The organism is Oceanicaulis sp. UBA2681, assembly GCF_002354675.1.
Lineage (GTDB): Bacteria > Pseudomonadota > Alphaproteobacteria > Caulobacterales > Maricaulaceae > Oceanicaulis > Oceanicaulis alexandrii.
Map to the genome: position 1 here is coordinate 68,475 of NZ_DEMB01000014.1, position 52,313 is coordinate 120,787.

57 protein-coding genes and 1 pseudogene are annotated in these 52,313 nt (G+C 62.7%); 27 read left to right on the forward strand and 31 right to left on the reverse strand.

All coding sequences use genetic code 11. The features are described from left to right. From B3M53_RS10945 to B3M53_RS10980, 8 genes and pseudogenes are all read right to left on the reverse strand, one after another. Positions 1-467: pseudogene (locus B3M53_RS10945) on the reverse strand (succinate--CoA ligase subunit alpha); the annotation flags it as partial. A gap of 3 nt (positions 468-470) precedes the next feature. After that, positions 471-1,667, reverse strand: coding sequence for an ADP-forming succinate--CoA ligase subunit beta (gene sucC, locus B3M53_RS10950; protein ID WP_022700641.1), 1,197 nt, complete (start codon positions 1,665-1,667; stop codon positions 471-473). A 115-nt stretch (positions 1,668-1,782) separates the two neighbouring features. Beyond that, positions 1,783-2,124, reverse strand: coding sequence for a hypothetical protein (locus B3M53_RS10955; RefSeq protein ID WP_022700642.1), 342 nt, complete (start codon positions 2,122-2,124; stop codon positions 1,783-1,785). Then, on the reverse strand, positions 2,124-3,368 hold the full coding sequence (locus B3M53_RS10960) for an MFS transporter (RefSeq protein WP_022700643.1): 1,245 nt from the start codon (positions 3,366-3,368) through the stop codon (positions 2,124-2,126). The genes B3M53_RS10955 and B3M53_RS10960 overlap by 1 nt, the downstream gene beginning before the upstream one ends. A gap of 103 nt (positions 3,369-3,471) precedes the next feature. Next, positions 3,472-4,005: a hypothetical protein gene (locus B3M53_RS10965; protein WP_160092754.1), complete on the reverse strand. Its 534-nt coding sequence runs from the start codon at positions 4,003-4,005 to the stop codon at positions 3,472-3,474. 103 nt (positions 4,006-4,108) lie between these two features. After that, on the reverse strand, positions 4,109-5,311 hold the full coding sequence (locus B3M53_RS10970; RefSeq protein WP_022700645.1) for an alkaline phosphatase D family protein: 1,203 nt from the start codon (positions 5,309-5,311) through the stop codon (positions 4,109-4,111). Positions 5,312-5,411: 100 nt separating this feature from the next. Next, on the reverse strand, positions 5,412-5,804 hold the full coding sequence (locus B3M53_RS10975; RefSeq protein WP_022700646.1) for a DUF2306 domain-containing protein: 393 nt from the start codon (positions 5,802-5,804) through the stop codon (positions 5,412-5,414). Then, a complete protein-coding gene (locus B3M53_RS10980; protein WP_022700647.1) occupies positions 5,801-6,271 on the reverse strand; it encodes a DUF2141 domain-containing protein in 471 nt (156 codons plus the stop codon). Before B3M53_RS10980 ends, B3M53_RS10975 begins: the two co-directional genes overlap by 4 nt. Before the next feature lie 184 nt (positions 6,272-6,455). On the opposite strand from B3M53_RS10980, the gene B3M53_RS10985 reads away from it, so the two are divergent. Then, a complete protein-coding gene (locus B3M53_RS10985; RefSeq protein ID WP_022700648.1) occupies positions 6,456-7,208 on the forward strand; it encodes a LytTR family DNA-binding domain-containing protein in 753 nt (250 codons plus the stop codon). On the opposite strand, the gene B3M53_RS10990 is transcribed toward B3M53_RS10985, so the two are convergent. Then, positions 7,175-7,828: a DUF2306 domain-containing protein gene (locus B3M53_RS10990; protein WP_022700649.1), complete on the reverse strand. Its 654-nt coding sequence runs from the start codon at positions 7,826-7,828 to the stop codon at positions 7,175-7,177. The genes B3M53_RS10985 and B3M53_RS10990 overlap by 34 nt on opposite strands. Before the next feature lie 173 nt (positions 7,829-8,001). Here B3M53_RS10990 and B3M53_RS10995 point away from each other — a divergent pair, with 173 nt between their 5' ends. Continuing rightward, entirely contained in the window at positions 8,002-8,787 is a 786-nt protein-coding gene (locus B3M53_RS10995) for a LytTR family DNA-binding domain-containing protein (protein WP_273020264.1), read from the forward strand. Here the strand turns inward: B3M53_RS10995 and B3M53_RS11000 are convergent. Further along, a complete protein-coding gene (locus B3M53_RS11000; RefSeq protein ID WP_273020265.1) occupies positions 8,784-9,332 on the reverse strand; it encodes a GNAT family N-acetyltransferase in 549 nt (182 codons plus the stop codon). The two genes, B3M53_RS10995 and B3M53_RS11000, sit on opposite strands and share 4 nt — an antisense overlap. A 56-nt stretch (positions 9,333-9,388) precedes the next feature. Next, complete coding sequence (locus B3M53_RS11005) at positions 9,389-10,000, reverse strand: peroxiredoxin family protein (RefSeq protein WP_273020266.1); 612 nt, start codon at positions 9,998-10,000, stop codon at positions 9,389-9,391. 214 nt (positions 10,001-10,214) lie between these two features. On the opposite strand from B3M53_RS11005, the gene B3M53_RS11010 reads away from it, so the two are divergent. Continuing rightward, positions 10,215-10,715, forward strand: a complete 501-nt coding sequence (locus B3M53_RS11010; RefSeq protein ID WP_022700653.1) for a TspO/MBR family protein — start codon at positions 10,215-10,217, stop codon at positions 10,713-10,715. On the opposite strand, the gene B3M53_RS11015 is transcribed toward B3M53_RS11010, so the two are convergent. Then, positions 10,705-10,923, reverse strand: a complete 219-nt coding sequence (locus B3M53_RS11015; protein WP_022700654.1) for a hypothetical protein — start codon at positions 10,921-10,923, stop codon at positions 10,705-10,707. The genes B3M53_RS11010 and B3M53_RS11015 overlap by 11 nt on opposite strands. A gap of 325 nt (positions 10,924-11,248) precedes the next feature. Between B3M53_RS11015 and B3M53_RS11020 the strand changes: the two genes are divergently transcribed. Beyond that, positions 11,249-11,461 carry a cold-shock protein gene (locus B3M53_RS11020; RefSeq protein WP_022700655.1) on the forward strand — a complete coding sequence of 71 codons (213 nt, stop codon included), beginning with the start codon at positions 11,249-11,251 and terminating at the stop codon, positions 11,459-11,461. 80 nt (positions 11,462-11,541) lie between these two features. Here the strand turns inward: B3M53_RS11020 and B3M53_RS11025 are convergent, their stop codons facing one another. Continuing rightward, positions 11,542-12,675, reverse strand: a complete 1,134-nt coding sequence (locus B3M53_RS11025; RefSeq protein WP_273020267.1) for a serine hydrolase domain-containing protein — start codon at positions 12,673-12,675, stop codon at positions 11,542-11,544. A 52-nt stretch (positions 12,676-12,727) separates the two neighbouring features. Continuing rightward, positions 12,728-14,302, reverse strand: coding sequence for a PfkB family carbohydrate kinase (locus tag B3M53_RS11030; protein WP_273020268.1), 1,575 nt, complete (start codon positions 14,300-14,302; stop codon positions 12,728-12,730). A gap of 24 nt (positions 14,303-14,326) precedes the next feature. Here B3M53_RS11030 and B3M53_RS11035 point away from each other — a divergent pair, with 24 nt between their 5' ends. The 3 genes from B3M53_RS11035 (at position 14,327) to B3M53_RS11045 (ending at position 17,394) form a co-directional block, all read left to right on the forward strand. Next, entirely contained in the window at positions 14,327-15,214 is an 888-nt protein-coding gene (locus tag B3M53_RS11035) for an HpcH/HpaI aldolase/citrate lyase family protein (RefSeq protein ID WP_273020269.1), read from the forward strand. A gap of 11 nt (positions 15,215-15,225) precedes the next feature. Next, complete coding sequence (gene arsC / locus B3M53_RS11040) at positions 15,226-15,567, forward strand: arsenate reductase (glutaredoxin) (protein ID WP_160092764.1); 342 nt, start codon at positions 15,226-15,228, stop codon at positions 15,565-15,567. Positions 15,568-15,645: 78 nt separating this feature from the next. Next, positions 15,646-17,394, forward strand: coding sequence for an ATP-binding protein (locus B3M53_RS11045; protein ID WP_273020270.1), 1,749 nt, complete (start codon positions 15,646-15,648; stop codon positions 17,392-17,394). Here the strand turns inward: B3M53_RS11045 and B3M53_RS11050 are convergent. Next, the gene (locus B3M53_RS11050; protein WP_273020271.1) at positions 17,391-17,927 is read right to left on the reverse strand and encodes an NUDIX hydrolase; all 537 of its coding nucleotides are present in this window, start codon (positions 17,925-17,927) and stop codon (positions 17,391-17,393) included. The genes B3M53_RS11045 and B3M53_RS11050 overlap by 4 nt on opposite strands. Before the next feature lie 118 nt (positions 17,928-18,045). Between B3M53_RS11050 and B3M53_RS11055 the strand changes: the two genes are divergently transcribed. Further along, entirely contained in the window at positions 18,046-18,612 is a 567-nt protein-coding gene (locus B3M53_RS11055) for a MarR family winged helix-turn-helix transcriptional regulator (protein WP_160092767.1), read from the forward strand. A gap of 23 nt (positions 18,613-18,635) precedes the next feature. Here B3M53_RS11055 and B3M53_RS11060 read toward each other — a convergent pair whose 3' ends face one another. From B3M53_RS11060 to ccmA, 5 genes are all read right to left on the reverse strand, one after another. Further along, entirely contained in the window at positions 18,636-19,193 is a 558-nt protein-coding gene (locus B3M53_RS11060; protein ID WP_273020272.1) for a DsbE family thiol:disulfide interchange protein, read from the reverse strand. Then, the gene (ccmD, locus tag B3M53_RS11065) at positions 19,190-19,402 is read right to left on the reverse strand and encodes a heme exporter protein CcmD (protein ID WP_273020273.1); all 213 of its coding nucleotides are present in this window, start codon (positions 19,400-19,402) and stop codon (positions 19,190-19,192) included. Before ccmD ends, B3M53_RS11060 begins: the two co-directional genes overlap by 4 nt. Beyond that, on the reverse strand, positions 19,399-20,142 hold the full coding sequence (locus B3M53_RS11070) for a heme ABC transporter permease (protein ID WP_022700665.1): 744 nt from the start codon (positions 20,140-20,142) through the stop codon (positions 19,399-19,401). Before B3M53_RS11070 ends, ccmD begins: the two co-directional genes overlap by 4 nt. 66 nt (positions 20,143-20,208) lie before the next feature. Next, positions 20,209-20,865 (reverse strand): heme exporter protein CcmB, encoded by a 657-nt coding sequence (locus tag B3M53_RS11075; RefSeq protein WP_273020274.1) that lies wholly within the window; start codon positions 20,863-20,865, stop codon positions 20,209-20,211. Between the two features lie 8 nt (positions 20,866-20,873). Continuing rightward, positions 20,874-21,503, reverse strand: a complete 630-nt coding sequence (ccmA, locus tag B3M53_RS11080) for a heme ABC exporter ATP-binding protein CcmA (protein WP_273020275.1) — start codon at positions 21,501-21,503, stop codon at positions 20,874-20,876. Positions 21,504-21,788: 285 nt separating this feature from the next. Between ccmA and acnA the strand changes: the two genes are divergently transcribed. Together acnA and B3M53_RS11090 are read left to right on the forward strand one after the other, a co-directional pair. Further along, on the forward strand, positions 21,789-24,467 hold the full coding sequence (gene acnA / locus B3M53_RS11085; RefSeq protein ID WP_273020276.1) for an aconitate hydratase AcnA: 2,679 nt from the start codon (positions 21,789-21,791) through the stop codon (positions 24,465-24,467). A 142-nt stretch (positions 24,468-24,609) separates the two neighbouring features. Then, positions 24,610-25,035 (forward strand): hypothetical protein, encoded by a 426-nt coding sequence (locus tag B3M53_RS11090; protein ID WP_273020277.1) that lies wholly within the window; start codon positions 24,610-24,612, stop codon positions 25,033-25,035. Positions 25,036-25,058: 23 nt separating this feature from the next. Here the strand turns inward: B3M53_RS11090 and B3M53_RS11095 are convergent, their stop codons facing one another. The 3 genes from B3M53_RS11095 to B3M53_RS11105 all read right to left on the reverse strand — a co-directional run bounded on the left by B3M53_RS11095 (position 25,059) and on the right by B3M53_RS11105 (position 28,969). Then, complete coding sequence (locus tag B3M53_RS11095; protein ID WP_273020278.1) at positions 25,059-26,231, reverse strand: hypothetical protein; 1,173 nt, start codon at positions 26,229-26,231, stop codon at positions 25,059-25,061. Between the two features lie 83 nt (positions 26,232-26,314). Further along, positions 26,315-28,057, reverse strand: coding sequence for a DUF885 domain-containing protein (locus B3M53_RS11100; protein ID WP_273020279.1), 1,743 nt, complete (start codon positions 28,055-28,057; stop codon positions 26,315-26,317). A gap of 51 nt (positions 28,058-28,108) precedes the next feature. Beyond that, positions 28,109-28,969 carry an SDR family oxidoreductase gene (locus tag B3M53_RS11105; protein WP_273020280.1) on the reverse strand — a complete coding sequence of 287 codons (861 nt, stop codon included), beginning with the start codon at positions 28,967-28,969 and terminating at the stop codon, positions 28,109-28,111. A 190-nt stretch (positions 28,970-29,159) separates the two neighbouring features. On the opposite strand from B3M53_RS11105, the gene sdhC reads away from it, so the two are divergent. Genes sdhC through B3M53_RS11125 form a run of 4 tightly spaced genes read left to right on the forward strand, consistent with a single transcriptional unit; the run spans position 29,160 to position 32,575 of the window. Then, positions 29,160-29,564 carry a succinate dehydrogenase, cytochrome b556 subunit gene (gene sdhC, locus B3M53_RS11110; protein WP_273020281.1) on the forward strand — a complete coding sequence of 135 codons (405 nt, stop codon included), beginning with the start codon at positions 29,160-29,162 and terminating at the stop codon, positions 29,562-29,564. After that, entirely contained in the window at positions 29,564-29,941 is a 378-nt protein-coding gene (gene sdhD, locus B3M53_RS11115; protein ID WP_022700673.1) for a succinate dehydrogenase, hydrophobic membrane anchor protein, read from the forward strand. Before sdhC ends, sdhD begins: the two co-directional genes overlap by 1 nt. 15 nt (positions 29,942-29,956) lie before the next feature. Then, positions 29,957-31,744, forward strand: coding sequence for a succinate dehydrogenase flavoprotein subunit (gene sdhA / locus B3M53_RS11120; protein WP_022700674.1), 1,788 nt, complete (start codon positions 29,957-29,959; stop codon positions 31,742-31,744). A gap of 45 nt (positions 31,745-31,789) precedes the next feature. Beyond that, on the forward strand, positions 31,790-32,575 hold the full coding sequence (locus B3M53_RS11125) for a succinate dehydrogenase iron-sulfur subunit (protein ID WP_160092775.1): 786 nt from the start codon (positions 31,790-31,792) through the stop codon (positions 32,573-32,575). A 60-nt stretch (positions 32,576-32,635) separates the two neighbouring features. Here B3M53_RS11125 and B3M53_RS11130 read toward each other — a convergent pair whose 3' ends face one another. The 4 genes from B3M53_RS11130 to B3M53_RS11145 are packed head-to-tail and all read right to left on the reverse strand — an operon-like array spanning position 32,636 to position 35,760. After that, entirely contained in the window at positions 32,636-33,373 is a 738-nt protein-coding gene (locus tag B3M53_RS11130; protein WP_273020282.1) for a GDYXXLXY domain-containing protein, read from the reverse strand. Next, positions 33,370-34,494 carry a DUF2157 domain-containing protein gene (locus tag B3M53_RS11135; protein WP_273020283.1) on the reverse strand — a complete coding sequence of 375 codons (1,125 nt, stop codon included), beginning with the start codon at positions 34,492-34,494 and terminating at the stop codon, positions 33,370-33,372. Before B3M53_RS11135 ends, B3M53_RS11130 begins: the two co-directional genes overlap by 4 nt. Before the next feature lie 55 nt (positions 34,495-34,549). Continuing rightward, positions 34,550-35,386, reverse strand: coding sequence for a 1-acyl-sn-glycerol-3-phosphate acyltransferase (locus B3M53_RS11140; protein ID WP_273020284.1), 837 nt, complete (start codon positions 35,384-35,386; stop codon positions 34,550-34,552). 14 nt (positions 35,387-35,400) lie between these two features. Continuing rightward, positions 35,401-35,760: an ArsR/SmtB family transcription factor gene (locus B3M53_RS11145; protein ID WP_273020285.1), complete on the reverse strand. Its 360-nt coding sequence runs from the start codon at positions 35,758-35,760 to the stop codon at positions 35,401-35,403. Positions 35,761-35,832: 72 nt separating this feature from the next. Between B3M53_RS11145 and B3M53_RS11150 the strand changes: the two genes are divergently transcribed. From B3M53_RS11150 to B3M53_RS11165, 4 genes are all read left to right on the forward strand, one after another. Next, positions 35,833-36,318 carry an arsenate reductase ArsC gene (locus B3M53_RS11150; protein ID WP_273020286.1) on the forward strand — a complete coding sequence of 162 codons (486 nt, stop codon included), beginning with the start codon at positions 35,833-35,835 and terminating at the stop codon, positions 36,316-36,318. Continuing rightward, positions 36,315-37,394, forward strand: a complete 1,080-nt coding sequence (gene arsB, locus B3M53_RS11155) for an ACR3 family arsenite efflux transporter (protein WP_273020287.1) — start codon at positions 36,315-36,317, stop codon at positions 37,392-37,394. The genes B3M53_RS11150 and arsB overlap by 4 nt, the downstream gene beginning before the upstream one ends. Positions 37,395-37,516: 122 nt before the next feature. Then, positions 37,517-37,867, forward strand: coding sequence for a hypothetical protein (locus B3M53_RS11160; RefSeq protein ID WP_160092782.1), 351 nt, complete (start codon positions 37,517-37,519; stop codon positions 37,865-37,867). A 115-nt stretch (positions 37,868-37,982) separates the two neighbouring features. Then, positions 37,983-39,488 carry a CoA-acylating methylmalonate-semialdehyde dehydrogenase gene (locus B3M53_RS11165; protein ID WP_273020288.1) on the forward strand — a complete coding sequence of 502 codons (1,506 nt, stop codon included), beginning with the start codon at positions 37,983-37,985 and terminating at the stop codon, positions 39,486-39,488. A 115-nt stretch (positions 39,489-39,603) separates the two neighbouring features. Here the strand turns inward: B3M53_RS11165 and B3M53_RS11170 are convergent, their stop codons facing one another. Then, positions 39,604-40,296 (reverse strand): hypothetical protein, encoded by a 693-nt coding sequence (locus B3M53_RS11170; RefSeq protein ID WP_273020289.1) that lies wholly within the window; start codon positions 40,294-40,296, stop codon positions 39,604-39,606. 77 nt (positions 40,297-40,373) lie between these two features. Further along, on the reverse strand, positions 40,374-41,486 hold the full coding sequence (locus B3M53_RS11175) for a phenylalanine 4-monooxygenase (RefSeq protein ID WP_273020290.1): 1,113 nt from the start codon (positions 41,484-41,486) through the stop codon (positions 40,374-40,376). A 153-nt stretch (positions 41,487-41,639) separates the two neighbouring features. Here B3M53_RS11175 and B3M53_RS11180 point away from each other — a divergent pair, with 153 nt between their 5' ends. The 6 genes from B3M53_RS11180 (at position 41,640) to mdh (ending at position 46,248) form a co-directional block, all read left to right on the forward strand. Further along, positions 41,640-42,782 (forward strand): iron-containing alcohol dehydrogenase, encoded by a 1,143-nt coding sequence (locus tag B3M53_RS11180; RefSeq protein ID WP_273020291.1) that lies wholly within the window; start codon positions 41,640-41,642, stop codon positions 42,780-42,782. Then, complete coding sequence (locus tag B3M53_RS11185) at positions 42,779-43,231, forward strand: acyl-CoA thioesterase (RefSeq protein ID WP_273020292.1); 453 nt, start codon at positions 42,779-42,781, stop codon at positions 43,229-43,231. Before B3M53_RS11180 ends, B3M53_RS11185 begins: the two co-directional genes overlap by 4 nt. A 47-nt stretch (positions 43,232-43,278) precedes the next feature. Then, the gene (locus B3M53_RS11190) at positions 43,279-43,422 is read left to right on the forward strand and encodes a hypothetical protein (protein ID WP_273020293.1); all 144 of its coding nucleotides are present in this window, start codon (positions 43,279-43,281) and stop codon (positions 43,420-43,422) included. Positions 43,423-43,425: 3 nt separating this feature from the next. Continuing rightward, on the forward strand, positions 43,426-44,529 hold the full coding sequence (gene zapE / locus B3M53_RS11195; RefSeq protein WP_273020294.1) for a cell division protein ZapE: 1,104 nt from the start codon (positions 43,426-43,428) through the stop codon (positions 44,527-44,529). Between the two features lie 52 nt (positions 44,530-44,581). After that, complete coding sequence (locus B3M53_RS11200) at positions 44,582-45,151, forward strand: hypothetical protein (protein ID WP_273020295.1); 570 nt, start codon at positions 44,582-44,584, stop codon at positions 45,149-45,151. A 128-nt stretch (positions 45,152-45,279) separates the two neighbouring features. Then, complete coding sequence (gene mdh / locus B3M53_RS11205) at positions 45,280-46,248, forward strand: malate dehydrogenase (RefSeq protein WP_022700690.1); 969 nt, start codon at positions 45,280-45,282, stop codon at positions 46,246-46,248. A gap of 59 nt (positions 46,249-46,307) precedes the next feature. Here the strand turns inward: mdh and B3M53_RS11210 are convergent, their stop codons facing one another. Beyond that, entirely contained in the window at positions 46,308-46,463 is a 156-nt protein-coding gene (locus B3M53_RS11210; RefSeq protein ID WP_286800419.1) for a hypothetical protein, read from the reverse strand. Positions 46,464-46,496: 33 nt separating this feature from the next. On the opposite strand from B3M53_RS11210, the gene B3M53_RS11215 reads away from it, so the two are divergent. After that, positions 46,497-47,522, forward strand: a complete 1,026-nt coding sequence (locus B3M53_RS11215; protein ID WP_273020297.1) for an aspartate-semialdehyde dehydrogenase — start codon at positions 46,497-46,499, stop codon at positions 47,520-47,522. Positions 47,523-47,758: 236 nt separating this feature from the next. Here the strand turns inward: B3M53_RS11215 and B3M53_RS11220 are convergent, their stop codons facing one another. Then, the gene (locus B3M53_RS11220) at positions 47,759-48,511 is read right to left on the reverse strand and encodes a hypothetical protein (RefSeq protein ID WP_273020298.1); all 753 of its coding nucleotides are present in this window, start codon (positions 48,509-48,511) and stop codon (positions 47,759-47,761) included. Positions 48,512-48,777: 266 nt separating this feature from the next. Here B3M53_RS11220 and B3M53_RS11225 point away from each other — a divergent pair, with 266 nt between their 5' ends. Both B3M53_RS11225 and B3M53_RS11230 read left to right on the forward strand, forming a co-directional pair. After that, positions 48,778-51,192: a TonB-dependent receptor plug domain-containing protein gene (locus B3M53_RS11225; protein WP_273020299.1), complete on the forward strand. Its 2,415-nt coding sequence runs from the start codon at positions 48,778-48,780 to the stop codon at positions 51,190-51,192. Positions 51,193-51,270: 78 nt separating this feature from the next. After that, positions 51,271-52,313 (forward strand): aminotransferase class V-fold PLP-dependent enzyme (locus B3M53_RS11230; protein ID WP_286800420.1); only part of this gene is annotated, 1,043 nt, incomplete at its 3' end.

A 52,313-nucleotide genomic window follows, 5' to 3' on the forward strand; every position in this document is an offset into this window, starting at 1 on the left:
ACGGAGCCCTTCTTGAAGATGGAGCCCGGCATGATGCCGATCTTGCACTCTTCCGGGGTCAGCACGCCGGGGCAGTTCGGCCCCAGAAGGCGGGAGTTGGACTTCTCAAGGCGCGCTTTCACCTTGACCATGTCCATCACCGGAATGCCTTCGGTGATGCAGGTGATCAGATCGATGCCCGCATCAATCGCCTCGATGATCGCGGCGCCGGCGCCGGCCGGCGGCACGTAGATCACGGACGCGGTGGCGCCGGTGGCTTCCTTGGCCTCACCCACGGAGGCGAAGATCGGCAGGGTGGCCGAGCCGTCCAGGCCAGACGTCCAGCTTTCGCCGCCCTTCTTGGGGTGCACGCCGGCGACCATCTTGGTGCCGTAATAGTTCAGCGCCTGTTCGGTGTGAAAGGTGCCGGTCTTGCCGGTCAGGCCCTGAACGATGACTTTGGTGTCTTTATTGACGAGTACAGACATGGCTTAGGCCTTTTTCACAGCAGCGGTGATTTTCTTCGCGGCGTCGTCGAGATCGTCAGCCGAGGTGATGTCGAGACCACTTTCGTTGAGGATCTTCTTGCCGAGGTCCACATTGGTGCCCTCAAGACGGACCACCAGCGGAACCTTCAGGCCGACTTCCTTCACCGCGGCGACCACGCCCTCGGCGATGACGTCGCAGCGCATGATGCCGCCGAAGATGTTCACGAGGATGCCTTTGACGTTGGGATCAGCGGTGATGATCTTGAACGCCGCCGTCACTTTCTCTTTCGAAGCGCCGCCGCCCACATCCAGGAAGTTCGCCGGTTCCGCGCCATAGAGCTTGATGATGTCCATGGTGGCCATCGCCAGGCCCGCGCCGTTCACCATGCAGCCGATATCGCCGTCGAGCGCGATATAGGCGAGGTCGTATTTGGACGCCTCGATCTCTTTTTCGTCTTCTTCCGACAGATCGCGCAGCTCGCGCACATCGTCATGACGGAACAGGGCGTTGCCGTCGAAGGACACCTTGGCGTCCAGCACACGCAGGCGGCCGTTTTCCATGACGATCAGCGGGTTCACTTCCAGAAGGGCCATATCCTTCTCGGTAAACGCCTTGTACAGGATCGGCGCCAGCGACAGCATGTCGTCACGGGCCTGACCTTCCAGCTTGAGCGCTTTCGCGATCTCGGACGCATCGTCAGCGGTAACGCCGGTCAGCGGGTCGATATTGACGGTCAGGATCTTCTCGGGCGTGTCTTCGGCGACCTGCTCGATATCCATGCCGCCTTCGGTGGAGACCACGAAGGCCACCTGGCCGGTTTCGCGGTTCACCAGCAGCGACAGATAGAGCTCGGATTCGATATCCGCGCCGTCTTCGATATACAGGCGGTTGACCTGTTTGCCTTCAGGGCCGGTCTGGTGGGTCACCAGCGTATTGCCCAGCATTTCCTTGGCGTGCTTGGCCACGTCTTCCTTGGAGAAGGCGAGGCGCACGCCGCCTTTGGCGTCGGCGGGCAGTTCCTTGAACTTGCCCTTGCCGCGGCCGCCTGCATGGATCTGGGATTTCACAACCCAGAGCGGACCGGGCAGCTGGTCAGCGGCTTTGGAAGCTTCTTCGACGGAAAACACGGCGATACCTTCGGCGACCGGAGCGCCGTAAGACTTCAACAGGGCTTTCGCCTGGTGCTCGTGAATGTTCATGGAGCAATATCTCTCGCACAGAGCTGAGGGGAGTACGGGCGAGAAACACCCGCACCTAGGCGGACAGCGCGCGTTATAACACCCGTTGAGGCCGGTGCAACGCGCCATTCCCCTATCATAGGGGGGAGTTCGTGTCTTTTACCTTAGCAAAGCGCGTGGTCAGGGCGCCGGCGATCCATCCCAGCCCTCCGCACAAACCCGCCGCCAAGGGCAGAACCAGGTATAATCCGGCGCGGTGACACGCGTCCGGGCCGCCTTGCCGGCACCCCTCCGCCATGGACGCCGCGACGTCTGTCAGGCCCAGCGCGACGAGCTGCCCCAAAAGCACCGGCGCGCCGGTCCCGATCATCAACCAGCCCAGCCAGGCCATCAGGCCCAGCTTGCGCAGCCTGCCGCGCAAGGCGAAAGCGGCCAATGCCCCGAGGAGGGCGGGCACAGCGACGATCAACGCCAACATCAGACTCGATCCAGCTCGTCTTCCGGCGCCTCGATTTCCGCCAGCTCGGCGGACGTGGCCTGCAGGTTGACGAAATGCGATCGCTCATCTTCTTTCACGGCCTCGCGGGCGCGGCGTCGCCAGAACATGCCGGCCGCCAGAATGCAGCTGGCGACAGCAGCGAATAAAAATAATCCGCGCGGCCCCAGAGGCCCCGAATAAGCGACGCCCGCCACAATCGGACCCAGAGTCGAGCCGATCGCCCAGACAAGCAACATGCCTGACGCGATGGCGGGCAACTCCTCCACCCGCGACCGGTCGGCGGCGTGCGCAACCGCGACGGCGAAATACGACAGGCTGGCCGCCCCCCACAGACCCACCAGAAGCGCTGCGAGGCCCAGAGACGGGCTGGGCATCACCACCAGGATCAGAGCGAAGAGCCCGCCGACAATCGACAGGGCCGCGATGACCAGGCGCCGGTCCATCTGGTCAGAAATCATCCCGGCAGGCCATTGGGTGAGCATCGAGCCGGCGTAGATCACCGCCATCAACAGCGCAGCGCTGCCTGCGCCATATTCAGGATCGAGCGATTGCGCCCAGATCGGCATGAAGCCCAGAACGCCGGAATTGAGAAGCCCGGCCGTAAACGCCGCCGCCGCCGCCGCAGGCGCAATCGAGAACAACCGGGTGACAGGGACGGTCTCCCCCGTGGGCAGGCTGGGCTGCGCGCGCTTGGTGAACACGATGGGGGTCAGGGCCAACGCCATGGCGGCGCCCGCCATGATGAAGCCGTCGCGCGCGTCAAAGCCGGGCAAGGCGATCAGGAACGGTCCTGCGATCAGGCCGGCGCGTCCGACGATCTGATAGACCGAAATCACGGCGCCGCGGCGTTCGCTGGGAGTGGCGTCCGCGATCCAGCTTTCCGCCACCGCAAACAGGCCCGCCGCGCACATGCCGAAGCCGAAGCGGGTGATCAGCCACCAGATGAAATGATCGCCCAGCGCCAGGAGCAGCGTCAGCGCAGCCGCGCCGCCGGCATAGCCGGCATAGGCGCGGATATGACCCACAGACCGGATCATGTTCGGAGACAGCCAGGCGCCGATGGCGAAGCCTGCGCCGAACGCCGCGATCACGGCGCCGATGGCCGGACGCCCCCAGCCTGCGCCGCTCATCGCCAACGGCAGGGCGACGCCCAGCGCGCCCATGGCGGCCTGCAGGAACAAGGTGGCCACCATCACCATGGCGACATTGCGGTAGATCAGCATGGAGCGGCCCTTACAGATCGGGGTGAGCAATTAATTGCGAAATCATCACGCGGGGCGGCGCAAAGCAACCTGTGCGTCTCAGCACGTCACCACGATCTCCGTATCAGGCCAGCCGCGCCAGACGGGCGAGCGCCCAGTCCAGGGACAGAGGTCCGGCGCCGCGCGCCAGCAAATACAGCCCCAACGCCACATAGGCCACTGTCGAGGTGAAGGCTTCAGGCAAAATGAACATCATGTGCCATAAAGCGCCCAGCATGACCGCCAGGCCTGTTAGCCGGGTCATGAAGCCAGCAGCCAGGCTAAGGCTGACAAGGCTGGCGACCGTCAGCAATATGGCGGCCGCCAAGCCTGGATCCACCCGCCCCATGGTCCATAACCGGGCTGCACTCTCAAGCCCGTCCGTGGGCGTGACCCAGGACCGCCACGACAAGGGATCGTCCACGGCGGCGGCGTTCGCGCGCGACCAGCTCCAGACCTGAACGATCAGCACGAAGCGGACCGCCAACCCCAGGCCTGAATCGATCAGGCCGGCGCCCGCGCGCTGCACCAGAGCCCTTGAGGCCCCTGGCGTTTCAGTCCCCGCCTCAACCTCGGTTTCGCCTGTGAACAACCGTTCGAATGCGCTTGCGTCTTTCATATCGTCCCCCGACGCCATCCTTCACGTCCGACCACCCGCAAGCAATTCATCAATGCTTGCAGGCGGTGCAGACACTGACAGGCGTGACTGCCAGGACACGGTGTCAGCGCACGCCGATCTCGGCCAGGCGAATGCGTTGCTCGCGGACAGGATCGCCTTCCATGTCCTTGATTTGCAGGCTGAGCTGTCCGGCATCCCAGTCAATGCCGATAACGCCGTAATTTTCCGGAGCGTACATGGCGCCCAGGCGATTGGGTCCGGGTTCGTTGTTCTCGTCAGCATAGGACATGTTCAGCGCCGACGAGGTGATCTCGTAAAGCGGGTAGCTCGCCACATTGTCGCGCCGGTAAAGCCCGGCGGAATGCCGGTCGCCGGACACGAACACCACGCCTTGAGCGCCGGTATCGTTGATCAGGCGGAACAAACGATCACGCTCCATCGGCATGGTGCGCCAGGCTTCCCAGCCATGCCCGTCCGCCAGGACCTGAATGGACGAGACGATCAGGCGCAAATCCGCCGGCTCACGCAATTGATCCGCCAGCCAGGCCCATTGCGCGGCGCCCAGCATGTCCTGATCAGGATTATCGCTGGGAACATAGCGTTCACGCCCCACGGCGCCACGGTCATCGGTCGGGGTCAGCTCGGAGCGGAAATAGCGGGTGTCCAGCATGATGATCTGCACACGCTGGCCCTCCGGGCCGTAGACATGGGAGTCGTAAATCCCCTCGCGCTGACGCCGCGGATCGGTGTCAGACGCCCGCCAGAAATCGAGGAAGAGCTGTTCGGCGAAGCCTTTGAACGGGAAATCACGGCCCATATCATTCATGCCGTAATCATGGTCATCCCAGGTCGCGAGCATCGGCAGCGCAGACCGCAACAGGCGGAATTCGGGACGGGCGGCGAGGGCTGCGTAGTTCTCCCGCAGCTCGGGCAGGTCTGCGTTATAGGCGCGCGCATCGCCATACACATTATCGCCCACATACATGAAGAGGTCATGGGGCTCGTTCGCGATGGTCGCGAGGATGGGAATCTCCCGCTGGGCTGTGTTGCAGGATCCAAACGCGATCGAGGTGAGCACGGTTTCGCTTCCCGGCAAGGCCGGACCTTCAGGCGCCACCGGAACGGCATAATCAAGCTGGGCGTAATACGGCGCCAGCGCCTGCACCGGAGTGCGCGGCGCATCGGTGGATACAAGACTGGGCTGGGCCACAGGCTCGGTCACGTCCGCCGGGACAGGTTCGGAGCAAGCGTTCAGCGCGGCGAGGCTGAACCCGACCGCTGCAAGTTTGAACCATGGCATCGTCATCAGAACCCCCTGATACAGCGTTCCGGCAAACCCCGGACATCAGACGGGCAGGTTTAGCGCGGCCTTGCGTCAGGTCAATGACAGGCCGCGATCTCACCCCTCATCCGCCAAAAACCACGGCATTCATCAAACGCCCGGGCACGAGCGTGAAAAGGCCGGGCGTCACCAGCGCCGCCATGAACAGCACGAACGCAGCAGACCGGTGACGCTTCACATTGCCGACCCTCGCCAGGACGCTCAGCCAGACAACGCCGACGAGCGTGACGGGGATCAGAAGGTGGATCCAGCTGAACTGACCCTCATGGGTGCGGATGAAATAGGCCGTCCCCGCCACCAGCAGCATCAAGCCGACCCAGACATAGCCCAGCGTACGGTGCGGGATCGTGCCTTTGGGGGCGGCGAACTGGACGACGCCGAGCCCCAGCGCGCTGAGTGCTGCGATCGCATGCACCTGGATGTGCAAGGGCGCTTGCAGGAAGGCGTCGATATTCATCCCCGCGCTCCATGCAAGGTGATCGTCAGTTCCTGGGTTTCGCCGGGGCTCAACTCAAACACGGCTTCATCCCAATTCGCACCCCGAAATTTCGGACGTGGATTATTGGAAAAACCATAGCGTTCTGACGGAATGCCCATGAAGTTGGTGTCAAAGTCGTTATTGCCGTTAGCGTCGTGAAAGACCTGGATCGCGACCGCGCCCGATGACAGCTCGGCGAGCCGCACGCGCGCCACGCCGTCGTCCACGTCCGCCCAGCCTTGCGCCGACTCGATCTGTTCGTCCCAATCGTCTTCCGAGGCGTAAAGCCCGACCCAGACTCGCCCCTCATTGGTGCGCAGCCCGTCAATCGTGATCTCAAGCGCGGCGGCGGCCACGGCGTCCTGGCTTTCCGCCACAGGCATGAAGGCCAAAGCGAACAGTGCGGCGCTCGCGAGAGCAGCGGCTTTGAAGGAACGGTCTTGCATGTCGTCATCTCCCGGTGTCTGGCGATCCGCTCTCCGCCCCTCTGGCGGCGCGGGATCGCCGAAACACCACTGCCCGCCACGTTGAGGGTGGAAAAGCGGCTCTGCGCGATCGGACTGGACCTGTACGTGAGTTGCAGCCACCCTGCCGTTCACGCTTCGCGAACGGGGGATCAAGGCAAGCTCTATGATGCAGACCATCCTGACACTGGCCCGCAATTGCGCTCGACCTGTCGGAATGGTGCTGGGAATCGGCACGTTCCTGGCGGTTCTTGGACCGTTTGGCAGCTATATGTTCGGCTGGCCGATGGTGTGGCTTTACTGGACCGGGTTCGTCGCGCTGGGCGGCCTGATCGGATACGCCGTCGGACACTTCATGCCCCTATGGCTGCCTCAAGCCCCCCGATGGCTCGTCTATGTGGCCAGTGCGATGGTGGTTTCGATTCCGATCACAGCGGCCGTGTCCTGGGTCAATGTCATGGCCAGCGACCAGGGCGCTCCTGTGAATGTCGCGTTTGTCTATGGCCTGGTGCTGGTGATTTCGGGCTTCGTGACCTCGGTCGTCTATGTGGTCGACCGGCTGACCGAGGACGCAGCGGGCGAAGGCGCCCGTCCCGCACAGGCGGGCGCCGCCTTGATCGACAAGCTCCCCGTCAAACTCAAGACCGCCCGGATCCGCTCGATGAGCGCAGAGGATCATTATCTGCGCGTTCGCACAGACCGGGGCGAAGCCCTGATCCTCATGCGCCTGTCAGACGCGGTCGCCGCGTGTGACGGACTGGACGGCGCGCGGACCCACCGGTCGTGGTGGGTCGCTAGAGACGCCGTTGAAGACATCCGGAAAAGCGATGGCCGGGGCGTTCTGGTCCTGAAGGACGGCGTAGAAGCCCCGGTCAGCCGCACCTATTACCCTGCGCTCAGGGACGCCGGCTGGTTCTGAGCGCCACGGGAGGGGTTGCGCAGCAGCAGCCACAGCTCGGCGACGATCAGATTGGGGATCCAGGCGCTAAAGGCCAGGATCGGATAGAACTCGGCGAAATCTAGTCCCGCCGCTGTGCCCAGCCCCAGTTGGATGCGCAGGGTCACGGCGGAAAAGGTCATCGCATAACTGCGGATCATCCAGCGGCGATGCGCGGCGTACTGCCCGGTGACCACGCAGCTCAGCCCCCGCGCCGTGCACAGCGTCCAGACGATGGCGGCCAGCGCAAAGCCCACTCCGGCCACAACCCCGTTGGTCGTACCGGTCGCCAGGACGAACCCCGCCAGCGCCGACACCAGACACGCTGTCACATAAGTCATGCCCATGGCGCGATGAACGCCCGGCGCCCTGGACCGGAGGCTTTGCATGAACTGAAGCGGGCCGATCAACAGCGCCACCGCCCCCAGACCGGCATGAAGGGGCAAGCCGTATGCGCCCCACCGATTTGCCAGGATGTTTTCAGGCAAGCCGGGCATATCAGGAAACACGTAGAGCGAGGCGTAGGCTGCGACCGGCAAGGTCAGCACCGCCATGATCACATGGCTGGTGCGGCTCAGGGCTGATGACGATAAAGATGACATGGCGACCTCCGCGAAATGAACGAATTGGAGTTCAATCGCGGTCAGCGCGCCCCGACCAGACGCCGTTTCGCCAGCCGTCCTGCGGCTACGTCACTGGCGCCGCCCGCACCATTGGCGATGCGCGAACGGCGCCGGAATTGACACCGTGCGACCGGATGCGGATAGAGTTCGGCATGACCGACACGGCTTCGCCCATTCGCATGCTCAACGCCCAAGGCTATCAGATCGTTGTCGATCTGGGCGTCATGGCGCTGGCCGGGCTGTTTCTGGCTTTGGTCGGCCCGTTCGCCACCATCCAGGAAAGTCTTCCCTTGAGGCTGGTCTACTGGATCGGAGTGATGGTCGTCGGCGGCGGATTGCTGGCTGTAGCCGAACGGCTCTTCTCTCATCTGCTGCCGCGAATGGCGCTCTGGCGGCGGGCGCTGGCGACGGCGGCGGTTGTCACAGCGCCTCAAACCGGCGTCGTCATTGCGGCGGAAGCGCTGGTGTTCAACAACGCTGTCTCTCTACTGTTATACGCACGCCTGTTGCCCGCCGTTTTCGTGATCAGCGTCGCGGCGCTCAGCGTCATGCTTCTGACCCGGACGGCCCTGTCGCGTCCCGCCAATGCCGGACCGGAACCGAGCGGGGAAGCGTCGGAGCCTGATCTGCTCGCGCAGCACCTGCCGGCCCAGCTACGCAGCGCCGACATTCTCGCTCTACAGGCCGAAGACCATTATGTGCGGATCCACACCAACGCCGGGTCCCATCTATTGCTGATGCGGTTTGCGGATGCGATCGCGCTGGCGGAAACCACTCGACCCGGACACCGCCTGCACCGGTCCTGGTGGGCGGCGGCCGACGCCATATCCGCAATCGCGTATTCGCGCGGGTCAGGGCAGGCGGAGCTGAAGGGCGGGATCACCGCCCCGGTCAGCCGCAGCTCCTACCCCGCATTGCGCGAAGCGGGCTGGTTCTAGCGCTTTAAGCGCTCGCGATTGTGCGCCCAGTCCGCTTTGGACTGTCCCCAGACATCCACCGTCACGCCGAGGCCCGGCAGTTCGGCGTCCCAGCCCAGATCGACCGATCCCAGCTTGCGCGCCAGGGCCTGGGAATTGACGTTCTCCGCCGCGATCATGTGAACCACGCTCTCCCAGCCCAGCGCTTCGAACGCGAAATCCATCGTTGCGGCGGCGGCTTCCGGACCATAGCCCTTGCCCCAATGCGCGCGAGTGATCGACCAGCCCACTTCCGGCTGCGGCCAGCCATGAGGCGCCCAGGGGCCGACCCGGCCTATCCAGTCGCCGCTGGCTTTATCCTCGACCGAGAAGAAGCCGTAACCGCGCACGCTCCAATGGCCGAGAATGGTGCAGAGCTGGCGCCAGACGAGGGGCGCATCCATCACCCCGCCAATATGCCGCGCGGCGACCTCATCGCTCATCAGACCGATAAAACCGTCCAGGTCGCGCTCTTCAGGCAAACGCAGAAGCAGACGTTCAGTTTCTAGAACAGGTCCATCACGCATGGGCGACCCTCCCCTCAGCAGCTGAAGGTCAGTCAAACCGGTTCAACAAACAAGAGCTAGCGCGACTGCACAGCCGCCAGGACATCTTCGGCGGAAATCCGCGTTGCGTAACCACGCTGATCGCCCAGCCCCGCCTCATGCCAGAACTTGGCGACCACAACGCCCTCGCGATCAATCACGAAGGTGATCGGATACGGCACGCCGTACGCCAGATGATCGGGGTCCGAATAGATCGGATCGCGCACGCCGAACGCATCGATGGTCCGGCTGCCCGCGTCAGAGAGCAAGGTCAGGCTCAAATCACGCCGCTCGGCGATCTGACCCAGAGTGTCGGCGTCGTCATAGGTCAACACGGCGACCGGCCAGCCGGCTTCGGCGAACGCGGCCGCATAGGGTTCAAGCTCCAGCGTCTGCCGCAGGCAGATCGGACACCAGTCCAGCGAGCGGTTGAAATAGAGCACCACCCCCTCTTCCCCCATGAGGCTGTCGAGCGTGCGAGGGGCGCCGCCCGCCTCTGTCACCGTCAGCTCTGGCGCAGCCTGCCCGACCACGGGACCAAAGCGGCTCGCAGCATCCGCCGCCGTCTCGAGCGCGCCTTGCGCATGGGCGGACGCGCCGATGGGGGCGAGACTGAGGACCGCCAGGATGACGAGGAAAGTGCGCAACATAACGAATATCCTTGAAGCAGCGCCTGCCTGCAGGCTGCAAAGCGTGACAATGACCATTTGAGGCGCGCCGGGAAAGCGCTGGCCGTCCGAAAAGCCGCCCGCTCAAGCGATTGTGACCCGGAAACCCGCCTCGCGAGGGGCGCTCTGGTCGGACGCGCAATCCGTGTTAATGTCCGGCGAGGACCTGAAGAGCCTGGCGTAGAGGAGTCGATCCGTGGCGACGAACATCTTCCGCAAGTCCCGCCCCGCCTTTGGCCGCCTGGCCCTGTATCTTCTCATTTTTGTCGGCGCCGCACTGGCGTTGAACGCCTGGATCTTCAGCGGCCCCGCCATTCAATGGTCGCGTACGCTGGACAACCCCGGCTGGGCGCCCTCCGGCGGCCTCATCGGCGCCGTCTGGGTCGGTCTGTTCACCCTGATGGCGATCGCCGCATGGAGCATCGACCGCTATGGCGATGACCGTCACAAGGATATCGCCCGGTTCGCAGTCATCGCCCAGTATCTCGTTTGCATGGGCTGGACCTGGGGTTATTTCGGTCTGCAGAACGTCGCCAACGGGTTTTATGTCACCGTGGCAGCGCTTGTTCTGTCCTTGCCCGTCACAGCGCTGGCCTTTCGAGCCTCTCGCATGGCCGGCGTGCTGTTGTTTCCGCTGGTCGGTTGGCTCGGCTTCGCTCTGGCGCTCTCCTGGAGCACCTGGCGGCTTAACGCCTGAACCCGCGCCACACCGTAAATCCGAAAACGCCCAGCACGAGCAATGCGGCCCCGAATTCGAGCAGGCTGACGCCCCAGAGGACCGGCTCAACCAGCGGCGCAAGCCCGGACAGGGCGCGGGCGACCGCACTGGTCATGCGCTCGCCGTGAAATCCTGCTCCCACAGCCACAAAAACCAACAGCGCCGCACCGAAGCCCGACAACCGCATCAATCCCCCCGGATCGGCGCCGCCAGAGCGCGGTTCGCGGGACTTTGCGCTTAAGAATCTTCGAGTTCGTCGACTCACTTGTCAGGTCCCTTGAACTTGCGCGCGTACGTCTGAGCTTTGCTTGTGGAGTATAGAATTTTCAGGCATAGTATTCCTTGCACGAGCGGCTTGAACAAGGCCCGGTGAAGAGTATGGAAGACCCGAGCGCCTAACGCCTCTGCCTTTGCCTTCCCCGACCGCAATCCGCATGCTGTGCGCGGGACGCCTCGCACACATTCCATTGGCGTGGGACGCCGCGCGGACGGACGGGAAAGGACTTCTACCCATGACTACGGGTACCGTTAAATTCTTTAACACCGAAAAAGGTTTCGGCTTCATCACCCCTGATGAAGGCGACAAGGATGTGTTCGTGCACATCACCGCTGTGAAAGACGCCGGCTTGGAAGATCTGCGCGACGGCCAACGCATCGAGTTCGAAACTGAACCGGATCGCCGCGGCAAAGGCCCGAAAGCTGTAAACCTCAAGGCGATCGACTAAACACGCTCATCACGCCTGACATGAAACGCCGCACGACAGCCCTCGTGCGGCGTTTTTGTTTCAGGACGCGGCCGCTGTTCTTACAGACAGCGATACGACGCCTCGATCAGCGCCTTGGCGCGGGCGTCGCCCACCAGCACATCCATCTGCCGGTTCATCACATAAGCGCCCGATACGCCGCGCTCAGGATCCGCGAACCCGCAAGACCCGCCAAAGCCGTAATGGCCCACGGCCTGAGGTTCGGGCCCGAAGGCTTCGGAGTCGCGGTTGATCATCACGCCGGCCGCAAACGCCAGGTCAAAGGGCAGGACCCGGTCAGGACCATGCACGCGTTCTTTCAGCGCGTCAGCTATGACCTCAGCGGACACGAACGCCTCCCCCTCCAGACGCCCTTGCGTCGCGAAGGGCGCCATCAGTCGGGCGATGGCTTTCGCCGTGCCGTGTCCGTTCGCCGCCGGCAGCTCCGCCGAGCGCCAGGTCGCCGTGCCGCGCCGTCCGGGCGAGGACCAGGGCTTGAGGAAGGCTGCAGCCTTTTCAGGCGTCATCGCGCCCAGATGCGGGGGGCGCGGCGGCAGAACATGCTCGGCCGCGCGATCATGCTCGCTCTCCGGCACGCCAATGTGAAAATCAATGCCGCGCGGACCACAGATCTCATCGCGCAAAATTGCGCCGACCGTGCGGTGTTTGACGTCTGCACGACGCACCACGGCGTCCGCGATCACCCCATAACTGATCGGGTGATACCCGGACCCCTCGCCCAGCGGCCACATCGGCGCCATGGCGGCGAACCGGCTTTCCATCAGGTCGCGGTCAAACCAGTCAGACGGCTCCATCTCGTCAGGATATCCCGACAGTCCCGCCTGATGTGACAGCGCCTGGGCCAGCGTCACCGAGTCTTTGCCTGCTTGCGCAAATTCGGGCCAGACATCCGCGATGGGCGCGTCATAATCGAGACGCCCCTGATCGACCAGCCAGGCGACGACCAGCGCTGTCACAGCCTTGCCGGTCGAAAAGACCGGCGCAATCGTCTGCGCCGTCCACGGACGGCTCGCCTTGCGGTCCGCATGCCCGGCGTGAATGTCAACGAGAACCTCACCGTTCCGGATCAGGGTAAAGGCTGCGCCCAGCTCTTCACGCTCGGTGAAATTTTGCTCAAATGCCTCGGCCACCGGTTCGAAACCCGATGCGAGATGTCCCTGGATATCAATGCTCATGCTTGTTCAGGTACAGGGCCGCGTCAGCGGTTTCAAGCACCATCGAGCGCGATCAGGCATGAAGCGCCATGAGCAAGCCTTGCCCATCTTCCGGCGGGTCTTCAGGCAGACGCAACGCCTCGCCGCCCGCAATCCGCATCGCGGTCACCACACAGAGCCCGGCGTCAATGAGATCGTCTGGCGCGCACAGCCCGGCCTTGAAAGGGTGGGGCTCGAACAGCGCTTCAGGCAGCCCCTGCGCGACCAGCAGCGCCAGACGCTCTTCACGGCCCTCGCGGGTTTTCTTGCGATGCACAGCCGGTTCGCCGGAAAGCTCTGCAAAGGTCAGCTCCGGATGGGTTTCAAACACCACGCCGCGTGACAGGTCCGGGGTCATGACCGCATCAATCTCACGGATTTTCTCAAACAGATGATAGGCCTGCTTGGACAGGCCCGGCCCGCCCGCAGCGCGATTGAGCTGATTGGCGTGTTCATAGTCTGACGCCGACAGGGCGATGCGCAGGGGCGAGGGAAAGATGCTGCTGCGGCGTTTGCCCAGGCGCTGCCGCGCCAGCCGTTCACAGGCGCGCCCTTGCGGGTCTGAAGGCGCCGCTTCAAACCCGATGGGCATGTCCACGGCAATCACTTGCGCGCCCCAGTCATAAGCGTCCTGGAATTGCTCGAAGACGGCCCGACGCGGCGCCTCGATCCCGTTCAGATCGACCATCACGGCCGCCCAGCCCGCCTTGCAGCCGTCCAGCCCCATCACCCAGGCGGGGCGGTTTGCGCCAACCCGTCGCAATATCGGCGCACGCACAGGCGTCTGCAAAGTCTGAGTGGTCAGCAACAAGTCTGCTGGATCGCCAGCCATCCGCGTTTCGTCCAGAACGTGAGAGATGCGCGCCATCGCCCGTGCCGCAGCGTCTCGCCAACGCGCGCCGGCGAGTCGTTCCGCCAAGGCGCTGGCGGCGAACACATCTCCTGTTCCAAACGGCGCAGGCTCGATCCGGGGCATTTGCGCGCTGAACGCATCGTCTGGTGTGACGCTGATCACCGACACCTCGTTCAATCCCGCAGGCGCCGAGGTGCACAGAACCACGGGCGCAAGCGTCCGCGCCGCCGCGACGACGTCTTCAGGCGTCGTGAGTTCGCGGCCGCTGAGCCAGGCGAGCTCGAACCGGTTCGGCGTGATGACGCTTGCGAACGGCATCAGGTCATCGCGGATGGCGCGGGCGGTTTCCGCGCTCACATAAAGCCCCCCATCGCCGCCATCCGCCGCTCCATCGCCGATGATCGGATCCACCATCACCAGAAGTTCAGGGCGCTGGACGCGCGCTTCGGCGATCAGGCCTGCTGCGAGCCGCACCTGGTCAGGGTTCTTGAAATAACCGGTGAAGACAGCGTCCGCCTGATCAAGCGCGCCATTGGCCTTCATGCCCTCAAGCGCAGACGCCATCAGATCCATCGGCGCGGGTCCGCCGCCGGGCGCGCCCAGACCCGGATGCCGCCCCATAACCACCGTCGGCAAGAAATAGGGGCGGATCGAGGCCGCGCTCAGCACCTGGTGGGTGACTAAACCGCCGACCTGGCTGGAGGCCACCAAGGAACTGATCACCAGAACCGACGTCTGAGGTGTGGTGTTGGACATGCGCCTTATGTAAGCCTTTCCACCATGACTGACGATTCCTCACTCTTACAGGCAAACGCACGCCTTTTGCGCTCGGTTCTGTTCGTGCCCGGCGATAAGCCGCGCGCGCTGGACAAGGCGCAAGGCCTGGGCGCGGACGCCTTGATCATCGATCTTGAAGACGCGGTCGCGACCGAACGCAAAGCCGAAGCCCGGCGCAATGCGCTGGACGCCGTCACGCGCTTCAGAAGCCATCATCTGTTCACGGTGTTAAGGATCGCCGAACCCGGATCGCCTGATCTGTCGGCGGACATGATGATCGCAGCCCAGAGCCGTCCGGACGCGGTCCTGGTCGCCAAGCTCGAAGACGCCGAACAGCTGAGCGCGGTGCGCAAGCGCCTTGATGAGGCGGGCTATGACGGGCCGGTCTGGGCGATGATCGAAACGCCGCGCGGCGTCTTCAATGTCGAGGCGATCGCCCGCGCCGCGCCCCTGAACCGGCTTGAAGCCTTAGTCGCCGGCGCCAATGACCTGGCGGAAGGGCTGCGTCTGCCCGAAGGCGAATTGCGCCGCCGCGCGCTCGAGCCGCATCTGGCGCGCATGGTGCTGGCGGCGCGCGCCATGGGGCTGGCGGTTCTGGACGCCGTCTACAACGCCTATACTGACGAGGCTGGTCTTGAGAGCGAAGCATGGCAGGGTCGCCAACTCGGATTTGACGGCAAGACCTTGATTCATCCCAGCCAGATCTACCCTGTTCATAAGGCTTTCGCCCCAAGCGCGTCTGAACTGGACTGGGCTCGGAGCGTGGTGGATGCGTTTGATGATCCCGCCCATGCGGGCAAGGGCGCGGTGCCGGTACAGGGGCGAATGGTCGAACACATGCATTTGCGCACCGCCAAAGCCCTGCTGGCCGCTGTGCAGACGACTGAATAAGGAGAGACGTCATGGAATACTGGCATAATCCGCGCTGCTCGAAATCGCGCGAAGCCCTCGCCCTGCTGGAACAGCATGGCTATCGCCCGACGATCCGAGACTACCTCAAGGATGCGCCCAGTGCTGACGAAATCAGGTCCGTCGTCTCAAAGCTGCGCCTGTCCAGCGCCCGCGACCTGATGCGCACCAAGGAAGCGATTTACAAAGAGCTCGGTCTGAAAGACGTCAGCGATGAAGATCAGCTGATCAAGGCCATGGCTGACAATCCCAAGCTGATCGAGCGCCCGGTGCTGATCCATGACGCGCGAGCCGCGCTGGGGCGTCCGGTTGAACGGATTTTGGACGCGGTCTGAAGCCTGACCGTCGAGACGCCTCACCATATGGAAACGCTTTAACACCCAGATTGACCTCTTCACGCTTTCGGAGCTTGCATGTTGCAGTCTGCCGCCACTTTGGACGCTTATCGGACCGTAGCGTTAAGTCGCGCCAAAGAGTTGCCCACCCGGATCGGCTTGTCACTGCTCGGCTCGGCGGTTCTGTATCTGGGCGGCATGCCTGTCTTCGCGCTGGTCTACGCGCTGCTGGCGCTGAGTACTCAACTCCTTGATCGCTGGGTGTTTTCGCGATTCTCCTCAGCCACGCGAACCCGCCCGATCTCGAATGGCGAGAAACTGGCCGCAAACCTCTCCATGCTTCAGGCCACGGCGATCTATTCGCTGGTCAGCGTCGGGTTGTGGAATTCCTGGGGCGCCACAGGCGAAGCGATCGCGCTGCTCTTCCTATGCGGCGCGCTTTTTCACATCGCCGTTCATTCCAATCAGGATATGGCGCTGACCCTGTCGGGCGGGCTTCCCCATGCCGCTTATCTGATCACTCTGCCGTTGATGGCGATGTTCGGTCCTGACGGCCCGCATATGGAGTACGGCCTGGTCCTGATCGCGGGTCTCTTGTTCCTGATGCATTTCATCGTAGCGGCGCGACGGTTCGGCGACGCCAGCCATCGCATTCGCGATGCTCAACACAAGGCTGAGCTCGCCAATGCCGCAAAGACACGGTTTTTGTCCAATATGAGCCACGAAATCCGCACGCCCCTGAACGGGGTGATGGGAATGGCCCAGCTGCTGGAACACACAGACCTAACGTCAAAACAGCGAGACTATCTGCGCACCTTGAATTCATCCGGATACGCCTTGCGCGGGCTTATAGATGATGTTCTGGACATCTCCCGGATCGAAGCGGGCGAACTGGTGCTGGAATCCGTTCCCTATACGCCTGCAGACCTTCTGCGAGCTGCAGCTGACACCATCAGCAGTCAGACAACACTCAAAGGCCTGGCTCTGGAACTCGACATTGCTCCTGTCCTCGAAACCCTGGCCATGGGCGATGCCACCCGCACATTGCAGATTTTGACAAACTTCGCTGGAAACGCCGTCAAGTTCACGGAAACCGGCGCCATAGCCATTAGCGGCCGCATGATCGAGCCGGGCTGGATGGAGTTGAGCGTCTCCGACACCGGTCCGGGCATCGCGCCTGATGAGCTAAAGATTATTTTCGAACGCTTTCATCAAATCGATGACAGTCCAGGCCGTCGCCATGAAGGAACCGGGCTCGGTCTGACCATCGCACAGGAAATTGCCAATCTGGCGGGCGGTGAAATCGGCGTGGAGAGCGAGCTGGGCTCAGGCAGCCGGTTCTGGGTGCGTTTGCCCCATACACTCGCCAAGCCCGGCGCTGTCAGTGCGCTTGAGGAATCGGGCAATCAGGCGCGTGAGCTCGAACAGCAGGTCCCGCTCGCCCGGACAGCCCTGGTCGTTGAAAACAACACCATCAACCGCAAACTCTTGACCGAGTATCTGGAAGGCGCCGGATGGTCCGTCTTTCAGGCGGTGAATGCCGAACACGCGCTGGAGATCCTCGACCTCAGCGCTCAGGACCCTGATGTCATCTTGCTTGATTTGCACATGCCCGGCTTGTCCGGCGAAGAGCTGCTTTCCATGTTGCGCAACGCATATCCGGAGTCGCCGGTCATCATCGTCACAGCTGACGCCACGAGCGGCACATCCCAGCGTCTGCGCGAGAAAGGCGCCTCCGGCTATTTCGCCAAGCCCATCAATCTCAATGAGCTGGGCGAAACGCTCGATCAAATTACTTTGTGCAGCGCCAACACCAGGCAAACCTAATAGGGGCGTATCGCTGGCGTCTGTGTGCGCATGGAGGGCGGCAGCGCGCGTCCATGCCCGGCCTGATAATCATCCAGCGCCCATTTGACGCTGGGAAAGGCCAGATCGCTCAGCGGCAAGCGATCCCACTCAAACAAGGCAACCTCTTCGCTTTCAGGTCCGGCGGCGATATCCGGCGCCGCAAAACGGGCCCGGAAGAAGATCTGGACCTGCGAGATGCGCGGCACGGAATAAACGCCCAGGAGGCCTTCAAGCTCAAGTGTGGCGCAGGCCTCTTCGCGCGATTCGCGCAAGGCCGCCTGCTCTACGCTTTCACCTTCCTCCATATAGCCGGCGGGCAAGGTCCAATAGCCCGACCGCGGCTCGATGGCGCGGCGGCACATCAGCACGCGTCCGTCAGAATGGGTCGCGACAACGCCGGCGACAATCTTCGGATTTACATAGTCGATGAAACCGCAGGTTCGGCAGACCCGGCGCTCTCGGTCTTCGCCTTCAGGCGTGGCGTGATGGAAATCAGGCTCTTGCGCGTCCATGTCAAAACCCTTGCAGCATTAGATTTTATTGAGGTCATTCCGTATCAAGAAGGACTTGTTATTGAAACGTCGCTAAACCGGGGTATGGTTGCTTTGTTCCGTCGCCGGAGGGTGAAATATGGCTGACGCACTGGATTTCGACCTCAATGTCTCGCCTGGTCATCTGATGCACCGCGCGCAGCAATTTGCTGCTGAGCAGTTCGCAGAGGCGACCGGCGGCGTTCAGATAACTCAACGTCAGTTCGCCGTGCTCTGCGCGGTGCATGACGCGGAAGGTCTGACCCAGACCCAACTCGTCCAGGCGACCGGCATAGACCGTTCCACACTGGCGGAGCTGGTCTCTCGCATGGCCGCCAAAGGGCTTCTGGCGCGGGACAAGGCGCCGGGCGACGCGCGCGCCAATTCTGTCCGTTTCACCGATGAAGGCAGAAAGCTGCACGCCACCGTGATCGCCGGGGCCAAGGCCGCCGACGACGCCATTTTGATGGCCCTGCCCAAAAACAAGCGCGCCAGCTTTGTCGAAGCGCTCAACCGCATCGCCCGCGCCTCCGAGCTGGGCGCGGAAGCGGCTCGCGAAGAAGCCAAGAAAGCCAAGCTCGCCGAGAAGGCCGCCAAGGCCAAATCCAAAGGCGGCGACAAGAAGAAAAAGAAGAAGAAGAAAAAAGCCGCCGCGGCCGCTGAATAGCCCGTCGACAGACTTCAGGCGTCTTACTGAGCGTCCGTCCAGCTTATCGGTTGCCCACCCGCTTCAGCCCAAGGCTCGGCGAAACGCTGTATCCAGACAATATCCGTCACTGCCCCCCGCCACCGCGCGCGAATGACGCCCTCGCCATCCACGATGAAGGTTTCAGGCGGGCCGGTCACCCCAAGCTCAAACCCGGCGCGACCTTCCGGATCCGCCGCCAACCCGGCGAACGGATCGCCCAGCTGGTTCAGAAACCGGGCGGCGTCTGACTCTTCGTCTTTATACAGCACGCCGTAAATCGGCACGCCTTGCGCGGCCAATGCTTCAAAGTACGGGTGCTCCACCCGGCAAGGCGGGCACCAGGACGCCCAGACATTCAGCAGATACGGGCCTTCAATAGAATTGGGCTCATATCCGGTCTCAGCGAAGGTCACAGGCTCTAGCGGCAGGTTCAGGTCACTGACGCGCTGACCCAGGATCGGATCGCCGCCGCCCTCGCTGGGACGAAGCAGCGCAATCGCGAAAATGGCCAAAAGCAGACCCACTCCGATCACCGGGAACCAGGTCATCAGGTTTTTCATGCCGCATCCTCATCCGTTTGCGCCGCAACCGACGCCTCGGCTGACGTCGCTTCGAGCGCTTCAAGACGTTTGAGACGCGCGGCGGCCGCGTGGCGGCGAGCGATTGACAGCCAGACCAACCCGGCGCTGCCCAGCAAACTCAACCCATACGACACCCAGACATAGACGGCGTATCCGTCCATGGCGAAAAACTCAGTGAGCGCGCTCATAGCTCCGCCTCCAGTTCCAGACGCCGCTCACGGCGGCGCTCCAGCGCGTCAGCGCGACGCTCCATCAGCATGGCGCGCATCTGTGTGAGGATGAGGGCGAGATACAGGACGGTGAAGGCCAGCGCCATGATCGCCAGTGGCCAGAGCTGGGACGGATCAATCGTCGGGCCGTCAAAACGAAAGACGCTCGCGGGCTGATGCAGCGTGTTCCACCAGTCCACCGAGAACTTGATGATGGGCAGGTTGATCAGGCCCGCCATGGCGAGGATCGCGCCGGCGCGGGCCGAGAGCTTTTCGTCTTCAATCGCGGCTCGCAGCGCCATATAGCCCAGATAGAGCAAGAACAGCACCAGCATCGAGGTGAGTCTCGCGTCCCAGACCCACCAGGCGCCCCACATCGGCCGACCCCAGAGCGCACCGGTGGCCAGACACACAAAGGCGAAGACCGCGCCCGCAGGCGCAATCGCGCGAGCGGCGAGATCAGCCAGATTATGCCGCCAGATGAAGTAGACGAAGCTGGCGCCGCCCAGGCCTGCATAGGCGAACATGGCGAGCCAGGCGGCCGGAACATGCACATACATGATCCGCACGGTGTCGGACTGCTGGTAATCCTCAGGCGAGAAATACAACGCCCAGGGCAGGCCGATGGCGAACAGCACCGCCGTCATCCCCCAGCACCAGGGCAGGACAGCGCGCGCGAGACGGTCAAACCGCTCAGGATTGGCGAAATAGCTCCACATGATCCGATCACCTAGCCGGGCCGGCCCGGTCGGGCAAGCCGATGCGGCGCTGAGCCGCAAGCAATATCATTCCAGACGGGCTTTCAACGCCGCCGCAGCGCCAAGCGGCGCCAGCGCCAGAGCGGCGAGCGAACCCGCCAGCGCCATCATCAGATTTGGGCCCGCAAGCCCCGTCCCGTCCATCGCCGCCCGCCCAGCGCCCGACGCAAACACCAGAAGCGGCACCTGCAAGGGCGCGGCGATCAGTGCGATCAACAGCCCCGCGCGCTTCAATCCCGCCGCCAGCGCGCCCGCAAAGGCGGCGATGAACGCCAGTCCCGGCGCCGCGATCGCCAGGCCCAACGCCAGCACGAAGGCTGAAGAGGCGTCGAGTCCGTAGGCGAGCCCCCCGATGAACGCCAGAAACGGCATGGTCCAGAACACCGCGATGATGAAAGCGAGCGTCTTCATGAACACCGCCAGGGCCAGTCCGACCGGCGACAAGGCATAAAGCTCGAGCGTGCCGTCTGAAGCGTCTTCGCTGAATATCCGCTCGGCGGGCTGCAAGGTGGCCAGCAAGGCTGCAAAGGCGATGACGCCCGGCCCGGCCGCCCGCAGGGTCTCTGCATCCGGACCGATGGCCAGAGGCGCCAACGCCAAAGCGGCGAGATTAAACGCTGCCGGTCCTGCCGGCCCGCCGCCGCCGGCGAACGCCAGACGCAGCTCGCGGCTGAAGATCGCCATCATCGCGCTCATCCCACACCCGCCCCGGTTTTTGTGGGGGCGGTGCGCAAATCCTCGACCCGTGCGCCCTCCCAGCCCAGATCCACATGGGTGGCGGCGATGACGATCCCGCCCGCGGCGCAATGGAATTTCACAAGAGCCGCGAGCCGTTCGCGCGACCGCGCATCTAGCGGGGCGGCGGGTTCATCGAGCAGCCAGACCGAGCGGTTTGACAGCGCGATCCGCGCCAGCGCCGTGCGTCGTTTCTGCCCCGCCGACAATGTCCCGCAGGTCCGCCGCGCCAGATGCGCCAGCGCCATTCGCACCATGACGGCGTCTAGCTGGCTGGCGTCGCCGCCATAAAGCCCCGCCCAGAACTGTAGCGATTGCTCGACGGTTTCAGAGGGCTTGAGCGCGTCCGCATGGCCGAGAAAGGCGACCGTTTGCGGGTCCAGCCTGATCTCGCCGCTCAAGGGCCGCACCAGCCCGCCCAGGGCGCGCAAAAGCGTCGTCTTGCCCGACCCGTTCGGCCCCAGAAGCACCAGCGCCTCGCCCGGCTCGACCGTCAGCGAAAACCCGGTCAGCACGGCTTTCCCCCCGCGCTCAAGGCGCAGATCAGAGACGATGATCGGTTCAGGATGGAAAGCGGCGGGGGTCATCACCTGATGACTTAGCCTCACTTGGACCACGGGTCCAAGGCTGAGATGTCGCAGGTCTTCACAGACCTCCTATCGCACTCATTCCTAGCCTGTCACGAATTGCGAATGCGTTGCGATAAAGCAGATAGACGCATCTCCGACATTCGCCCGCATTGCAGCGCAGCGCAGACAGTATTAAAACCCGCGCGAAACCCTTTCCGTCATGTGATCGCGCATGACACTCCGCCAGGACCGCCCGCACCCTCTCTCAGCCGCGGCGGCCAGGCCCGACAACGAGGACCAAACATGGCTTCATTGGACAGCTTCAAGTGCCGTCGCGAAATGACGGTCGCAGGCAAGACCTACACCTATTTCGATCTGAAAGAGGCCGAGAAGAACGGCCTCGACGGCGCCTCCAAGCTGCCCTACACGCTGAAGGTCCTCTTGGAAAACCTGCTGCGTTTTGAAGACGGTCGCACCGTCACCAAAGCCGACATCGAAGCCGTCGCGGCCTGGACCAAGACCGGCAAATCCAGCCATGAAATCGCCTATCGCCCGGCCCGCGTGCTGATGCAGGACTTCACCGGCGTTCCGGCTGTTGTGGACCTCGCCGCCATGCGCGACGCCACCACCTCTCTGGGCGGCGATCCGAAATCGGTGAACCCGCTTGTTCCGGTGGATCTGGTGATCGACCACTCTGTGATGGTGGATTACTTCGGCCATGACGACAGCTTTGAGAAAAACGTCTCGCGCGAATACGAGCGCAATGGCGAGCGCTATGAATTCCTGAAATGGGGCTCCAGCGCGTTTGACAATTTCCGCGTCGTCCCGCCGGGCACCGGCATCTGCCACCAGGTGAACCTTGAAAACCTGGCCCAGACCGTCTGGACCAAGGACGAAGACGGCGTCACCTACGCCTATCCCGACACGCTTGTGGGCACCGACAGCCACACCACCATGGTCAACGGCCTGGCCGTTCTGGGCTGGGGCGTGGGCGGCATCGAGGCCGAAGCCGCCATGCTCGGCCAGCCGATCTCCATGCTGATCCCCGAAGTCGTCGGCTTCAAGCTGACCGGCAAACTGCCGGAAGGCGCGACCGCCACCGACCTGGTGCTGACCGTTGTGGAAATGCTCCGCAAAAAAGGCGTGGTCGGCAAGTTCGTGGAATTCTTCGGCGCCGGCATCGACACCCTGTCGCTGGAAGACGCTGCGACCATCGCCAACATGGCGCCCGAATACGGCGCCACCTGCGGCTTCTTCCCGGTCGACAACGAGGCGCTGGACTATCTGCGCGCCACCGGCCGCGACGAAGACCGCGTCCAGCTGGTCGAGCAATACTCCAAGGCGCAAGGCATGTTCCGCCCCGAGCGCAAGGATGAGCCGGTCTACACCGACACGCTGGAGCTGGACCTGTCCAGCGTCGTGCCGTCGCTGGCCGGCCCCAAGCGTCCGCAGGACCGCGTGGCGCTCGACGTCGCGGCTGACGCCTTCGCCAATGTCCTCAAGGACGAGTTCAAGAAGGCTGATGAAGCCGCCAAGCGCGTCAATGTCGAAGGCGAAGACTTCTCCATCGGTCATGGCGATGTGGTGATCGCCGCAATCACCTCGTGCACCAACACGTCAAACCCGTCCGTGATGCTGGGCGCCGGTCTTGTGGCGCGCAACGCTCTCAAGAAGGGCCTGAAGGTCAAGCCATGGGTGAAAACCTCGCTGGCGCCGGGCTCCCAGGTCGTCACCGACTATCTGGAGAAAGCCAACCTCCAGGACGATCTGGACGCGCTGGGCTTCAACCTGGTGGGCTATGGCTGCACCACCTGCATCGGCAATTCCGGCCCGCTGCCGGCGCCGATCTCCAAAGCCATCAAGGACGGCGATCTGGTGGCCACGTCCGTATTGTCAGGCAACCGCAACTTTGAAGGCCGCGTCAGCCCGGATGTCCGCGCCAACTATCTGGCCAGCCCGCCGCTGGTGGTCGCCTACGCCATCGCCGGCACCATGAACATCAATGTGGCGACCGATCCGCTGGGTGAAGACGCCGACGGCAATCCGGTCTACCTCAAGGACATCTGGCCGACCTCCGCCGAGATCGCCGACGTGGTGCGCTCTGCCGTGACCCCGGACATGTTCGCCAAGCGCTATGCCGACGTCTTCAAGGGCGACGCCATGTGGCAGGGCATCGAGACGTCTGGCGGCCTGACCTATGACTGGCCGGAATCCACTTATGTGGCCAACCCGCCCTTCTTCACCGGCATGACCACCGAAGTGACCCCGCCGAAAGACATCGACGGCGCCCGCATTCTGGGCCTGTTCGGCGACTCGATCACCACCGACCACATTTCCCCGGCCGGCTCGATCAAGGCCGATAGCCCGGCAGGTCTCTACCTGCAGGAAAAAGGCGTAGAACCGCGCGAGTTCAACTCCTATGGCGCGCGCCGCGGCAATCACGATGTGATGATGCGCGGCACCTTCGCCAATATCCGCATCAAGAACCAGATGGTTCCGGGCGTGGAAGGCGGCGTCACCAAGCTGCAGCCGTCCGGCGAAGAAATGCCGATCTATGACGCAGCCATGAAGTACGCCGAGGCGGACACCCCGCTGGTGGTCTTCGGCGGCAAGGAATACGGCACCGGTTCCTCGCGCGACTGGGCGGCCAAAGGCACCCGCCTTCTGGGCGTCAAAGCCGTGATCTGCGAGAGCTTCGAGCGCATCCACCGCTCCAATCTCGTGGGCATGGGCGTGGTTCCGCTGCAGTTCCAGAACGGCGAAAGCTGGTCGTCCCTCGGCTTGACCGGCAAGGAGACCATCTCGCTGAAGGGCATTGAAGGAATCAAGCCGCGCAGCCAGGTGACCCTCGAGATCACGTTTGCTGACGGGTCGAAGAAATCCACCGAGCTTCTGGCCCGGATCGATACCGAGAACGAGCTCGATTACGTCAATAATGGCGGCATCCTGCACTACGTCCTGCGCCAGCGCGCCATGGCGTAAGCGGTCTTACATCGCGAGCACGACAAACCCCGGCGGAGCGATCCGCCGGGGTTTTTTGTTGCCGCCGCATACAAACCTGATCGCTTCAGGTTATATCATTATACGCGTTCAATTGAGCAGCTTCCAAACAGACGAGACGTAAATGCCTTTTTCGACGCGCATAGATCATCCCCAGCGCCTGATTGTGTTTCTCAATACGGGGCAGCTAATTCGCGATGATCTCGATCGTGTGTTGACGCTGTTTCGAAATCCGCAGTTTCCTGCCAGCTATGATCTGCTGACCCTGTTTGATGCTGATGTCAGCGCAGATATCGATCATACTACGCTCGTGGATCATGCGATTGAGCGACAGCGCACCTTGCAAGAGCGCGCGCCAGAACACGCAATAAGGTCTGCCTTCGTTGATGTGCCCGCTGGGCTTAAACCCATGCTGGAACTCTGGCCGCTGTTCTTCCCCGATTCACAAGGCGATCTGTCCATCCGCCTCTTTGACGCCATGGATGAGGCGCTGGCCTGGCTCGAGCGCCGCCCGATTGACCATGACTCTCTACCCTTGTTTCAGCCTTAGGCGAACGCCAGGACAGACATCAATCAGACCGGCGTCAGGGTCAGCACCAGGGCATTTTCAGACTCAACCGACAAAGACGCCCTCACGCTGGCGGGAAAGGCCTTGAGCTGGGCGATGGCTTTAAGCTGGTCAGGCAGGCTATTGCCCGAAACGGTCACCACCAGCGGCAGCTTGACGGCATGGGCCGGTGGTTCCGCCCGCGCGCCCGGCCCCTTGATGATGAAAGCGCCGCCGGTGACGGCGCCGCCCTCATCCACGACCAGCGTCGGCCCCTCGCCCTGACAATCGGTCAGCGTCATGGAAATCATGCCATCCGTCTGGTCAAATCGCGTGCATTTCAGCGCGCCATGCCCGCCCAGCTCAACCACGCCGCCCTGGTTTGAAAGCGTGTCCACGCGCACCTGCTGACCTGCGCCGCCGCCCGTCGTCGCGCCGCAGCCTTGATAGACCCCGCCCGGTTTCAAGGTCACCGCTGAGGCGTTCACCGCGACCATGCGTGCGATTTTTGAAGGATTGTCCGGCGCCAGCAGGATCGGCGTCGTCGACAATATGGTGGAGCTGGCATCCACCGCTTCAATCACACAATCGTCGCTGAGGCTGAGCCCCTCCACGGTCAGGGTGGAGTTCGGGTTCAGGCCCACGATCGTGCCTTGATCGGCGATGAGGGTCTGAGTGATGGCGCACGGTTGCTGGCCCGTCTGGGTGACGATCAGACCGCCGTTCGAGATCGTCAGCGGGTTGGTCGCGTTCAGCACGCCGCCGACCCCGACCGCGCCCTTGGAGACCGCCTCCAATTGCCCGGTGACGGTGAAGCTTTCCCCGCTGGGCACGTTCAGAGCACCGCCCTGGACCAGCAGGGCGTCATGGATTTGTCCGCCCTCAAGGCCGGTCAGTTGCCCTTGAAAAACCTGGGTGAAACCCGTCCCTTCGATGGTCAGGCTGAGGTCGAGGTTGACGCCCTCCCCCACCACTTCGACAGCGCTATAGCCCTTGGCGTCAATGCTGGCGCCCGTGCTGGAATAGAGCTTGGCCGACCGCGTGAAGGACGGCGCGGACGCCGTCAGCGCGAAGGACTCCACCACATCGATGGCCGATCCCTCGCCCCGGTTCACGGTCTTGATCGCGGAGACATACTCGGACGCGTCCGTCACCTCGATGACCGACGCCTTCAGGGGGTGGGTTTTGGGGTGATGCATGAACGCCTCCAGATCCGGAATGAACCGGAAGCGTAAGGGGCGTTGCGCCCGGTGACCCGAGCGACAACGCCCCCTAAAACCGACTAGGCCCCCTGATCCGCGATCCAGGCACGCATCTTGTTTTCGAGATAGCCCAGCGGCACGCCGCCTTCGTCCAGAATGCGATCGTGGAAAGCGGCGAGGTCGAAGGCTTCGCCCAGCTGGCTTTCAGCGTCCGCGCGCAGTTCGCGGATCAGCAATTCGCCGGTCTTGTAGGCCAAAGCCTGGCCGGGCCAGCTGATATAGCGGCTGACTTCATTGGTGATGTTGAGCGGTGCGAGCGCCGAGTTCTCAAGGAAGCACGCCTCGGCCTCATCCCGGCTCCAGCCATACCAGTGGATGCCGGTGTCAGCGACGAGCCGGCAAGCGCGCCACATTTCATAGGTCAGGCGACCGAAATGCTCATAGGGCGTTTCATACATGCCCATATCGACGCCCAGAAACTCGGTGTAGAGCCCCCAGCCTTCACCGAACGCGGTGATATAGCCCTGCTTTCGAAACTCGGGCACGTTTTCAAGTTCTTGCGCGATGGCGATCTGGTGGTGATGGCCCGGCACCGCCTCGTGCACGGTCAAAGCCGGCAATTCATAGAGCGGGCGCTGGTCGAGGCGGTAGGTGTTGACCATATAGCCGCCCGCCTGACCGCTCTCCGCATCACCCGGCCAATACCGGCCCGTGGTGTAGTTGGGCGCAATGGCCGCCGGCACCGGCCGCACGCCATAGCTCAGACGCGGCAAATGGTGGAAAAAGGCCGGCATGGCGTCATCGGCCTTTTTGGCCAGATAGGACGCCGCCATCATCAGCTCGCGCTCGGACTGGGCGTAAAACTGCGGATCGGTGCGCAGGAAGTCGAGAAATTCAGCGAAGTCGCCGTCAAATCCGGTCTCGGCGATCACGGCGTCCATCTCGGCGCGTATGCGGGCCACTTCGGCCTGACCGCGGGCGTGCACCTCTTCCGGCGTCAGATCGAGCGTGGTGTGCTGTTGCACAAGCGCCCGATAAAGGTCTTCACCGCCCGGCAGATCACGCGCGCCCAGGCTGTCGCGAGCCGCGGGCATGTAGGTTTCGGTGAAGAAGGCGTGCAAGTCACGCTGGGCCGGCAGCGCAGAGGTTTCAACCGCCTCGGTCGCTTCCGCCATCAGGCGCTCGCGCTCAGACGCCGGAATTGTCTCGGGCAGATTGCGGATCGGCGTCAGAAGCTCGCTCTCGCCGACAGGCGTGATCTGAGCCTCGATCTGGTCCGCAACGCCTTGCAGAATGGCGCGCGGCTGGGTGAAGCCGGTCTCGATCCCGCGCGTGAGCCAGGCTTGCTGCTCGCCCAGATAGTCGGGCAAGGCATTGAGCTTGGCGATCCAGGCTTCGGCTTCTTCCACAGAGCGCACGCGCGTGGTCAGCGCTGCAAAACTGGCGTTGGTATGAAACCCGCTATCATTGGTGAACGGGATCATCGCCGTGGTGGCCCAGGGAACCGCGACCGCACTGTCCAGCTCATAAGATAGCACGGCATAATTCGCCTGCTCATCCGCAGGCAGGTCCGCAGGGTCGATGGCGTCGATCCGCTCATCGAACCCGGCCATGCCCGCATCCCAGGCTTCAATCGCCTCAAGGCTCATATCCGGCCAGGAGGCGGCGGCCTCCAGATCGCCCTGCCGCGCCCGAGCGCCCAGATCACGCTCGGCGGTGAACGCCTCATAGTCCGCGATCAGCTCTCGGAAGTCTTCTGTCGGCGTGGCGAAGGCCGGCGCGGCCAGGACCAACGCTGCGATAGACGCTAAAACAAGGCGCATAAGTGAAACCTCTCCCCGAATTGATGCGGGGAGAGTGTCGCTCATTGGCGATCAGTTCAAGCGCTTCAGGCCCAATTGCGAGGTGATCATCTTGTCCGCCATGCGTCTGGGCATCAGCTTCAGCATCAGACCTTGAATCGGCGTCGGGGTCACAACCGTGTTGAGCTTGGGCTTTGTATCGGTCAGCGCGGCATGGATCGCCTGGGCCACCCGCTCGGGCGGCAGGCCGTTCTCGGCGCTATTGAGCGTGAACTTCAAAAGCCGGTGGATGGCCTTGATGAAATCGGTCTGGCCATATTGCTCGGGATCAAGCTCCTGCGCCTTGTCCCAGATCGGCGTCTTGATGGGTCCCGGATTGATCGCGACCACGTCGATCCCGTACAGCATCATCTCCCGGCGCAGGCCTTCGGTGAAAGCCTCCAGCGCGAACTTCGAGCAGGCGTAGGGCGTCAGGATCGGCATGGCGTGAAACCCCGCCACCGAGGAAATGTTGACGATCCGGCCCGGCTCGCCGGTGAAACCCTTCTCGCCGCCCAGTAGCGGCGCGAAAGCCTGGGTCACGCGCAATTGCCCTGTGACGTTCACATCGAGCTGGCGCGTCATCTCTTCAGGCGGCAAATGCAGAAGCGGACCGGCGACCGCGATTCCGGCATTATTGACGAGACCGGTGAGCGTCTGCCCCGCCAAATCTTGCCGCACCTGCTCAGCGGCTGATTTTATTATGTCTGCATCGGTGACGTCACAGATCACCGGATGCACGCTGTCGCCCAGTTCCGCGCTCAGTCGCGCCGCGTCTTCGGCCTTGCGCACGCCTGCAAAAACGCGCCACCCCTTGTCTGACAAGTAATTAGCGCTGGCATAACCGATGCCGGTGGAAGCGCCTGTAATCAGAACGCTGTGGTTTTCAGACATGCTCTCTCCCCAATCGCCGGGCCTGCAGGGCAAGTCCAGTTCGCGCACAGGGCGCGCAACTAAGAACCGTTTGCAAACACAGCAGCATTCCACACTTTGGTGTGCGTTGACGTTAACCCGGTGCGGATTATTGTCACGCCCGAGTTCCGAGCTGACGGGGCTAATGATTTAAATTAGTGGGGGCCCTTCCATGGCCAATCAATCCGTCGATCCACGACCCTTGTCGCCGCATCTTCAAGTCTGGCGCTGGCACGCCACCATGGCGTCCTCGATCTTTCACCGCGCCAGCGGCTCCATCAATTATATCGGCGCCATTCTGATCACCGTCTGGCTGGTGCTTCTGGCCGCCGGACCTGACGCCTACGCTGTGTTTGAAAACCTGATGGCCGGCCCTGTGGGTCTTCTGGTCAAGCTGGCCCTGTTCGGCTTCACCCTGTCGCTGGTCTATCACCTGTTTAACGGCGTCCGGCATCTGGTCTGGGATCTGGGCAAGGGTTTCGACCCCAAAGGCTCCAATCAGCGCTCAATGATCATCATCGCCGCCGCCATCATGGTGACGGTGGGCATCTGGATCCTGGCTGGAGGGATTATCTGATGAGCGATTTTCGCACCCCGCTCGCCCGCGCCCGCGGTCTTGGCTCCGCCAAATCCGGCGTCGGCCACTTCATCGCCCAACGCGTCTCCGCCCTGGCGCTTGTGGTTCTGATCCCCTTGTTCGTCTGGTCCATCGCCAGCCTGCCCAGCGCTGACTATGAAACCGCCCGCGCCTGGATCGGTTCGCCCCTCGGCGCCATCCTGACGCTGCTGACCCTGACTGCGACATTCTATCACATGCGCCTGGGTCTCCAGACGTTGATCGAGGACTACATCCATAAACCGGTGACCAAGGCCCTTCTGCTGAGCGCGAACACGCTGATCGCAGCCGGCCTGTGGATCGCCGCCCTTTACGCCGTGCTGGCGATCGCAAGTTAAGAAGGACGATAATCAATGTCCGCATATGAATGGATTGATCACACTTTCGACGTCGTCGTGGTCGGCGCAGGCGGGTCCGGCCTGCGTGCGGCGCTCGGCGCGGCGCAGGAAGGTCTGAAGACCGCCTGCATCTCGAAAGTGTTTCCCACCCGCTCGCACACCGTTGCGGCCCAGGGCGGCATCTCCGCCTCGCTCGGCAATATGGGTGAGGATGACTGGCGCTGGCACATGTATGACACCGTCAAGGGGTCAGACTGGCTGGGCGATCAGGATTCCATCGAATATCTGTGCCGCCACGCGCCGAAAGCCGTGTACGAGCTTGAGCACTGGGGCGTGCCCTTCTCGCGCACCGAAGACGGCAAGATCTACCAGCGCGCCTTTGGCGGCATGACCAAGAATTTCGGTGAAGGCCCGGTGCAGCGCACCTGCGCCGCCGCCGACCGCACCGGTCACGCCATCCTGCACACGCTGTATGGTCAGTCCCTGCGCCACGCGACCGAGTTCTTCATCGAGTATTTCGTGCTCGACCTGATCATGGATGATGACGGCGCCTGCGTCGGCGTCACCGCCTGGAAACTCGACGACGGCACGCTGCACCGCTTCCGCGCCCAGAAAACCATTCTGGCGACCGGCGGCTATGGCCGGGCCTATTTCTCCGCCACCTCCGCGCACACCTGCACGGGCGACGGCAACGCCATGGTCCTGCGCGCGGGCCTGCCGCTGCAGGACATGGAGTTCGTCCAGTTCCACCCCACCGGCATTTACGGCGCGGGCTGCCTGATCACCGAAGGCGCACGCGGCGAGGGCGGCTATCTGACCAACTCCAAGGGCGAGCGCTTCATGGAGCGTTACGCGCCCAGCGCCAAGGATCTCGCCAGCCGTGACGTGGTTTCGCGCTCCATGACCATGGAGATCCGCGAAGGCCGCGGCGTGGGCGAGCATGGCGACCATATCCACCTGCACCTCGATCACCTTGATCCCGCCATTCTGGCCCAGCGTCTGCCGGGCATTTCAGAAAGCGCGAAGATCTTCGCAGGCGTGGACGTGACCAAGGAGCCGATCCCGGTGATCCCGACCGTCCACTATAATATGGGCGGCATCCCGACCAATTATCACGGCGAAGTGCTGACCAAGGTCGGCGGCGATCCCGACAAGGTCGTCAAAGGCCTGATGGCGGTGGGCGAAGCGGCCTGCGTGTCCGTGCACGGCGCCAACCGTCTGGGCTCGAACTCGCTGATCGACCTCGTGGTGTTCGGCCGCGCCGCCGGTCTGCGCTGCGGCGAGACGGTGGAGGCCGGCGCCAGCCAGCCTGAGCTGTCTGAAAACGCCGGCGCCGACACGCTCGCGCGCTTTGACAAGATGCGTCACGCCGATGGCGGCACCAAGACCGCGACCCTGCGCCTCGACATGCAGCGCGCCATGCAGGAAAACTGCGCCGTGTTCCGCACCCAGGACATCCTGGATGAGGGCGTCAAGCGCATCGCCGACGTCTATCAGGGCGCAAGCGACATCCGCATCAATGACCGCTCCATGATCTGGAACACCGATCTCGTTGAAGCGCTGGAGTTTGAAAACCTCATCGCCCAGGCGTCCGTCACGGTGAATTCCGCGGCGGCGCGTCCGGAAAGCCGCGGCGCCCATGCGCGCGAGGACTTCCCGGATCGCGACGATGAGAACTGGATGAAGCACACCCTGGCGTGGATCAATGAAGACGGCTCGGTCAAACTCGATGACCGTCCGGTTCACGAACACACCCTGTCCAACGACATCGCCTATATCGAGCCGAAGGCGCGGGTCTACTAAGACCCCGCCAACGCTCACAGGCTTCAAGAAAGCGGGAACGACCCCATGGTCCAACTGACGCTGCCGAAAAATTCTCAGGTCAAAAAGGGCAAGGTGTGGCCGAAGCCCGACGACGCCGACCCGAAGAACCTGCGCGCCTTCAAGGTGTATCGCTACGATCCCGAGACCGGAGACAATCCGTCCTGGGACACGTATTACGTCGACACCTCCAAATGCGGCCCGATGATCCTGGACGCCTTGTTCTTCATCAAGAACGAGATCGACACCACGCTGGCGTTCCGGCGGTCCTGCCGCGAGGGCATTTGCGGCTCTTGCGCCATGAATATCGGCGGGCGCAACACCATCGCCTGCACCAACGGCATCGACGAGCACAAGGGCGCCATCACCATCGCCCCGCTGCCGCACCAGCCGGTGGTCCGCGACCTGATCCCGGATCTGACGCAATTCTACGCCCAGCTTGAATCCATCAATCCTTACCTCAAGACCGATACGCCGGAGCCTGAGAAGGAATGGAAACAGAGCCAGGAAGACCGCGAAGAGCTTGATGGCCTGTATGAGTGCATTCTGTGCGCCTCGTGCTCGACCTCCTGCCCGTCCTACTGGTGGAACTCGGACAAGTATCTGGGTCCGGCCGCCCTGTTGCAGGCCTATCGCTGGATCGCCGACAGCCGCGATGAAGCGACCGGTGAGCGTCTCGATGATCTTGAAGACCCGTTCAAGCTCTATCGCTGCCACACCATCATGAACTGCACCAATGTCTGCCCGAAAGGCCTGAACCCGGCCAAGGCCATCGGCAAGATCAAGGAATTGATGGTCGAGCGTCAGGCCTGAGGCCTGCGCCATCGCTGACGATCAAACGCCCCGGTCTGATGATCGGGGCGTTTTTTGTGTCTACGCGTCGCGCTCTAATGTCAGTCGGGGCCCGGTCAGGCTGTCATAGACATACTGACCATCCAGATAGAGCCCCTTGATCACAGCCTCCCCCTGATCGGAGACAGACAGGATCACCCCGTACTCCGGAATGTCCGCCCGAGGTTCATCGGCAAGGTCAAAATCCTCGCACATCCAGGACTGTTCGAACTGGTCAGGCGCGGTGTGCTGGAGGTCCCGACAGGTTTCCCACCGATCCCGCCGACCTTGCATCGCGTTCGCCGTTTGAAAATCGGCCTGCAGTGCGATCGCCGTTTCAGGGTCAGCGAAATACTGGCTGGGCAGGTCAAAACGAACCCAGAAGACCTCCGGCTCTTCGCCTTCAGGGGCGTAGGCTTCGACCAGTTCCGCTTTCAGGAACGGCGCGCCTGTTGCTGTCGCCTCTTCGCGGGTTGCGAAGACAGCGCCGGGCATCGCGAACAACTCTGAGGGATTGAGCGCCACATAAACGGTTTCGCCGGTCTGAAAGTCTCTCGGATCACGCCAGGGCGCGGACACGTCCCTGTCGCCAAAGTCGCGATAATTCAAGATGGCGTAATGGCCAAAGAACACGTCGCGCGGATCCACCGGATTGGTCTGCAGGATCACTTCACGCCCTGACGACCGAGCCGTTTCATGGGTGAGGGCCATCCAGCCCAGACCGCCCAGGATCACAGCCAGACCGATCGCGGCGCGCGCCAGGAAAGAGACCTTGATCATGACGCCTGCTCCCGGGCTTTCACGAGCATGCGGTTGGTCACGATCAACAATGCAACCAGCGCGCCGCCAAACACGATCAGGGTGACGCCGGCCGTGACCAGGTTTGTGGAATAGGTGAAGAGAATGATCGCGGCGCCGATGAAACCGAACACGCCGGCGCCGCGTAGCCAGCGTCGGCCGGGCGCCGCGCCGTACGCGGTCAGACCCGCGAAAATCGCCAGGCTGAACGCAGCGATTCCCATCATGATGTCACTATTGAGCACCCGCTCAGTTCCCAGCCCAGCCAGCAAGAAACCCATGGCGGCCCAGCTCGCCCAGCCCGAAAAACTTCTCAGGGAGAACACCGTTGTGGAGCGGGCGAGCGCCTCTGAGACAAGGGCGAGACCCGCCCACAGAGCCGCCAGGGCATAGGCCACCCGGATATCGTCTTCTGCTCTGAACTCATCCAGAAACAGCTCAACGACATTCCAGCTGACCCAGATGATCACGGTCAGGAACACAACATTGAGCAGACCCAAAGATCGCCATGTCCATCCCAGCGCGCCTAGACCGACCAGCACAGGGATCACCCAGATCGGTTCAGGCAGGCGCGTGAGTTCACCGGTTTCACCAAAGTGAAACAGGCTCCACAGCAAGGCCAGAAGCGCTGTCCCCGCGCCCGCCAGGGGCGCGCGCAGCATCACTGTGATCAACAGGCCGATCAGGGTCCACAGACTCAGGAACGCCGAGCTGGTGGAACTGGCGTGATAGAGCTGGCCGATGACAATCACGCCCCCACCCGCCAGCAAAACGGCGATGGCGGCGGTGATGTTGGACGCCAGATACAGTGCGCGATCGCGCAGGTAACCGGCTGCAAGCATGGCGGCGCTGATCAGAAAAGCGGCCAGCCCGAGCCGTATGATACCGGTCAGTGCAGACCAGTTCGCCGCTATTACGGTGATGACGCCCAGTCCGATGACCAGCCCGGCCAGACTGGCCAGTATGGGAGAGGACGGGGTCGATGGGGATTGCGCACGGGCATGATCGCCGAGCGCTTTCGCGGTCTGCGCATCAACGAGCCCATCCTGAACCCAACGATCAAGGTCCGCCATCAAACGCTTGAGATAGCTATCTGCACGCATGACTGTCTCCCTCGCGGGGGAGTTTAGATCAACTGGACCAAAAGAGAACGGATTTTCAGGCGGTGCGGGCGAGGCCCTGGCTGCACAGCCGCAAGGTCTCGCTCGCCACCTGTTCGTCACCGGCCAGAGCCAGCGGATCCTGGGGCGCTCCGAAATTCAACCGGTAGTGCGCGCCTTTCTTGGCCAGAAGTTCGTGAAACACGGTCATATGGCGCAGTTCTTCGTGGATCAGACCCAGGCCGTAAAACCACAGCGACATGCGCTGTTTCACCCCCAGCGAGATGATCGGCGCCTTGAATTTGCGCGCCAGGCTGACGGCGGTGGGCTGCCAGCTCTCATCGCGCAACGACAGGGTGCGCCAATCCCACATCGACATCCGCCCCGCCGGAAACACCACCACGCACCGCCCGTCCTGAAAGGCGGTGATGGCGCGCTTGAGCGTATCGCGGGTCTTCTCGCGGTTGCGATGGCCGGACCGCCATTCCACCGGGATCACAACATCCGCCAGACCTTCGCAGACCCGGATCGCGTCGCGGTTGGCGAAAAACACCATGTCCGGACGGCGGGCTTTCAGCGCCTGCCACACGGCGATCCCATCTGAAATACCGCCGGGATGGTTCGCCGTGATCACGCAGGGGCCGGTCTCGGGCACATGATCGAGACCGTCCACACTGGCGCTCATGCTGAGGAAATCCTGCGCCCAGTCCATCGCCTCGCGACCCGATTTCGCGACCAGGGCGTCGGCGATCGAGCGCGCCCTTTGATACCCCAGCAAGGGATAGAAGACGCGTTTGATCAGCGGCCAGGCCCAGGGATTGGCGGACAGGCGCACCGCCCGCTCCTCAATCAGCTGGTCCACCACATGGCTTTGGGTCAGGTCCGTCCCGGTCATCTGGGCATGGACGCCTAGCAGGCCTCTTTATGCAAGCCCGTCAGTTCAGACACCTGCAAGTCGCACACGTCCGGATTGCCGTCGCAGCATTCCATGATCAGGAAATTGAGCAGACCGCGCACCGCCGGCAGCGCCGCGAAATAGTATCGCCGCCGTCCATCCCGACGCACATCCAGCAAGCCCGCAGATACCAGAACCGTCAAATGGGCGGACAGATTGCTGGGCGTCACTTGCGCCTTGACCGCCAGATCACCCGCTGACACGCCCTCTGGACCCGCATTCATCACGGTACGGAAGACTATCAGGCGCGTTTCATGCGCCAGGGCGGCGAACTGGCTGGCGGCGATCTCTGAGGCCAAGGTCGACTCTTTCATTTCAACTATTCCTGAAATATAAGAGGATCAATCATAAACCCTCTCCAGCTTCGCGCAAATCGGGATCCTGCGATGAACCTTCTCGTCCTCTGCACCGGCAATTCCGCTCGCTCAATCCTGGCGGAGGCGCTCTGGGAGTCACTGAGCGGCGAACAGCTTACCGCGTATTCCGCGGGCTCAAAACCCACGGGAAGCCCCAACGCGTACGCGCTGTCGATCTTGCGCCGCCACGGCCTCAAAGCTGAAGGATTACGCTCCAAAAGCTGGTCCGAGTTTGAGGGCGAAGATGCACCCGAGATTGATGTGGTGATCACGGTTTGCGACAGCGCCGCCTCTGAAGCCTGCCCGATCTGGCCCGGCGCGCCAGTGAGAGCGCATTGGGGCTTGCCGGACCCCGCAACCGCCCCGGATGGTCCACAGGCGGAAGCCGCCTTCGAAGCGACGTTCCAGGCGCTCAAATCCCGCATCCAGACCTGTCTGGACGCCGGACTCATGACGGCTGCCCCTAAAGACCGGCTCGCCATACTGCGCGCCGCTCATGAAGGCGCGTCGTCATGAGCATGAATCAGACACCGGCAGAGACCGCGCCAGGCGGTATCGGGGTTTTCGAAAAATGGCTGTCAGTCTGGGTCGGCGCGGCCATTCTGATTGGCGTCGGGCTGGGCGTCGCAGCGCCTCAGGGATTCGCCTGGCTCGCCAGCCTCCAGATCGCCAATGTGAATCTGCCGGTGGCGGTTCTGATCTGGCTGATGGTCTTTCCGATGATGGTGAATATTGATCTGGCGAGCTTGCGTCAGATCGGCGACCGCCCCAAAGGCCTCGCCATCACGCTGGTCGTGAACTGGCTGATCAAGCCCTTCACCATGGCGGGCCTCGCAGTGGTGTTCTTTGAGTTTGTGTTCGCCCCCTTCCTCAACCCTGCTGACGCCCAGGCCTATATCGCCGGGCTGATCCTTCTCGGCGCGGCGCCCTGCACGGCGATGGTCTTTGTATGGTCGCAACTGACCAAAGGCGACGCGAACTACACCCTGGTTCAGGTCGCGGCCAATGACGTGATCATGGTGTTCGCCTTCGCCCCTATCGTGGCGCTCTTGCTGGGCGTGACCGAGGTGAGCGTGCCCTGGAGCACGCTGCTGCTTTCCGTCGGGCTTTATGTGGTCGCGCCCCTGACCGCAGGCGCGCTGATGCGATACGTCCTGACCCGAAAGCGTCCGCCCGTGGAAGGCGATGCGGCGGTCCGCGCTTTCACAGCCCGCGTCAAGCCGCTCTCCATTTCAGGACTGATCGCCACAGTAGTGATCCTGTTCGGTTTTCAGGGACAGACCTTGCTCGCGCAACCCGTCGTGATCGCCATGATCGCGGTTCCATTGCTGATCCAGTCTTATGGAATTTTCGCCCTGGCCTACGCTGCGGCCTATGTCGCGCGGGTGCCGTTCAACATCGCCGCCCCCTGCGCGCTGATCGGCACGTCAAACTTCTTTGAGCTCGCCGTGGCGGTGGCGATCTCGCTCTTCGGGCTGAACTCCGGCGCGGCGCTGGCGACCGTCGTGGGCGTACTGGTGGAGGTTCCGGTCATGCTGTCGCTGGTCGCCCTGGCCAATCGCACACAGGCCTGGTTCCCCAGCGTCAGATAATCCGAGTGCGGACCTTCCAGGCCTGCATAGCCTTTATGGTCCTGTCGGGTGACTCTGACAGCGGCTCTGATACGATGAATTCACAAGCCATCCGGCCAGATTTTGTGCACCAGGAGCGTTTCATGCTGTTCGCCTTCATCAGTCTCAGCCTGCTCCTGCAAGCGGCCCCGCCCGAAGGCGGCGTCTATACGCTGTCAACAGCGTCGCAAAGCTGCGAGATCTTGCTGGACGCGACCGCCGCGCCCCTGCCTGAAACCAATCTTGATCAACGCGACGCCTCAGGCTTTGCGACCGCCATGCCCAATTGCCCGTCTGGCGTGTCCGCCACGGCGTTCTGGAGCTATTCTGACACGGCGCGCACGCTGAGCCTGTTCGACCCGAGCGGCGCGACAGTGTTCTCCGGCGTTTTCGCCGAAGAGGGCTGGAGTGGAGAGACCGCCCAGGGACAACCCGCCAGCCTGTCGACCCGCTAGCGCTCACATCCTCTGCTGGACGCTCGACAAGCCGCCCTGCCGGGCGTTAAACCCAGCCCAGATCATAACCACACGCGCCGGCGTCCACCCAAGACCGGCCGATGGAGGAAGCCTCATGTCCGCACACCGCGATATTCACCATTTCATCAATGGCAAGGCCGCGCCCGGCGGCTCAAACCGTTTTGGTGATGTCTATGACCCCAATACCGGCGAGATTCAGGCCAAGGTCGCACTCGCCAGCGTCAAGGAAATGGATGAGGCGGTCGCCATCGCCAAGGCGGCGCAACCTGCCTGGGCTGCGGTGAACCCCCAGCGCCGCGCCCGCGTCATGTTCAAGTTCAAGCAATTGCTCGAAGAGAACATGGAGGAGCTGGCGGTGCTGCTGTCAACGGAGCACGGCAAGGTCGTCGCCGACGCCAAGGGCGACATTCAGCGCGGCCTGGAAGTGATCGAGTTTGCGTGCGGCGTGCCGCATCTGATGAAGGGCGAGTACACCGAAGGCGCCGGCCCCGGCATTGACGTCTATTCCATGCGTCAGGCGCTGGGCGTGGTGGCGGGCATCACCCCGTTCAACTTCCCCGCCATGATCCCGATGTGGATGTTCGGCGTGGCCATCGCCTGCGGCAACGCCTTCATTCTCAAGCCGTCCGAGAAAGATCCCTCCGTTCCGGTGCGTCTCGCCGAGCTGATGACCGAAGCGGGCCTGCCCGACGGCATCCTGAATGTGGTGCATGGCGACAAGGAAGCCGTCGACGCGATCCTTGATCATCCTGACATCAAGGCGGTCAGCTTTGTGGGCAGCTCCGACATCGCCCAATACGTCTATTCGCGCGGCACGGCGAACGCCAAGCGCGTGCAGGCCATGGGCGGCGCCAAGAACCACGGCATCATCCTGCCAGACGCCGACCTTGATCAGGTCGTGCAGGACCTTGTGGGCTCCGCCTATGGCTCGGCCGGCGAGCGCTGCATGGCGCTGCCCGTCGCGGTTCCTGTGGGCGATGACACCGCCGACCGCTTGCTGGAAAAGCTGATCCCCGAGATCGAGAAGCTGACCCCTGGCGCTTCCACCGATCCCGACGCCCAGTACGGCCCGGTCGTCTCCCAGGCGCACAAGGACAAGGTCGAAGGCTATATCCAGATGGGCGTCGACGAAGGCGCGAAGCTGCTGATCGACGGCCGGAACTTCAAGCTGCAAGGCCATGAGAAGGGCTATTTCATCGGCCCGTCCCTGTTTGACCATGTCACCGCCGAGATGAAGACCTATCGCGAAGAAATCTTCGGCCCGGTGCTGCAGATCGTGCGCGCCAAGGACCTCGAGGAAGCCGCCAAGCTGCCCAGCGAACACCAGTACGGCAATGGCGTGGCGATCTTCACCCGCAACGGCCTGGCGGCGCGCGAGTTCGCCTCCAAGGTCAATGTGGGCATGGTGGGCGTGAACGTGCCGATCCCGGTGCCGGTGGCCTATCACACCTTCGGCGGCTGGAAGCGGTCCTCCTTCGGCGACGCCAACCAGCACGGCATGGAAGGCGTGCGCTTCTTCACCAAGATCAAGACGGTGACCCAGCGCTGGCCCACCGGCGAAGTGTCTGACCAGGCCTTCATCATCCCGACGATGGAGTAGGGTTCACCCCCTCTCCAAAACACGAAAGCCCCGGCGTCTCGCCGGGGCTTTTTCTTGGAAACGCCTTGAGACATCCGCCTCCCCACGCAGAAACTGGAGCGCGGCGACAATGCTTCTAGCGACCAGCGGCGTCAGGCATGCGTTCGCGGAAATACACATCACGCGCACGGAAGGTTGCGTTTCGCTCCACGAAAAAGACGACCGGAAAAAAGAGTGCGCTGGTGGCAAGTGAACCGAGAGAGGCGCGACCCACACTGGCAGCGCTAGCGGAATCATCGCCAAAGATCAGCATCGCAGAGTAGAGCGCTGCATAGCAGAATGTGAAAACTCCAGATGTGAAGATGATCGAATTCAAGGCCACAAATATGAGAATGCGAGAATCAGAGACACGCCCCGTGTGCTCCGGCGCCTTCACAACCCGCATCTCATGTATCGGCTCTATGCCGGAGGACTTTATGGCCGGTGTTGATTCCCAGAGATGCTTACGGATTTGCTTCATGTTTTCCAGATAGATCTGGCTGTTCCCGACTTCCCTGGCAAAGGTGATCAGGGAATTGTGACCCACCAGCCCCAGGCCGATCACCCCAAAGGAGACGACACCCACCAGAAGCATCTGGAAAGGCAAGCCAAGATCAATAGCTTCAAAATTCAGGATGGCGGCAGACACTGCAATCAGAGCGCCGAAAACGGACACGGCCCTGAAGAAATTATCATAGAGCTTCTGATTGTTTTCGTGGATCTTATTATAGTAGCTCCACATATGATCGTACTCTTGCTGAAGAATACGGGTCTCTCTGTCTTCCGCCATTATCTGGTCCTGATCAATGACGACCGATGACCGTTCCGAAGCGCCGTAAACGACATTCCATCAGAACGGTCCTCGCTCTACCGCTTGTGCGCCTCACGGATGGCTTCCATGTGCGCAGCCGCGCGGGGTTTGCCCTTGCCGCCGCAGAATTTGTATTCCTGCGTGCCTTCGGTGACGATCACATCGGTGTCGAGGGCGGCGGTGGTCGCGTAGGTGAAGCCCGCCGGCAGCTTCTTGTAGATTGGTGTGAAGTCGCGACCAGCGGTGCTTTCATACAGCGCCTTGATGGAATCCACGACGAAGTAGGTTTCCTGAAAATCGCTGATCACATAGTCCGTCCGCATGACGCGCTCAGGCACCATCTTGATGCGATGCGGGCTGTCTGAGTACAGCGAGAACAGGGTTTCATCCGGGCTCGACAAGATGCCGGCACCGTAAACGCGCAATTCGCCCTCTTCCATGATCAGGCCGAACTCGACGGTGTACCAGTAGACCGAGCCGAAATTCTTCAGCCGGTTATACTCGATCGCCCGACGGCCGCCCGCGCCATAGGCCTGGATGTAATCGGCGAAGAACGGGTTCATCAGCATCGGCACATGGCCGAAGATGTCGTGGAAGGTGTCCGGCTCCTGCAGGTAGAAGAGGTCATCCTCCACCGCGGTGTATTCGACAAATTCCGGCGCGCGGCCCTGATTGGCGTCCTTGACCTTCTTGGTCTTGGGATTGCCGCCGCGGATGAAGACGCCCGCCGGGAAGCGGCGGTTTTCCAGATGCCAGAAGAAGATATTGTCGGGGATCAGCTCGGGCACCGGCACCACCGTCCAGCCCGTGGCCGGTTTCAGGATGGCGTTGATGTCGTCAAAGCTCGGGATGCCGTCCTTGAACAGATGCTCTAGTTGCTCGAACCCCTCCATGAAGTCCTTGCAGGCCCGACCGGGCAGCATCTTGCGCTGGTTCTCAAACAGGAGCCGCCAGCGGGCGTGTTCGGCCGGAGTGTAGTCAGGCTGGCGCTTGAGCTGCCAGCTCTCGGAGATGAAATCCTCATCGCCCAGACGATAGCCTTCAGGACGGATCGCGTAGCGGTGCAGCGCCCCGCCCGGCCCGGTCAGGCCATTGCCTGAATCCTGCACGAGGGGGTCATAATAGGCGCGCCCCATATCCGGTATCGATGTGGAAACTTCGTCGAGCATCGTCGCCTCCTCTGGCTGGCCGGTCAGGCTGGTCTGCGCGCAAAGAACAGGCATACTGTGCCTGTTTCAAGGGTCTGCTGAAAGAGACCCTGCTCATATCACACGCGACGCATCCGCGCAGTCCGAGCCCGCATACGGGAGGAGCCGACCGCCATGACCACCGCTTTCACCTTCACCACGGTCCCCAAAACCCTGTTTGAAGCAGGTTCAAGCGCGCGCCTGGCCGAAACCGCCGCCCCGGCGCTGAAAGGCGCGAAACGCATCCTGTTCGTCACCGATCAGGGCGTTTTGAAGGCCGGGCTGGCGGATGCGGCGCTGGCGGGGCTCAAAGACGCCGGGCTCAAGGTGCATGTCTATGACAAGGTGGTCGCCGACCCGCCTGAAAGCACGGTGTTTGAAGCGGTGCAGGAAGGCCAGGAATTCGGCGCCGAGGCCGTGATCGGCTTTGGCGGCGGCAGCCCGATGGACACGGCGAAAGTCGTCGCCCTGCTGCTGTCAGGCGAGCAATCGCTGTCCAATATGTATGGCGTGCAGCAGGTGCGCGCGTCTCGTCCGCCGCTGATCTTGCTGCCCACCACCGCCGGCACCGGCTCTGAGGTGACCAATGTGGCGGTTCTGACCACGGGCGCGACCTCCAAACGCGGGATCGCAGCCGATCCTCTGTATGCGGACATGGCGATCCTGGACCCCGATCTGACGCTGGGCCTGCCCAGGCATCCCACCGCTTATACCGGCATTGACGCCATGGTTCACGCCATCGAGGCCTATACCAATCGCCGCTCGAAAAACCCGATGTCGGACGCGCTGGCGCTGACCGCGCTCAAGCTCTTGCACGGCTCGATCCTGCGCGCGTGTGAAGATGGCTCGGATCGCGAAGCGCGCGGCGACATGCTGCTGGGCGCCATGCTGGCGGGTCAGGCCTTCTCCAACTCGCCCTGCGCCGGGGTGCACGCCATGGCCTATCCGCTGGGCGGCATGTTCCATGTGCCGCACGGGCTTTCCAACGCCGTCGTGCTGCCGCCGGTGCTGCGCTATAACGCGCCCGAGGCTGAAACTCAGTATGCGGAAATTTCAGCGCATCTGGGCCTCAAGCCCGGCTCCAGCGGCCTGATCGACGAGATGGACCGCATCGCCGAGGCCGTCGGCATCGAGCGTCGCCTGTCGGAACTGGGCATCAGCCATAATGACGTGCCGAAAATGGCCGAGGACGTAGCGGCCAATGATCGCCTGCTGCCCAACAATCCGCGCGAGATGACCTACGCCTCCATCGTTGCGATGTATGAGGAAATCCTGTGAGTTCGGAGCGTCAGGCCCCGGCGACGCGGGCGGATTTCAGCCAGTTCGAACCTATCGAGACCCGCTGGGCGGACAATGATGTCTACGGTCACGTCAATAATGTCGTCTATTACGGCTTCTTTGACACCGCGGTGAACCGGCGGCTTGCGAAGGCGGGGCTTCTGGACATCGAACACGGCGAGACCATCGGCCTCGTCGTGGAGACCGGCTGCCGCTATCACGCCGCCACCGCCTTCCCCGATCCGCTGGAAGCGGGCGTGCGCGTGGCGCGCATCGGCTCAAGCTCGGTGCGCTATGAAATCGCCATCTTCAAGCATGGCGAGGACAGCGCCGCCGCCGAGGGCTTTTTCGTCCATGTCTATGTGGACCGGCAGACCCGTCGCCCGAAGCCGCTGCCCGATGCGTGGCGGGCGGAGCTGGAAGGCTGGATGGGTCAGCAAACCTGCTGACAACACGCCGTCATCGCGCCGCAATCCTTCTGAAACCTCATAATGCTATGACCACCGCCATCTTGGCGGGACGGGCGCATCGGGGTATCGAAGCGCCCATGCGCACCCTCAAACGTCCCGCTTGTGTCTGGCTCGCCGCCGCAATCAGCTTTGCGCTGATCGCCGCGGCGGCTTTGGTCTGGAGCCTTTAACCCATGGGTCCTGTGGACAGCCTGAAACAGGCGGTGGCCGAAGGCCGACTGCAACCCGACCCTGGCCAGGCCGAGATCGCCCAGCACCTGCAAGCGCTGTGTGAGGCGCTAGCCGAGTGGAATGAAGGCAAGTCGAGCTTTTTCAGCAAATCGAAACCCGCGCCCAAAGGCATGTATCTCTATGGCGGTGTGGGAACCGGCAAATCCTTGATGATGGATTTGTTTTTTGACGCCGCGCCTGTCAGCAAAAAGCGCCGCGTGCACTTTCACCAGTTCCTGCAGGAGATCCAGGCGCGCATCACCCATGAGCGCACCAAGAAAGATGCGGACCCGCTGCCGCGCGTCGCCAAGGCGCTCGCCAAGCAGACGCGGCTGTTATGCTTTGACGAATTGCAGGTCACCGATGTGGGCGACGCGATGATATTGGGCCGTCTGTTTGAAGGCCTGTTCGCGGAAGGGGTGGTGATGGTCGCCACCTCTAACCGTCACCCTGACGATCTGTATAAAAACGGTCTGAACCGTCAGCTGTTTGAGCCCTTCATAGACCTGATCAAGGACACGCTCGACGTTCAGGAGCTGGATTCCGGCCGCGATTATCGCCTGGAACAACTGGAAGCTGCGCCGGTCTATTACCATCCGCTGGGATCGGAAGCGGATTCAGCGATGGACACCGCCTTCAAGCGCCTGACCCGCGGCGCCAAGGTGCAGACCTGCATCCTCGACGTTCAGGGCCGTGAATTGGTCGTCCCGCGCCAGGCCGCCGGCGTCGCGCGCTTCACCTTCGAGGAATTGTGCGCCAAACCGCTGGGCCCGGCGGATTACCTGATGGTGGCGGAAACCTTCCACACGGTGATGATCGACCGGGCGCCGCTTCTGACCCCGGACAAGCGCGATCAGGCCAAGCGCTTCGTCACCCTGATCGACGCGCTCTACGAGATCAAAACCAAGCTGATCATGAGCGCGGCGGTGGAAGCGGCGAACCTCTATCCTGAAGGGGATTTCGCGTTTGAGTTCCAGCGCACCGTCTCGCGTCTGTTCGAGATGAGCGGGCACGCCTATCTGGCCGCTGAACGCCGGACGGGAGACACGGACACGCAATCTGAATGACGCATCACGATTAACAGGGCACACTGGTCATTATTGTCTGGGGAGACGTATGATGATCCGTGAATTGCTTGCCCTGAGCGCCAGCGCGCTAATGGTGACGGGATGCTCTGAAGCCCGCATGCCCGCTGCGTCAAACACCGACACAGACGCCGAAACATCCCAAACGGCCTCGTTTGACGTCGCTGTCAGTTTTGAGCCTGGCGGTTACTTTCTGCCCAATGGCGGGCTGACGGCCGGCGGATGGGATGTGGACCATCTGTTTGTGGGACACCGGATGGATTTTGACGCCTGGCGGGAGTCCGGCGCCGCGGCGGACGACATTCCGGTCTGGCTGAGCCTGAACCCGGTTGATGGCGAAACGGCCGTGAACGAGCTGGGCCAGACCTACTGGCTTGATAATCGCCGCATCCGCCCGAGCAGCCTGACCCTGACAGACGGAGCCTTTGAGTTCCGTGCGCAGGATGAAACCCTGGGCCTGATCCTGATTTCAGGTCAGATCCAGCCTGACTATCTGCACACGGGCGTCTCGCCGCAAGCGGACGCGCCCGCCCTGATCGGCGGCGCAGAGATCGGCGGAGACCGCATTCGCAATGTCAGTTTCATGCACTGGCTGGGCGATTGACGGTCGTGTGAGCGGTCTTCTCCCGTCTGTGCATTGCACTTCGCCGCTGAGCGGAGTAGATCAGGCACACCCGTCTTCGCGCCTGCATCAAAAGGCGCGCCCCCTCGCAAGGCTTGAGGAGTATTTCCATGGCTCGCAAAAAGATCGCCCTTATCGGCGCCGGCATGATCGGCGGCACCCTGGCCCATATCGCTGCTCGTGAAGAGCTGGGCGACGTGGTCCTGATGGACCTCAACGAAGGCACCGCCAAAGGCAAGGCGCTGGATCTGTGTGAGGCGAGCCCCGTCTTCGGCAAGGACAGCCATCTGACCGGCGGTTCGGTTGAGGACTACACCCCGATCGCAGGCGCGGATGTGTGCATCGTCACCGCCGGCGTGCCGCGCAAGCCGGGTATGTCCCGCGACGACCTGCTGGAAATCAACCTCAAGGTCATGAAATCGGTCGGCGAAGGCATCAAGAAGCATGCCCCGAACGCCTTCGTGATCTGCATCACCAACCCGCTGGACGCCATGGTCTGGGCGCTGCGCGAGTTCTCCGGCCTGCCGCACAACAAAGTGGTCGGCATGGCGGGCGTTCTGGACGCCGCGCGCTTCCGCTGGTTCCTGGCCGAAGAGTTTGACGTGTCCGTGGAAGACGTGACCGCCTTCGTGATGGGCGGACATGGCGACACCATGGTGCCGCTGACCCGCTATTCCACCATCGCCGGCGTCCCGGTGCCCGACATGGTCAAGATGGGCTGGTCCACCGACGAGAAGATCGACGCCATCGTCGACCGCACCCGCAAGGGCGGCGGCGAGATCGTCGGCCTGCTGGGCAATGGTTCGGCCTTCTACGCCCCGGCGGAAAGCGCCATCGCCATGGCGAAATCCTATCTCAACGACAAAAAGCGCATCCTGCCCTGCGCCGCGCACCTGACCGGCCAGTTCGGCGTCGACGGCCTGTATGTGGGCGTGCCGATCCAGATCGGCGCCAATGGCGTTGAGAAGATCGTCGAAATCACCCTGAACAAGGACGAGCAGGAAATGTTCGACCATTCGGTGGATTCGGTGAAGGGTCTCGTGGAAGCCTGCAAGAAGATTGACCCCAGCCTGGGCTAAACGTCTGGTCTATCCGGTGTGAAAACCCCCGGGGCCAGACAGGCCCCGGGGGTTTTTCTTTAAGGCTCTTCATCAGACCGGTCATACCGGTCCATCACCATGCAGAACCTGATGGCGACGGACACCAGGACACCCAGCATGATCGCCGTAAAACCGGTCTGAACAAGAGCAAGAATAGCTACAAAACCACCCATCAGGGGAATGTAGCCAAACATAAATCAACCGTCAGCTGAAATCGAGGAAGCATTATGGGTCTCAACGTCGCCGTTCTGGGCGCTACGGGCGCTGTCGGTCAGGAAATGCTGACCATTCTGGAAGAGCGTCTCTTCCCCGCTGAAACCGTCTATGCGCTGGCCAGCCGGAAATCGGTCGGCCGCGAAGTCTCTTATGGCGACAAGACCCTCGTCATCAAGGACGCCGACACGTTTGATTTTTCCACCGTCGACATCGTTCTGATGAGCGCAGGCGGGGATGTCTCGCGCGAGATGTCGCCCAAGATCGCCAAGGCCGGCGCGCTGGTGATCGACAATTCCTCCGCCTGGCGTATGGACCCGGACGTGCCGCTGGTGGTGCCGGAAGTGAACCCGGACACGCTCAACGAGCGGCCGAAGAAAAACATCATCGCCAATCCCAATTGCTCCACCATCCAGACCGTGGTGGCGCTGAAGCCCATCCATGACGCGGCGGGCATCCTGCGGGCGAGCTGCGCCACCTATCAGTCCACCTCCGGCGGCGGCCGCGAAGCCATGGACGAGCTGTGGAACCAGACCAAGGCGATCTACGTCAACGACCCCATCGAACCGGAAGTCTTCCCCAAGCAGATCGCCTTCAATGTCATTCCGAAGATCGACGTCTTCATGGAGGACGGCGCCACCAAGGAAGAGTGGAAGATGACGGTCGAGACCAAGAAGATCCTTGATCCCAAGATCAAGCTCTTCGCCACCTGCGCCCGCGTGCCGGTCTTTGTCGGCCATTGCGTCGCCGCCCATCTGGAGCTCGAACGCGAGCTCTCCGCAGACGACGCCCGCAACCTGCTGCGCGAAGCGCCCGGCCTGATGGTGATTGACCGCGCCGACGAGGACGAACCGCAATTCGTCACCCCGGTGGAAAGCGTAGGTGAATTCGCCACCTTCGTCAGCCGCATCCGCAACGACCCCACCGTCGAGAACGGCCTCGCCCTGTGGATCGTGTCCGACAATCTGCGCAAGGGCGCAGCCCTCAACGCCGTCCAGATCGCCGAAGTAGTGGTCAACAAGGGCTGGCTGAAAAAGTAGAGCTCAATCTTACCCCTCTCCCCTTTTGAAGGGGGAGAGGGGTGCTCGCACAGGCTTGGGTTTCACTCATATATCCCTGTCATTCACCGGTTTATCCGGTGAATCCATGCCGGAACCTGTTATCGAACCAACCCGCATGGATCCCCCGCATGAAGCGGAGGATGACAAGGGGAGATGTAATCTTCCCCTCTTTCCCGGCGTTCGCCGGGAAAGAGGGGAAGACATCAGGCGCTTTCCTACCCCACCTTCGACAGCGCCAGATCCCGCGCCGCTCTCAACTCCGGATCCGCGGTGTTCTCCAGCACAAAGTGATCGACCGAGAGATCGAGCTCCAGCGCGCGAATGGCGGCGGATTGCGCTTCCCATTGTCCGCCCACGGGCCAGCCGCAGCCTTCGGACGGGAAAGCCGAGACCCGCAAGGGCAGAGAGCCCGTCAGGCAGGCATAGGCTTCAAACGAATTCTCGACCGCTTCGGGCACATGGATCGGGCTGATCGGCACGCCGTCATAGATCTCGCCGCGGTCTTCGGTGCCGTTCATGATGGCGTAGTCGCGGGTCGTCAGAAGCGTCGCCCAGACCCGAACCGAGCCGCCGGGGCGCTCCACCAAAGTCGCCGGGATCGAGCCATAGACCGCGATGCGGTTGGCGTAGGCGACCACATGGTCCGGCACGTTGATCTGAATGACGGGAATGGCGACGTCATCGAGATGATCGCGGAACTTGCGGCGCAGCTGGGCCGGCGCGGCGTTTGAACCGACCGCCGCAACGGCGTGATAGGCGCCGCGCTCGAACTCGGCGAGCCGCTGTTCGCCCAACGCATCCGCCATGCGCATCGGTCCCTTGGCGTGATCAATGATCCAGTCGCCAAACCCGCCGCTCGTCTGCATCAAGGGCCAGGTTGCGCCGTCGAGAAAGATGAAGGGCGTTTGCGGACGCGGGAACGGATAGCTGAGCGCCCATTGCAGGTGCAGGGTGTCGGTGTCGATCATCGCGGCGCGCCTCCTTGACGTGGTGTCTTACTATCATGAATCCGGTGTCAAAACCCCATCGCTCATTATAGCGGGATTGATCCGAGCTCGGACTATAAGTACATAAAATAATTACATAAATTTTTCAATCTGTCGCCGAAGCATCGCTGTTCCGTCACACGCCGCCCCTAACCATTCACGGTCGACGCCGCCATCACATTTGAGCGGACGCGTTGCGGTGCATGGGGTCCCGCAGCGTCATCGACGCGTTTTTGGAGGGACAATTCATGCGCATCCTGCTTCTTGCCGGCGCTGCCGCCGCAGCTCTGGCTCATCCAGCCTTCGCCCAGACACAATCCGAAGCGGACACCAGCGCCGCCGCACGCGATGACATCATCGTCGTGACCGGCACGCGCCGTGAAGGCCGGACAGCTCTGGATTCCCTGGCGCCCGTGGACGTGATCTCCGGTGTGGCCCTCGACAGCGTGGTGTCTGATGAACTGATGGATTCCCTGGCCGTTCTGAACCCGGCCTTCTCCATCCAGCGCCTGCCCATGGCCGACGGCGCCATTTTCATTCGCCCGGCGCGTCTGCGCACCCTGTCGCCTGACCAGACCCTGGTTCTGGTCAATGGCAAGCGTCGCCACCGGGCGGCTTTGCTTGGCTCGCGCGGCGCCCAGTCCACAGACATGGCGGCGCTGCCTGCGTTCGCTGTGAGCCGGGTTGAAGTTCTGCGCGACGGCGCTTCGGCGCAATATGGCTCTGACGCGATCGCCGGCGTGATCAATGTGATCCTTGACGAGACGGTTGGACTGCGCGCCTTCGCCCAGGCCTCCCAGTATTACGAAGGGGACGGCGAAGAATATCAGATCGGCGCCCAGCTGGGCTTTGAGCTGGGAGACGGCGGCTTCGCCACGGCGACGCTTGAGCATGTGACCGCCGAGCGCACCTCGCGGTCGCGCCAGCGCCCGGACGCCATCGCGTTCGAACAAGCGACCGGCATTCAGGTCGCCGACCCGGTGCAGAACTGGGGTCAGCCTGAACGTGAGGTCGTGCGCTTCGCCCTGAACGCCGCCGCTCCGATCACCGACTTTGTTGAAGGCTACAGCCACGCCACCTTCACTCAAGGCCAGGGCGTCAGCGACTTCAACTGGCGCAACCCGGCTTTCACCAGCGCCTACCGCACCAGCCCGCTGGACCCCGCTTATGATCTGAGCGCCACTTTCCCGGCCGGTTTCTCCCCGCAGTTCGGGTCCGAGGATCAAGACTATGAGGTTGTGGCCGGTCTGCGCGGCGACCTGGATTTCGGGCTGAGCTGGGATTTCAGCGCGTCTCGCGGCCGCAATGAAGTCGATTACTTCATCTACAACACCATCAACGCTTCGCTGGGTTCGCAAAGCCCGACCAGCTTCAACGCCGGCGTGCTGGCCCAGCAGGAAACCAATTTCAATCTCGACTTCGTCTATGGCTGGGCGGTCGACGCCTTCGCAGCACCCGTCAACGTGGCTTTCGGCGTGGAAGCGCGTGAAGAGACGTATGAAATCGAAGCCGGCGACGAAGCGTCCTACGCCGTCGGTCCGCTCGCTGTTGACGGCTTGCCGTCAGGCTCCAACGGGTTTCCGGGTTATTCTGATCGGCAGGCAGGAAGCTTCTCTCAGGACAGCTATGCCGGTTATGTCGATCTGGAAGCGCCTGTCACGGATCGTCTGACGCTGGCTGCGGCGCTGCGTTTTGAAGACTTCTCGGAGTTCGGCTCCACCACTGACTACAAGCTGTCAGGCCGGTATGAGCTGACCGAGGCTCTGGCGATCCGCGCCACCACCTCCACCGGCTTCCGCGCCCCGACCCCCGGTCAGCTGCGCTCTGAACGCACCTCGCAAGGGCTGGACAGCACCACGCTGAACCTTGTCACCTCAGGGCGTTTCAGCCCGGTCGGTCCGGTGGCGGACATCATCAACGCCCGCGCAACCGGTCCTGAGATCACGGCGCTGGATGCTGAAACCTCGCAGAACTATTCGCTGGGTCTGACGTACCAGCACGCCGGCGGCTTCACCCTGACCGCTGACCTGTACCAGATCGATGTGGATGATCGGTTCTCGACGCTTGGCAGCTTCACCCTGACCGACGCGGAACGGGCCCAGCTGGCGGCGCTCGGGGTTCCGGGCGGAGAGAGCATCACCCGCGTCTCCTTCTTCCAGAACCAGTTTGACACCCGCACCCGCGGTCTCGATCTGGTGGCGAGCTATGGCTTTGATCTGGGCGAAGGCGCCGTGACGCTGACGGGCGCTTATAACTACAACGAAACCGAGGTCACCGGTGAAGCCGCCAGTGGCGTGTTCAACGATGTCTCGCGCACCGTGTTCGAGCAGGGCCTGCCCCAGCACAACGCCGTTCTCAGCGCCGATTACGCTCTGGGCCGGTACAGCCTGAACGCTCGCGCCCGCTATTATGGCGAGTGGACGGACACCGATGACAGCGCCAACGTCATCTATCAGGACTTCGGGGCGGAAATCTTCGTGGATCTCGGTCTTCGCGTCGAGCTGAACGAAAACTTCGCCATGCGCGTCGGGGCCGAAAACATCTTCGACACCTATCCCGATGAATCGCGCCGCCAAGCCAATCGCGGCCTGATCTACTCACGCAACGCCCCGTACGACACCGACGGCGGCAAGTACTATCTGCGCCTGGAAGCCAATTTCTAGGACTGCAAATCTGCACAGGCACAGGGGCGCCGTTGATGCGGCGCCCCTGTTGCGTTTCCCAGCTGAGACGAGTTCCCGATGCCGCTTATGACCCGCCGATCGATCTTCTCCGCCGCCGCCGGCCTGTCCCTGACGGGCATGGCTCGCGCTTTGCCCGCCGTCAGCGCCGACCCGTTTGAAGCCGCGCAAGATGAAACATTCTGGGCTGACGTATCAGGGCTCTACGACGTCACCGACGAGGTCATACACCTGGAACACGGCAATTGGGGGATGATGGCGCGGCCGGTGCAAAACGCCTATCTGGCGCATGTGGAGACCGTGAACCGCCGCAATTCCTATTATGCGCGGCGCGAATTCTGGGCCGAGGCGCGCGCCATCAAGGACCAGATCGCCCGGACCCTGGGCTGTGACGCGGACGAAATCGTCCTGACGCGCAACGCCACCGAAGCGCTGCAAGCGTTGATCGGCGGCTATAACAAACTCTCACCAGGCGATGGCGTGCTGTACGCCGATCTCGATTACGGCTCCATGCAGACCGCCATGGGCTGGCTGCGCGAGCGGCGCGGCGCGGATCTTGTGACCATCAACCTGCCCGAACCCGCTACGCGCCAGGGCCTGATCGACGCCTATGAACAGGCGCTGATCGCCAATCCGCATGTGCGCCTGATGCTGCTCACCCATCTCAGCCATCGCACCGGGCTGGTCCTTCCGGTCTCTGAGATTTGCGCCATGGCCCGCGCCCGGCAGGTGGATGTGATTGTGGATGCGGCCCATTCCTGGGGGCAGATCGACTTTCAGGCCGCTGATCTTGGCGCTGATTTCATCGGCTTCAACCTGCACAAATGGATCGGCGCGCCGCTGGGCGTCGGCCTGATGTATGTGCGCAAAGACCGGATCGAGGATATTGATCCGTTCATGGGCGAAGCCGTGCGCGGCCCCGGCGACCTGTCGGCGCGCGTCCACACCGGAACGACCAATTTCGCCGCCATTCTCGCCATTCCTGCAGCCCTCGATCTGCACGCCGCCATTGGCCCGGCGCGCAAGGCGGCGCGTCTGAGATATCTGCGCAGCCTCTGGGTGGACGCCGCGCGGGAGGCGGGGTTTGAGGTGCTCACCCCTGA

Coding starts and splice junctions, on each gene's coding strand:
- sucC (WP_022700641.1), bottom strand. CDS start 1,667: ATGAACATTCACGAGCACCAGGCGAAAGCCCTGTTGAAGTCTTACGGC.
- B3M53_RS10955 (WP_022700642.1), bottom strand. CDS start 2,124: ATGTTGGCGTTGATCGTCGCTGTGCCCGCCCTCCTCGGGGCATTGGCC.
- B3M53_RS10960 (WP_022700643.1), bottom strand. CDS start 3,368: ATGCTGATCTACCGCAATGTCGCCATGGTGATGGTGGCCACCTTGTTC.
- B3M53_RS10965 (WP_160092754.1), bottom strand. CDS start 4,005: ATGAAAGACGCAAGCGCATTCGAACGGTTGTTCACAGGCGAAACCGAG.
- B3M53_RS10970 (WP_022700645.1), bottom strand. CDS start 5,311: ATGACGATGCCATGGTTCAAACTTGCAGCGGTCGGGTTCAGCCTCGCC.
- B3M53_RS10975 (WP_022700646.1), bottom strand. CDS start 5,804: ATGAATATCGACGCCTTCCTGCAAGCGCCCTTGCACATCCAGGTGCAT.
- B3M53_RS10980 (WP_022700647.1), bottom strand. CDS start 6,271: ATGCAAGACCGTTCCTTCAAAGCCGCTGCTCTCGCGAGCGCCGCACTG.
- B3M53_RS10985 (WP_022700648.1), top strand. CDS start 6,456: ATGATGCAGACCATCCTGACACTGGCCCGCAATTGCGCTCGACCTGTC.
- B3M53_RS10990 (WP_022700649.1), bottom strand. CDS start 7,828: ATGTCATCTTTATCGTCATCAGCCCTGAGCCGCACCAGCCATGTGATC.
- B3M53_RS10995 (WP_273020264.1), top strand. CDS start 8,002: ATGACCGACACGGCTTCGCCCATTCGCATGCTCAACGCCCAAGGCTAT.
- B3M53_RS11000 (WP_273020265.1), bottom strand. CDS start 9,332: ATGCGTGATGGACCTGTTCTAGAAACTGAACGTCTGCTTCTGCGTTTG.
- B3M53_RS11005 (WP_273020266.1), bottom strand. CDS start 10,000: ATGTTGCGCACTTTCCTCGTCATCCTGGCGGTCCTCAGTCTCGCCCCC.
- B3M53_RS11015 (WP_022700654.1), bottom strand. CDS start 10,923: ATGCGGTTGTCGGGCTTCGGTGCGGCGCTGTTGGTTTTTGTGGCTGTG.
- B3M53_RS11020 (WP_022700655.1), top strand. CDS start 11,249: ATGACTACGGGTACCGTTAAATTCTTTAACACCGAAAAAGGTTTCGGC.
- B3M53_RS11025 (WP_273020267.1), bottom strand. CDS start 12,675: ATGAGCATTGATATCCAGGGACATCTCGCATCGGGTTTCGAACCGGTG.
- B3M53_RS11030 (WP_273020268.1), bottom strand. CDS start 14,302: ATGTCCAACACCACACCTCAGACGTCGGTTCTGGTGATCAGTTCCTTG.
- B3M53_RS11035 (WP_273020269.1), top strand. CDS start 14,327: ATGACTGACGATTCCTCACTCTTACAGGCAAACGCACGCCTTTTGCGC.
- arsC (WP_160092764.1), top strand. CDS start 15,226: ATGGAATACTGGCATAATCCGCGCTGCTCGAAATCGCGCGAAGCCCTC.
- B3M53_RS11045 (WP_273020270.1), top strand. CDS start 15,646: ATGTTGCAGTCTGCCGCCACTTTGGACGCTTATCGGACCGTAGCGTTA.
- B3M53_RS11050 (WP_273020271.1), bottom strand. CDS start 17,927: ATGGACGCGCAAGAGCCTGATTTCCATCACGCCACGCCTGAAGGCGAA.
- B3M53_RS11055 (WP_160092767.1), top strand. CDS start 18,046: ATGGCTGACGCACTGGATTTCGACCTCAATGTCTCGCCTGGTCATCTG.
- B3M53_RS11060 (WP_273020272.1), bottom strand. CDS start 19,193: ATGAAAAACCTGATGACCTGGTTCCCGGTGATCGGAGTGGGTCTGCTT.
- ccmD (WP_273020273.1), bottom strand. CDS start 19,402: ATGAGCGCGCTCACTGAGTTTTTCGCCATGGACGGATACGCCGTCTAT.
- B3M53_RS11070 (WP_022700665.1), bottom strand. CDS start 20,142: ATGTGGAGCTATTTCGCCAATCCTGAGCGGTTTGACCGTCTCGCGCGC.
- B3M53_RS11075 (WP_273020274.1), bottom strand. CDS start 20,865: ATGGCGATCTTCAGCCGCGAGCTGCGTCTGGCGTTCGCCGGCGGCGGC.
- ccmA (WP_273020275.1), bottom strand. CDS start 21,503: ATGACCCCCGCCGCTTTCCATCCTGAACCGATCATCGTCTCTGATCTG.
- acnA (WP_273020276.1), top strand. CDS start 21,789: ATGGCTTCATTGGACAGCTTCAAGTGCCGTCGCGAAATGACGGTCGCA.
- B3M53_RS11090 (WP_273020277.1), top strand. CDS start 24,610: ATGCCTTTTTCGACGCGCATAGATCATCCCCAGCGCCTGATTGTGTTT.
- B3M53_RS11095 (WP_273020278.1), bottom strand. CDS start 26,231: ATGCATCACCCCAAAACCCACCCCCTGAAGGCGTCGGTCATCGAGGTG.
- B3M53_RS11100 (WP_273020279.1), bottom strand. CDS start 28,057: ATGCGCCTTGTTTTAGCGTCTATCGCAGCGTTGGTCCTGGCCGCGCCG.
- B3M53_RS11105 (WP_273020280.1), bottom strand. CDS start 28,969: ATGTCTGAAAACCACAGCGTTCTGATTACAGGCGCTTCCACCGGCATC.
- sdhC (WP_273020281.1), top strand. CDS start 29,160: ATGGCCAATCAATCCGTCGATCCACGACCCTTGTCGCCGCATCTTCAA.
- sdhD (WP_022700673.1), top strand. CDS start 29,564: ATGAGCGATTTTCGCACCCCGCTCGCCCGCGCCCGCGGTCTTGGCTCC.
- sdhA (WP_022700674.1), top strand. CDS start 29,957: ATGTCCGCATATGAATGGATTGATCACACTTTCGACGTCGTCGTGGTC.
- B3M53_RS11125 (WP_160092775.1), top strand. CDS start 31,790: ATGGTCCAACTGACGCTGCCGAAAAATTCTCAGGTCAAAAAGGGCAAG.
- B3M53_RS11130 (WP_273020282.1), bottom strand. CDS start 33,373: ATGATCAAGGTCTCTTTCCTGGCGCGCGCCGCGATCGGTCTGGCTGTG.
- B3M53_RS11135 (WP_273020283.1), bottom strand. CDS start 34,494: ATGCGTGCAGATAGCTATCTCAAGCGTTTGATGGCGGACCTTGATCGT.
- B3M53_RS11140 (WP_273020284.1), bottom strand. CDS start 35,386: ATGACCGGGACGGACCTGACCCAAAGCCATGTGGTGGACCAGCTGATT.
- B3M53_RS11145 (WP_273020285.1), bottom strand. CDS start 35,760: ATGAAAGAGTCGACCTTGGCCTCAGAGATCGCCGCCAGCCAGTTCGCC.
- B3M53_RS11150 (WP_273020286.1), top strand. CDS start 35,833: ATGAACCTTCTCGTCCTCTGCACCGGCAATTCCGCTCGCTCAATCCTG.
- arsB (WP_273020287.1), top strand. CDS start 36,315: ATGAGCATGAATCAGACACCGGCAGAGACCGCGCCAGGCGGTATCGGG.
- B3M53_RS11160 (WP_160092782.1), top strand. CDS start 37,517: ATGCTGTTCGCCTTCATCAGTCTCAGCCTGCTCCTGCAAGCGGCCCCG.
- B3M53_RS11165 (WP_273020288.1), top strand. CDS start 37,983: ATGTCCGCACACCGCGATATTCACCATTTCATCAATGGCAAGGCCGCG.
- B3M53_RS11170 (WP_273020289.1), bottom strand. CDS start 40,296: ATGGCGGAAGACAGAGAGACCCGTATTCTTCAGCAAGAGTACGATCAT.
- B3M53_RS11175 (WP_273020290.1), bottom strand. CDS start 41,486: ATGCTCGACGAAGTTTCCACATCGATACCGGATATGGGGCGCGCCTAT.
- B3M53_RS11180 (WP_273020291.1), top strand. CDS start 41,640: ATGACCACCGCTTTCACCTTCACCACGGTCCCCAAAACCCTGTTTGAA.
- B3M53_RS11190 (WP_273020293.1), top strand. CDS start 43,279: ATGACCACCGCCATCTTGGCGGGACGGGCGCATCGGGGTATCGAAGCG.
- zapE (WP_273020294.1), top strand. CDS start 43,426: ATGGGTCCTGTGGACAGCCTGAAACAGGCGGTGGCCGAAGGCCGACTG.
- B3M53_RS11200 (WP_273020295.1), top strand. CDS start 44,582: ATGATCCGTGAATTGCTTGCCCTGAGCGCCAGCGCGCTAATGGTGACG.
- mdh (WP_022700690.1), top strand. CDS start 45,280: ATGGCTCGCAAAAAGATCGCCCTTATCGGCGCCGGCATGATCGGCGGC.
- B3M53_RS11210 (WP_286800419.1), bottom strand. CDS start 46,463: ATGTTTGGCTACATTCCCCTGATGGGTGGTTTTGTAGCTATTCTTGCT.
- B3M53_RS11215 (WP_273020297.1), top strand. CDS start 46,497: ATGGGTCTCAACGTCGCCGTTCTGGGCGCTACGGGCGCTGTCGGTCAG.
- B3M53_RS11220 (WP_273020298.1), bottom strand. CDS start 48,511: ATGATCGACACCGACACCCTGCACCTGCAATGGGCGCTCAGCTATCCG.
- B3M53_RS11225 (WP_273020299.1), top strand. CDS start 48,778: ATGCGCATCCTGCTTCTTGCCGGCGCTGCCGCCGCAGCTCTGGCTCAT.